The sequence below is a fragment of the Pseudomonas sp. MONT-RG-20F-20-E-7-02 genome (genome assembly GCF_022662395.1).
Classification (GTDB): domain Bacteria; phylum Pseudomonadota; class Gammaproteobacteria; order Pseudomonadales; family Pseudomonadaceae; genus Aquipseudomonas.
Map to the genome: position 1 here is coordinate 1 of NZ_JAKNQN010000008.1, position 55,189 is coordinate 55,189.

At 57.4% G+C, this 55,189-nt stretch carries 58 protein-coding genes and 4 tRNA genes; 55 read left to right on the forward strand and 7 right to left on the reverse strand.

Features of this window, described 5'->3' with window-relative positions; translation table 11 throughout:
• Nucleotides 1-175: 175 nt before the first annotated feature.
• The 49 genes from birA to bfr all read left to right on the forward strand — a co-directional run bounded on the left by birA (nucleotide 176) and on the right by bfr (nucleotide 35,596).
• Nucleotides 176-1,135: a bifunctional biotin--[acetyl-CoA-carboxylase] ligase/biotin operon repressor BirA gene (gene birA / locus L8I05_RS22060; RefSeq protein WP_242171536.1), complete on the forward strand. Its 960-nt coding sequence runs from the start codon at nucleotides 176-178 to the stop codon at nucleotides 1,133-1,135.
• On the forward strand, nucleotides 1,125-1,874 hold the full coding sequence (locus L8I05_RS22065; RefSeq protein ID WP_242171537.1) for a pantothenate kinase: 750 nt from the start codon (nucleotides 1,125-1,127) through the stop codon (nucleotides 1,872-1,874). Before birA ends, L8I05_RS22065 begins: the two co-directional genes overlap by 11 nt.
• A 7-nt stretch (nucleotides 1,875-1,881) precedes the next feature.
• On the forward strand, nucleotides 1,882-2,325 hold the full coding sequence (locus L8I05_RS22070) for a hypothetical protein (RefSeq protein WP_242171538.1): 444 nt from the start codon (nucleotides 1,882-1,884) through the stop codon (nucleotides 2,323-2,325).
• 142 nt (nucleotides 2,326-2,467) lie between these two features.
• Nucleotides 2,468-2,552, forward strand: a tRNA-Tyr gene (locus L8I05_RS22075).
• Nucleotides 2,553-2,576: 24 nt separating this feature from the next.
• A tRNA-Gly gene (locus L8I05_RS22080) sits at nucleotides 2,577-2,650 on the forward strand.
• 26 nt (nucleotides 2,651-2,676) lie between these two features.
• A tRNA-Thr gene (locus tag L8I05_RS22085) sits at nucleotides 2,677-2,752 on the forward strand.
• Between the two features lie 161 nt (nucleotides 2,753-2,913).
• Nucleotides 2,914-2,989 (forward strand) — tRNA-Trp (locus tag L8I05_RS22090).
• A 45-nt stretch (nucleotides 2,990-3,034) separates the two neighbouring features.
• Nucleotides 3,035-3,403, forward strand: coding sequence for a preprotein translocase subunit SecE (secE, locus tag L8I05_RS22095; RefSeq protein ID WP_003194658.1), 369 nt, complete (start codon nucleotides 3,035-3,037; stop codon nucleotides 3,401-3,403).
• Between the two features lie 9 nt (nucleotides 3,404-3,412).
• On the forward strand, nucleotides 3,413-3,946 hold the full coding sequence (gene nusG / locus L8I05_RS22100) for a transcription termination/antitermination protein NusG (protein WP_003176436.1): 534 nt from the start codon (nucleotides 3,413-3,415) through the stop codon (nucleotides 3,944-3,946).
• 117 nt (nucleotides 3,947-4,063) lie between these two features.
• Nucleotides 4,064-4,495, forward strand: a complete 432-nt coding sequence (gene rplK / locus L8I05_RS22105) for a 50S ribosomal protein L11 (RefSeq protein WP_003176435.1) — start codon at nucleotides 4,064-4,066, stop codon at nucleotides 4,493-4,495.
• Nucleotides 4,495-5,190 carry a 50S ribosomal protein L1 gene (rplA, locus tag L8I05_RS22110; RefSeq protein WP_003232403.1) on the forward strand — a complete coding sequence of 232 codons (696 nt, stop codon included), beginning with the start codon at nucleotides 4,495-4,497 and terminating at the stop codon, nucleotides 5,188-5,190. The genes rplK and rplA overlap by 1 nt, the downstream gene beginning before the upstream one ends.
• Before the next feature lie 199 nt (nucleotides 5,191-5,389).
• Nucleotides 5,390-5,890 (forward strand): 50S ribosomal protein L10, encoded by a 501-nt coding sequence (rplJ, locus tag L8I05_RS22115; protein WP_010174464.1) that lies wholly within the window; start codon nucleotides 5,390-5,392, stop codon nucleotides 5,888-5,890.
• Between the two features lie 78 nt (nucleotides 5,891-5,968).
• Nucleotides 5,969-6,334: a 50S ribosomal protein L7/L12 gene (rplL, locus tag L8I05_RS22120; RefSeq protein WP_010566858.1), complete on the forward strand. Its 366-nt coding sequence runs from the start codon at nucleotides 5,969-5,971 to the stop codon at nucleotides 6,332-6,334.
• A 220-nt stretch (nucleotides 6,335-6,554) separates the two neighbouring features.
• Nucleotides 6,555-10,628, forward strand: coding sequence for a DNA-directed RNA polymerase subunit beta (gene rpoB / locus L8I05_RS22125; RefSeq protein ID WP_053258275.1), 4,074 nt, complete (start codon nucleotides 6,555-6,557; stop codon nucleotides 10,626-10,628).
• 64 nt (nucleotides 10,629-10,692) lie between these two features.
• On the forward strand, nucleotides 10,693-14,892 hold the full coding sequence (gene rpoC / locus L8I05_RS22130; protein ID WP_159960302.1) for a DNA-directed RNA polymerase subunit beta': 4,200 nt from the start codon (nucleotides 10,693-10,695) through the stop codon (nucleotides 14,890-14,892).
• 216 nt (nucleotides 14,893-15,108) lie between these two features.
• The gene (gene rpsL / locus L8I05_RS22135; protein ID WP_002555494.1) at nucleotides 15,109-15,480 is read left to right on the forward strand and encodes a 30S ribosomal protein S12; all 372 of its coding nucleotides are present in this window, start codon (nucleotides 15,109-15,111) and stop codon (nucleotides 15,478-15,480) included.
• A gap of 118 nt (nucleotides 15,481-15,598) precedes the next feature.
• On the forward strand, nucleotides 15,599-16,069 hold the full coding sequence (rpsG, locus tag L8I05_RS22140) for a 30S ribosomal protein S7 (RefSeq protein ID WP_002555493.1): 471 nt from the start codon (nucleotides 15,599-15,601) through the stop codon (nucleotides 16,067-16,069).
• Between the two features lie 30 nt (nucleotides 16,070-16,099).
• Nucleotides 16,100-18,205, forward strand: coding sequence for an elongation factor G (gene fusA, locus L8I05_RS22145; RefSeq protein ID WP_010206921.1), 2,106 nt, complete (start codon nucleotides 16,100-16,102; stop codon nucleotides 18,203-18,205).
• 30 nt (nucleotides 18,206-18,235) lie between these two features.
• Nucleotides 18,236-19,429 (forward strand): elongation factor Tu, encoded by a 1,194-nt coding sequence (gene tuf, locus L8I05_RS22150; RefSeq protein ID WP_003176426.1) that lies wholly within the window; start codon nucleotides 18,236-18,238, stop codon nucleotides 19,427-19,429.
• 159 nt (nucleotides 19,430-19,588) lie between these two features.
• Entirely contained in the window at nucleotides 19,589-19,900 is a 312-nt protein-coding gene (gene rpsJ, locus L8I05_RS22155; protein ID WP_003186070.1) for a 30S ribosomal protein S10, read from the forward strand.
• A gap of 81 nt (nucleotides 19,901-19,981) precedes the next feature.
• Nucleotides 19,982-20,617, forward strand: a complete 636-nt coding sequence (rplC, locus tag L8I05_RS22160; RefSeq protein WP_003194649.1) for a 50S ribosomal protein L3 — start codon at nucleotides 19,982-19,984, stop codon at nucleotides 20,615-20,617.
• Nucleotides 20,618-20,629: 12 nt separating this feature from the next.
• The gene (gene rplD / locus L8I05_RS22165) at nucleotides 20,630-21,232 is read left to right on the forward strand and encodes a 50S ribosomal protein L4 (protein ID WP_159960300.1); all 603 of its coding nucleotides are present in this window, start codon (nucleotides 20,630-20,632) and stop codon (nucleotides 21,230-21,232) included.
• Nucleotides 21,229-21,528 carry a 50S ribosomal protein L23 gene (gene rplW, locus L8I05_RS22170; protein WP_002555488.1) on the forward strand — a complete coding sequence of 100 codons (300 nt, stop codon included), beginning with the start codon at nucleotides 21,229-21,231 and terminating at the stop codon, nucleotides 21,526-21,528. The genes rplD and rplW overlap by 4 nt, the downstream gene beginning before the upstream one ends.
• A gap of 14 nt (nucleotides 21,529-21,542) precedes the next feature.
• The gene (gene rplB, locus L8I05_RS22175; protein ID WP_003210080.1) at nucleotides 21,543-22,367 is read left to right on the forward strand and encodes a 50S ribosomal protein L2; all 825 of its coding nucleotides are present in this window, start codon (nucleotides 21,543-21,545) and stop codon (nucleotides 22,365-22,367) included.
• A 16-nt stretch (nucleotides 22,368-22,383) separates the two neighbouring features.
• Complete coding sequence (rpsS, locus tag L8I05_RS22180; RefSeq protein WP_002555486.1) at nucleotides 22,384-22,659, forward strand: 30S ribosomal protein S19; 276 nt, start codon at nucleotides 22,384-22,386, stop codon at nucleotides 22,657-22,659.
• 11 nt (nucleotides 22,660-22,670) lie between these two features.
• Nucleotides 22,671-23,003, forward strand: a complete 333-nt coding sequence (gene rplV, locus L8I05_RS22185; RefSeq protein ID WP_003103908.1) for a 50S ribosomal protein L22 — start codon at nucleotides 22,671-22,673, stop codon at nucleotides 23,001-23,003.
• Nucleotides 23,004-23,016: 13 nt separating this feature from the next.
• A complete protein-coding gene (rpsC, locus tag L8I05_RS22190; protein WP_003176422.1) occupies nucleotides 23,017-23,703 on the forward strand; it encodes a 30S ribosomal protein S3 in 687 nt (228 codons plus the stop codon).
• A 12-nt stretch (nucleotides 23,704-23,715) separates the two neighbouring features.
• Nucleotides 23,716-24,129, forward strand: a complete 414-nt coding sequence (gene rplP, locus L8I05_RS22195) for a 50S ribosomal protein L16 (protein WP_003232424.1) — start codon at nucleotides 23,716-23,718, stop codon at nucleotides 24,127-24,129.
• Nucleotides 24,129-24,320 (forward strand): 50S ribosomal protein L29, encoded by a 192-nt coding sequence (rpmC, locus tag L8I05_RS22200; RefSeq protein ID WP_002555481.1) that lies wholly within the window; start codon nucleotides 24,129-24,131, stop codon nucleotides 24,318-24,320. The genes rplP and rpmC overlap by 1 nt, the downstream gene beginning before the upstream one ends.
• 2 nt (nucleotides 24,321-24,322) lie before the next feature.
• The gene (rpsQ, locus tag L8I05_RS22205) at nucleotides 24,323-24,589 is read left to right on the forward strand and encodes a 30S ribosomal protein S17 (RefSeq protein ID WP_003176419.1); all 267 of its coding nucleotides are present in this window, start codon (nucleotides 24,323-24,325) and stop codon (nucleotides 24,587-24,589) included.
• A 23-nt stretch (nucleotides 24,590-24,612) separates the two neighbouring features.
• Nucleotides 24,613-24,981, forward strand: a complete 369-nt coding sequence (gene rplN / locus L8I05_RS22210; RefSeq protein ID WP_002555479.1) for a 50S ribosomal protein L14 — start codon at nucleotides 24,613-24,615, stop codon at nucleotides 24,979-24,981.
• Between the two features lie 11 nt (nucleotides 24,982-24,992).
• Nucleotides 24,993-25,307 carry a 50S ribosomal protein L24 gene (gene rplX / locus L8I05_RS22215; protein ID WP_003176416.1) on the forward strand — a complete coding sequence of 105 codons (315 nt, stop codon included), beginning with the start codon at nucleotides 24,993-24,995 and terminating at the stop codon, nucleotides 25,305-25,307.
• 22 nt (nucleotides 25,308-25,329) lie between these two features.
• The gene (gene rplE / locus L8I05_RS22220) at nucleotides 25,330-25,869 is read left to right on the forward strand and encodes a 50S ribosomal protein L5 (RefSeq protein WP_003194642.1); all 540 of its coding nucleotides are present in this window, start codon (nucleotides 25,330-25,332) and stop codon (nucleotides 25,867-25,869) included.
• 13 nt (nucleotides 25,870-25,882) lie between these two features.
• The gene (rpsN, locus tag L8I05_RS22225; protein ID WP_003176414.1) at nucleotides 25,883-26,188 is read left to right on the forward strand and encodes a 30S ribosomal protein S14; all 306 of its coding nucleotides are present in this window, start codon (nucleotides 25,883-25,885) and stop codon (nucleotides 26,186-26,188) included.
• A 208-nt stretch (nucleotides 26,189-26,396) separates the two neighbouring features.
• Nucleotides 26,397-26,789 (forward strand): 30S ribosomal protein S8, encoded by a 393-nt coding sequence (gene rpsH, locus L8I05_RS22230; protein ID WP_010566853.1) that lies wholly within the window; start codon nucleotides 26,397-26,399, stop codon nucleotides 26,787-26,789.
• A 12-nt stretch (nucleotides 26,790-26,801) separates the two neighbouring features.
• The gene (gene rplF / locus L8I05_RS22235; protein WP_003176412.1) at nucleotides 26,802-27,335 is read left to right on the forward strand and encodes a 50S ribosomal protein L6; all 534 of its coding nucleotides are present in this window, start codon (nucleotides 26,802-26,804) and stop codon (nucleotides 27,333-27,335) included.
• Between the two features lie 10 nt (nucleotides 27,336-27,345).
• Nucleotides 27,346-27,696, forward strand: coding sequence for a 50S ribosomal protein L18 (gene rplR, locus L8I05_RS22240; protein ID WP_003186037.1), 351 nt, complete (start codon nucleotides 27,346-27,348; stop codon nucleotides 27,694-27,696).
• 3 nt (nucleotides 27,697-27,699) lie between these two features.
• Entirely contained in the window at nucleotides 27,700-28,200 is a 501-nt protein-coding gene (rpsE, locus tag L8I05_RS22245) for a 30S ribosomal protein S5 (protein WP_003176409.1), read from the forward strand.
• A 2-nt stretch (nucleotides 28,201-28,202) separates the two neighbouring features.
• The gene (rpmD, locus tag L8I05_RS22250; RefSeq protein ID WP_003176408.1) at nucleotides 28,203-28,379 is read left to right on the forward strand and encodes a 50S ribosomal protein L30; all 177 of its coding nucleotides are present in this window, start codon (nucleotides 28,203-28,205) and stop codon (nucleotides 28,377-28,379) included.
• Between the two features lie 3 nt (nucleotides 28,380-28,382).
• Nucleotides 28,383-28,820 carry a 50S ribosomal protein L15 gene (rplO, locus tag L8I05_RS22255; RefSeq protein WP_003176407.1) on the forward strand — a complete coding sequence of 146 codons (438 nt, stop codon included), beginning with the start codon at nucleotides 28,383-28,385 and terminating at the stop codon, nucleotides 28,818-28,820.
• Nucleotides 28,821-30,149 (forward strand): preprotein translocase subunit SecY, encoded by a 1,329-nt coding sequence (gene secY, locus L8I05_RS22260; protein ID WP_071485371.1) that lies wholly within the window; start codon nucleotides 28,821-28,823, stop codon nucleotides 30,147-30,149. It abuts the gene before it with no gap.
• Nucleotides 30,150-30,176: 27 nt separating this feature from the next.
• Complete coding sequence (gene rpmJ, locus L8I05_RS22265) at nucleotides 30,177-30,293, forward strand: 50S ribosomal protein L36 (protein ID WP_002555468.1); 117 nt, start codon at nucleotides 30,177-30,179, stop codon at nucleotides 30,291-30,293.
• A 129-nt stretch (nucleotides 30,294-30,422) separates the two neighbouring features.
• On the forward strand, nucleotides 30,423-30,779 hold the full coding sequence (gene rpsM, locus L8I05_RS22270; protein WP_024077676.1) for a 30S ribosomal protein S13: 357 nt from the start codon (nucleotides 30,423-30,425) through the stop codon (nucleotides 30,777-30,779).
• Between the two features lie 30 nt (nucleotides 30,780-30,809).
• On the forward strand, nucleotides 30,810-31,199 hold the full coding sequence (rpsK, locus tag L8I05_RS22275) for a 30S ribosomal protein S11 (protein ID WP_002555466.1): 390 nt from the start codon (nucleotides 30,810-30,812) through the stop codon (nucleotides 31,197-31,199).
• A gap of 18 nt (nucleotides 31,200-31,217) precedes the next feature.
• Nucleotides 31,218-31,838, forward strand: a complete 621-nt coding sequence (rpsD, locus tag L8I05_RS22280) for a 30S ribosomal protein S4 (RefSeq protein WP_003210056.1) — start codon at nucleotides 31,218-31,220, stop codon at nucleotides 31,836-31,838.
• A 22-nt stretch (nucleotides 31,839-31,860) separates the two neighbouring features.
• Nucleotides 31,861-32,862, forward strand: coding sequence for a DNA-directed RNA polymerase subunit alpha (rpoA, locus tag L8I05_RS22285; RefSeq protein ID WP_003176403.1), 1,002 nt, complete (start codon nucleotides 31,861-31,863; stop codon nucleotides 32,860-32,862).
• Nucleotides 32,863-32,903: 41 nt separating this feature from the next.
• Nucleotides 32,904-33,290: a 50S ribosomal protein L17 gene (gene rplQ, locus L8I05_RS22290; protein ID WP_003176402.1), complete on the forward strand. Its 387-nt coding sequence runs from the start codon at nucleotides 32,904-32,906 to the stop codon at nucleotides 33,288-33,290.
• A 240-nt stretch (nucleotides 33,291-33,530) separates the two neighbouring features.
• On the forward strand, nucleotides 33,531-34,976 hold the full coding sequence (locus L8I05_RS22295) for a catalase (RefSeq protein ID WP_277931884.1): 1,446 nt from the start codon (nucleotides 33,531-33,533) through the stop codon (nucleotides 34,974-34,976).
• Between the two features lie 155 nt (nucleotides 34,977-35,131).
• Nucleotides 35,132-35,596 carry a bacterioferritin gene (gene bfr, locus L8I05_RS22300; protein ID WP_015886133.1) on the forward strand — a complete coding sequence of 155 codons (465 nt, stop codon included), beginning with the start codon at nucleotides 35,132-35,134 and terminating at the stop codon, nucleotides 35,594-35,596.
• A gap of 65 nt (nucleotides 35,597-35,661) precedes the next feature.
• On the opposite strand, the gene uvrA is transcribed toward bfr, so the two are convergent.
• Nucleotides 35,662-38,496 (reverse strand): excinuclease ABC subunit UvrA, encoded by a 2,835-nt coding sequence (uvrA, locus tag L8I05_RS22305; protein ID WP_242171540.1) that lies wholly within the window; start codon nucleotides 38,494-38,496, stop codon nucleotides 35,662-35,664.
• Nucleotides 38,497-38,674: 178 nt separating this feature from the next.
• Between uvrA and L8I05_RS22310 the strand changes: the two genes are divergently transcribed.
• Nucleotides 38,675-40,069, forward strand: a complete 1,395-nt coding sequence (locus tag L8I05_RS22310) for an MFS transporter (RefSeq protein WP_177018102.1) — start codon at nucleotides 38,675-38,677, stop codon at nucleotides 40,067-40,069.
• Nucleotides 40,070-40,078: 9 nt separating this feature from the next.
• Nucleotides 40,079-40,606 carry a single-stranded DNA-binding protein gene (locus L8I05_RS22315; protein ID WP_010467282.1) on the forward strand — a complete coding sequence of 176 codons (528 nt, stop codon included), beginning with the start codon at nucleotides 40,079-40,081 and terminating at the stop codon, nucleotides 40,604-40,606.
• Nucleotides 40,607-40,673: 67 nt separating this feature from the next.
• On the opposite strand, the gene L8I05_RS22320 is transcribed toward L8I05_RS22315, so the two are convergent.
• Nucleotides 40,674-41,582, reverse strand: coding sequence for a LysR family transcriptional regulator (locus tag L8I05_RS22320; RefSeq protein ID WP_242171541.1), 909 nt, complete (start codon nucleotides 41,580-41,582; stop codon nucleotides 40,674-40,676).
• Between the two features lie 115 nt (nucleotides 41,583-41,697).
• Between L8I05_RS22320 and tam the strand changes: the two genes are divergently transcribed.
• Nucleotides 41,698-42,459: a trans-aconitate 2-methyltransferase gene (gene tam / locus L8I05_RS22325; protein ID WP_242171542.1), complete on the forward strand. Its 762-nt coding sequence runs from the start codon at nucleotides 41,698-41,700 to the stop codon at nucleotides 42,457-42,459.
• A gap of 21 nt (nucleotides 42,460-42,480) precedes the next feature.
• Here tam and L8I05_RS22330 read toward each other — a convergent pair whose 3' ends face one another.
• The gene (locus tag L8I05_RS22330) at nucleotides 42,481-43,041 is read right to left on the reverse strand and encodes a cysteine hydrolase family protein (RefSeq protein WP_197626621.1); all 561 of its coding nucleotides are present in this window, start codon (nucleotides 43,039-43,041) and stop codon (nucleotides 42,481-42,483) included.
• Nucleotides 43,042-43,280: 239 nt separating this feature from the next.
• On the opposite strand from L8I05_RS22330, the gene L8I05_RS22335 reads away from it, so the two are divergent.
• On the forward strand, nucleotides 43,281-44,390 hold the full coding sequence (locus tag L8I05_RS22335) for a DUF3182 family protein (protein WP_242171543.1): 1,110 nt from the start codon (nucleotides 43,281-43,283) through the stop codon (nucleotides 44,388-44,390).
• Complete coding sequence (locus tag L8I05_RS22340) at nucleotides 44,380-45,135, forward strand: alpha/beta fold hydrolase (RefSeq protein WP_242171544.1); 756 nt, start codon at nucleotides 44,380-44,382, stop codon at nucleotides 45,133-45,135. The genes L8I05_RS22335 and L8I05_RS22340 overlap by 11 nt, the downstream gene beginning before the upstream one ends.
• Before the next feature lie 111 nt (nucleotides 45,136-45,246).
• On the opposite strand, the gene L8I05_RS22345 is transcribed toward L8I05_RS22340, so the two are convergent.
• Genes L8I05_RS22345 through L8I05_RS22355 form a run of 3 tightly spaced genes read right to left on the reverse strand, consistent with a single transcriptional unit; the run spans nucleotide 45,247 to nucleotide 48,228 of the window.
• Entirely contained in the window at nucleotides 45,247-46,203 is a 957-nt protein-coding gene (locus L8I05_RS22345; RefSeq protein ID WP_242171546.1) for a lysylphosphatidylglycerol synthase domain-containing protein, read from the reverse strand.
• The gene (gene clsB, locus L8I05_RS22350) at nucleotides 46,193-47,455 is read right to left on the reverse strand and encodes a cardiolipin synthase ClsB (protein WP_242171548.1); all 1,263 of its coding nucleotides are present in this window, start codon (nucleotides 47,453-47,455) and stop codon (nucleotides 46,193-46,195) included. The genes L8I05_RS22345 and clsB overlap by 11 nt, the downstream gene beginning before the upstream one ends.
• Nucleotides 47,452-48,228: an endonuclease/exonuclease/phosphatase family protein gene (locus L8I05_RS22355; protein ID WP_159960274.1), complete on the reverse strand. Its 777-nt coding sequence runs from the start codon at nucleotides 48,226-48,228 to the stop codon at nucleotides 47,452-47,454. The genes clsB and L8I05_RS22355 overlap by 4 nt, the downstream gene beginning before the upstream one ends.
• Before the next feature lie 368 nt (nucleotides 48,229-48,596).
• Here L8I05_RS22355 and L8I05_RS22360 point away from each other — a divergent pair, with 368 nt between their 5' ends.
• On the forward strand, nucleotides 48,597-50,705 hold the full coding sequence (locus tag L8I05_RS22360; RefSeq protein WP_242171551.1) for a mechanosensitive ion channel domain-containing protein: 2,109 nt from the start codon (nucleotides 48,597-48,599) through the stop codon (nucleotides 50,703-50,705).
• 92 nt (nucleotides 50,706-50,797) lie between these two features.
• Here the strand turns inward: L8I05_RS22360 and L8I05_RS22365 are convergent, their stop codons facing one another.
• Complete coding sequence (locus tag L8I05_RS22365; protein ID WP_242171553.1) at nucleotides 50,798-55,045, reverse strand: DEAD/DEAH box helicase; 4,248 nt, start codon at nucleotides 55,043-55,045, stop codon at nucleotides 50,798-50,800.
• Between the last annotated feature and the right edge of the window lie 144 nt (nucleotides 55,046-55,189).

Here is a 55,189-nt window from a genome sequence, read left to right on the forward strand (position 1 = left end):
ATTGGAAAAAATAATCGGGAGTAGTGCTTGCTCGCGGTGAAGTCAACGATTGTCCGCGATGCCTGGCCCACCTTTGCGCGCCGGAGTCCCTCCCTGCAATGCTAAATCCCTACCTTTCTATGCAATGGCCTTATGCATGGCTATCATGCGTGCCTCATTGTGAGGTGATGCATGCATGCTGACGTTGTTAGAACTTCTTAAAGATGGCCGATTCCATTCCGGAGAGGCGCTGGGTGTCGCCTTGGGTGTCAGCCGTAGCGCAGTTTGGAAGCAGCTCCAGCATCTTGAGGCGGAACTTAATCTGCCCATTCATAAAATTCGTGGTAAGGGGTATCAGCTTGCGTCCCCCTTGGTCTTCTTGAATGCAGCAGAAATTGAAGCAAATGCTGCTTCTTTGACGTGGCCCGTTTACATCTCAGACTCGATTGACTCCACCAATGCCGAAGCTTTACGCCTTGTCGATGCCGGCTACGCCGCGCCATTCGTGGTGCTTGCGGAGCAGCAAACGGCCGGAAGGGGGAGGCGAGGCCGCAAGTGGGTTAGCCCATTCGCTCAGAATGTCTATTACAGCCTTGTATTGCGTATCGAGGGGGGGCTGCGTCAGTTGGAAGGTCTGAGCCTCGTAGTGGGGTTGGCGGTCATGCAGGCTCTGCGTGAATTAGGTGTACTGGGTGCTGCCTTGAAATGGCCAAACGACGTCCTGGTTGGGCAAAAGAAAATAGCTGGCATCCTGCTCGAGTTGGTGGGGGATCCAGCTGACATTTGTCATGTTGTTCTTGGAATAGGCATTAACGTCAATATGCAGCAGGCTGCTGAGGTTGATCAGCAGTGGACGTCGGCACAGTTGGAAACAGGCTCTGCGATCGACCGCAATCACTTGGTTGCACAGCTGAGCCTGCAGTTGCAGAGCCACCTGGAACGACACAAGGCCTCTGGTTTTTCTGCACTCCATGAAGAATGGGAGAGAAATCATTTGTGGCAGGGCAAGGCTGTCTCTCTCATTGCCGGCGCCAACCAGATCGACGGTGTTGTACTGGGGATCGACCACCAAGGCGCATTGCGTCTAAACGTCGACGGTGTCGAGAAAATATATAGCGGTGGTGAGTTAAGCCTGAGGCTGCGTGATGATTCTTGAGCTCGACTGTGGGAATAGCTTTATCAAGTGGCGTGTACTCGAGTCGGAGGCCGCTAGCGCCTCTGCGGAAGGAGTTGTCGGTTCGGATCTCGCATTGATTGAGAGCCTGAAAGCAATTCCGGGCCTGCTGCTGACGCGCTGCCGTTTGGTGAGTGTCCGTGCTTCAGAGGAGACCAGCAAGCTGGTTGAGGCGCTACAGGGCGGCTTTGGAGTCACTGTTGCCTGTGCTGTCTCGGCGCGAGAAATGGCGGGAGTGCGCAACGGGTATGAAGAGTTTGAGCGTCTCGGGCTTGATCGCTGGTTGGCGATGCTGGGTGGTTTCAATTTGGCACCAGGTGCTTGCCTGGTGCTCGACTTCGGCACCGCGGCGACTGCGGACTTCATCGCTGCTGATGGTGAGCATCTCGGAGGCTTCATATGCCCAGGATTGCCCCTTATGCGCAGCCAGTTGCGAACGCACACCCGCAAGATTCGCTACGACGACGCCGCGGCCGAACAGGCCATGGAGCGTCTGTCCCCTGGGCGAACGACCGTTGAGGCTGTCGAGCGTGGTTGTACGTTGATGCTCAGGGGATTTGTATTGACCCAGCTTGAGCTGGCTCGGCGTTATTGGGGGGATGACTTCACCGTTTTCCTAACCGGCGGGGATGCTGACCTGGTCTCGGATGCCGTACCGCAAGCTCGCTTTGTTCCGGATTTGGTTTTTGTGGGTCTGGCGATGGCGTGCCCTTTGTCCTGAGGTATTTATGCGTTGGCTGTTTTTGCTTTTGCTTGTTCTCAATGCCTTCTATTACATCTGGCATCAACAAGAGGCCCCGTTGCGCGCCAAGGACGTCACGCCCCTGAGTCTATATCGAGGCTCTCAGCAGGACATTCGACTGTTGAGCGAATCTTCTGATCCGGTACGCCGTGATCGAGCAAAAGCGCCTGATCCACAAAATACGTGCCTATACATAGGTGGCTTTGCTGATCCGCGGCAACTGCAGTCGCTCGAGCAGCGTCTGATGAGCCTGGATATAAGGGTCAAGGTGCAACAGCTCAATGCGCCTGACGCTTCCGGCTATTGGCTTCGTGTGGCCCCTGAAAGCAGGCGTCTGGCCGACGATCTGCCCTTTGAAAACCTTGCTAAGGAATTCAATGAGTTAAAACATAAAATAATGCTGTGCGAAGGCATTGCAACTGTCGAATAGTTTGCATAGAATGGCGCCCGCTTCGCAGTGAAGACCTTTACGGTCTGCAGTGTGAAGCAAGCGTCAACGCAGCTAACCTCATATTTTTAATGAGAAAATGCTTGACAGAAGGCCGGCGTGATGTAGAATGCCGGCTCGCTTAGGAGGGGTTCCCGAGCGGCCAAAGGGATCAGACTGTAAATCTGACGTCTACGACTTCGAAGGTTCGAATCCTTCCCCCTCCACCATTTTTAGCGTGAGCTGCAAGCTCCGCGGGTATAGTTTAGTGGTAGAACCTCAGCCTTCCAAGCTGATGATGCGGGTTCGATTCCCGCTACCCGCTCCAAGTTTGCAGGTTGTGCACGGTGTTTTGCTCTTGTAGCTCAGTTGGTAGAGCACACCCTTGGTAAGGGTGAGGTCAGCGGTTCAAATCCGCTCAAGAGCTCCATATAACAAGGCAGATATGAAAATATCTGCCTTTGTTTTAACAGCTACCTCGGCTTGATGGTGTTATGCCTGGCGTTGATGTTGGGTGATTTCAAGTCTCTTGGGGTTGGTTGTTGTAAAGTCTTTTTCAGGCCTGCATAATGGTCGGCCTGATTTTGTTTTAGGTCAGTAGCTCAATTGGCAGAGCGACGGTCTCCAAAACCGTAGGTTGGGGGTTCGATTCCCTCCTGACCTGCCAGATTCACGTGGTGTGTCTGGCTTTCTTTTCACAGGATCTTCATAGATGACTCCTAAGGCTGAAGCTCAAAGCTCTCGTTTCGATCTAGTCAAGTGGCTTGCTGTAGTCGCATTGGTAGTCGTAGGCGTAGTTGGCAATCAGTACTATTCTGCTTCGCCGATCCTGTACCGCGTACTCGCTTTGCTTGCCCTTGCTGCTGTAGCTGCCTTTGTAGGCCTGCAGACTGCCAAAGGCAAGTCTTTCGCAGTCCTGGTAAAGGAAGCTCGCACAGAAATCCGTAAAGTCGTTTGGCCGACTCGCCAAGAAACCACGCAGACCACGTTGATTGTTGTGGCTGTTGTTCTGGTTATGGCGTTGCTGTTGTGGGGGCTTGATTCCCTGCTCGGCTGGCTTGTTTCCTTGATTGTTGGCTAAGGGTGTCCCGTGGCTAAGCGTTGGTACGTTGTGCATGCTTACTCGGGTTACGAGAAGCATGTGATGCGCTCTTTGCTGGAGCGCGTAAAGCTGGCAGGCATGGAAGATGGCTTCGGCGAAATTCTGGTTCCCACTGAAGAAGTGGTTGAAATGCGGAATGGCCAGAAGCGTAAAAGCGAACGCAAGTTCTTCCCTGGCTATGTGCTGGTTCAGATGGACATGAATGAAGGTACTTGGCACTTGGTCAAGGACACTCCTCGTGTCATGGGTTTCATTGGCGGTACTGCCGATAAGCCTGCTCCGATCACCGACAAAGAGGCGGAAGCAATTCTGCGTCGTGTTGCTGACGGTAGCGACAAGCCTAAGCCGAAGACGTTGTTCGAGCCGGGTGAGGTTGTTCGTGTCACAGATGGTCCGTTTGCTGATTTCAACGGTACTGTCGAAGAAGTTAACTACGAAAAGAGCCGGATCCAAGTGGCAGTGCTCATTTTCGGTCGCTCTACCCCGGTAGAGTTGGAGTTCAGCCAGGTCGAGAAGGTCTAGCTGAGCAAGCATCCCAACCCCGCAGCCTTAGGCTGTGGGGTTTTGTCGTCACTGGGATAAACGCGCAAGTAACCGGGGAGCCTTTCGAGGCGTTTGAACCCGTAATTGGAGTGCCTCATGGCCAAGAAGATTACCGCTTACATCAAGCTGCAAGTGAAGGCCGCTCAGGCCAACCCAAGTCCACCTGTCGGCCCGGCTCTGGGTCAGCACGGCGTGAACATCATGGAATTCTGCAAGGCCTTCAACGCCCGTACTCAGGGTCTTGAGCCAGGTCTGCCGACTCCAGTGATCATCACTGTATACAGCGACCGTAGCTTCACTTTCGAAACCAAGTCGACCCCGGCTTCGGTTTTGTTGAAGAAGGCTGCAGGTCTGACTAGCGGTTCCGCTCGTCCTAACACCGTTAAGGTTGGCACCGTAACTCGTGCTCAGCTGGAAGAAATCGCGAAAACCAAAAACGCGGATCTGACTGCAGCTGATATGGATGCAGCCGTGCGTACCATCGCCGGTTCTGCTCGTAGCATGGGCCTTAACGTGGAGGGTGTGTAATGGCTAAGCTGACCAAGCGCCAAAAGGCTATCGCCGGCAAAATCGAAGCAGGCAAGGCCTACAACTTTGTAGACGCCGCTGCCCTGCTGACCGAGCTGTCGACTGTCAAGTTCAGCGAGTCCGTTGACGTTGCTGTAAACCTGGGTGTTGACCCACGTAAATCCGACCAGGTCGTTCGTAGCGCTACTGTGCTGCCACACGGTACTGGCAAGACTGTACGTGTTGCTGTCTTCACCCAAGGCCCGGCAGCTGAAGCTGCTCTGGCCGCCGGCGCCGATCGCGTTGGCATGGACGACCTGGCTGCCGAAATGAAAGGCGGCGACCTGAACTACGACGTAGTTATTGCTTCCCCGGATGCAATGCGCGTTGTAGGTCAGTTGGGTCAGATCCTCGGTCCACGTGGTCTGATGCCTAACCCTAAAGTCGGCACCGTAACCCCAGACGTAGCTACCGCGGTTAAAAACGCCAAGGCTGGTCAGGTTCGTTATCGCACCGACAAAAACGGCATCATCCACACTTCCGTTGGCAAAGTCGGCTTCGACGCCGTCAAGCTGAAGGAAAACGTTGAAGCCCTGATCGCTGATCTGAAGCGTATCAAGCCAGCTTCCTCGAAAGGCATCTACGTTAAGCGCGTTACCCTGAGCACCACTATGGGCCCAGGTCTGGTCATCGACCAAGGCTCGCTGGACGTATAAGACACAGATTGGCGCGAGAGATTGCGTCAATCGAAAAAATTGGGGTCCCTGCCTGGCGGGGGCTATCCAAGACCGTAGGCGGCGCAAGCCTTAAACCACAAGCCTACGCAGATGGTGCTCCCGGTTCCTTACCGAATCAGACACCAAAACGACATCCGGCTTCGGCCAGATGAAACGGTAACAAGCAGGAGTTAAACCCGTGGCAATTAATCTCGAAGACAAGAAGGCCATCGTCGCTGAAGTCAACGAGGCTGCCAAAGCTGCTCTGTCCGCTGTCGTGGCTGATGCCCGTGGTGTGACAGTAGGCGCTATGACCGGACTCCGTAAAGAGGCTCGTGAAGCTGGCGTATACGTACGAGTTGTACGTAACACCCTGCTCAAGCGCGCTGTTGCTGACACTGAATACAGTGTCCTCAACGACGTGTTCACCGGCCCGACTCTGATCGCGTTCTCTAAAGAACATCCAGGCGCTGCTGCCCGTTTGTTCAAAGAATTCGCCAAGAGTCAGGATAAGTTCGAGATCAAGGCAGCTGCGTTCGAGGGCAAGTTCCTCGCAGCTAACCAAATCGACGTACTGGCAACACTGCCGACCCGTAACGAAGCTATTTCGCAGCTGATGAGCGTGATTCAAGGCGCTACCAGCAAGCTGGCTCGTACTCTGGCTGCAGTTCGCGAGCAAAAAGAAGCTGCCGCAGCCTAAGGCTGAGCACCTCCTTTCGCGTATTTTTGTTTATTTCGATGGCCGCGTAGGCCGTCCCCCAATTCAGGAAATACAGTAATGTCTATCTCCCAAGAAGATATCCTCAACGCCGTAGCTGAAATGTCGGTTCTGCAGGTTGTTGAGCTGATCAAAGCTTTCGAAGAAAAATTCGGCGTTTCCGCTGCCGCTGCTTCCGCTGGCCCAGCTGTTGCTGCTGTTGCTGCTGAAGAGCAAACCGAATTCAACGTCATGCTGCTGGAAGCTGGCGAGAAGAAAGTAAACGTGATCAAGGCAGTTCGTGAACTGACCGGTCTGGGCCTGAAAGAAGCCAAGGCTGTAGTTGACGGCGCTCCTGCCCAGGTTCTGGAAGCAGTGTCGAAAGACGCCGCTGACAAAGCTAAAGCAGTGCTGGAAGAAGCAGGCGCTAAAGTCGAGCTGAAGTAAGCATCGACCTTGCGTCTCCAGCCCAAGCGTTAAGCTGAAGGCTGATGGCTGGTGGCTCTTGCCACCGGCCTTTTTCCGTTCTTGGCTGTCGACTCGGTCGCCGCCATTAACGCGCTGTAGCCACCCGATGCGGTGGTGCAAACCATGGGGTTTGCGAGATTTTCTGGCTGCTCCCGTCGGGAGGGGCCAAACAAGCAGGTGACCAAGCTGGGGAACGCTGATGGCTTACTCATATACTGAGAAAAAACGTATCCGCAAGGACTTTAGCAAGTTGCCGGACGTCATGGATGTCCCGTACCTTCTGGCTATCCAGCTGGATTCGTATCGTGAATTCTTGCAAGCGGGAGCGACTAAAGATCAGTTCCGCGACGTGGGCCTGCATGCGGCCTTCAAATCCGTTTTCCCGATCATCAGCTACTCCGGCAATGCTGCGCTGGAGTACGTGGGTTATCGCCTGGGCGAACCGGCATTTGATGTCAAAGAATGCGTGTTGCGCGGTGTTACGTACGCCGTACCTTTGCGGGTAAAAGTCCGTCTGATCATTTTCGACAAAGAATCGTCGAACAAAGCGATCAAGGACATCAAAGAGCAAGAAGTCTACATGGGCGAAATCCCACTGATGACTGAAAACGGTACCTTCGTTATCAACGGTACCGAACGCGTTATCGTTTCCCAGCTGCACCGTTCCCCGGGCGTGTTCTTCGACCACGACCGCGGCAAGACGCACAGCTCCGGTAAGCTCCTGTACTCCGCGCGGATCATTCCGTACCGCGGCTCGTGGTTGGACTTCGAGTTCGACCCGAAAGACTGCGTGTTCGTGCGTATCGACCGTCGTCGTAAGCTGCCGGCCTCGGTACTGCTGCGCGCGCTCGGCTATACCACTGAGCAAGTGCTGGATGCTTTCTATACCACCAACGTATTCAGCCTGAAGGATGAAACCCTCAGCCTGGAACTGATTGCTTCGCGTCTGCGTGGTGAAATTGCTGTCCTGGATATCCAGGATGAGAATGGCAAGGTCATCGTTGAAGCCGGCCGCCGTATTACTGCGCGCCACATCAACCAGATCGAAAAAGCCGGTATCAAGTCGCTGGACGTGCCTTTGGACTACGTCCTGGGCCGCACCACCGCCAAGGTCATCGTTCACCCGGCTACAGGCGAAATCCTGGCTGAGTGCAACACCGAGCTGAACACCGAGATCCTGGCGAAAATCGCCAAGGCCCAGGTTGTTCGCATCGAGACCCTGTACACCAACGACATCGACTGCGGTCCGTTCATCTCCGACACGCTGAAGATCGACTCCACCAGCAACCAATTGGAAGCGCTGGTCGAGATCTATCGCATGATGCGTCCTGGTGAGCCGCCAACCAAAGACGCTGCCGAGACCCTGTTCAACAACCTGTTCTTCAGCCCTGAGCGCTATGACCTGTCTGCGGTCGGCCGGATGAAGTTCAACCGTCGTATCGGTCGTACCGAAATCGAAGGTTCGGGCGTGTTGTGCAAGGAAGACATCGTCGCGGTACTGAAGACTCTGGTCGACATCCGTAACGGTAAAGGCATCGTCGATGACATCGACCACCTGGGTAACCGTCGTGTTCGCTGCGTAGGCGAAATGGCCGAGAACCAGTTCCGCGTTGGCCTGGTACGTGTTGAGCGTGCGGTCAAAGAGCGTCTGTCGATGGCTGAAAGCGAAGGCCTGATGCCGCAAGACCTCATCAACGCCAAGCCAGTGGCTGCGGCGGTGAAAGAGTTCTTCGGTTCCAGCCAGCTCTCGCAGTTCATGGACCAGAACAACCCGCTCTCCGAGATCACCCACAAGCGCCGTGTTTCCGCACTGGGCCCGGGCGGTCTGACCCGTGAGCGTGCAGGCTTTGAAGTTCGTGACGTACACCCGACGCACTACGGTCGTGTTTGCCCGATCGAAACGCCGGAAGGTCCGAACATCGGTCTGATCAACTCCCTGGCCGCTTATGCGCGCACTAACCAGTACGGCTTCCTCGAGAGCCCGTACCGTGTAGTGAAAGACGCTCTGGTCACCGACGAGATCGTGTTCCTGTCCGCCATCGAAGAAGCTGATCACGTGATCGCTCAGGCTTCGGCCACGATGAACGACAAGAAAGTCCTGATCGACGAGCTGGTAGCTGTTCGTCACTTGAACGAGTTCACCGTTAAGGCGCCGGAAGACGTCACCTTGATGGACGTTTCGCCGAAGCAGGTAGTTTCGGTTGCTGCGTCGCTGATCCCGTTCCTGGAGCACGATGACGCCAACCGTGCGTTGATGGGTTCCAACATGCAGCGTCAAGCTGTACCGACCCTGCGTGCCGACAAGCCGCTGGTAGGTACCGGCATGGAGCGTAACGTAGCCCGTGACTCCGGCGTTTGCGTCGTGGCTCGTCGTGGCGGCGTGATCGACTCCGTTGATGCCAGCCGTATCGTGGTTCGTGTTGCCGATGACGAAGTTGAAACTGGCGAAGCCGGTGTCGACATCTACAACCTGACCAAATACACCCGCTCGAACCAGAACACCTGCATCAACCAGCGTCCGCTGGTGAGCAAGGGTGATCGCGTTCAGCGTAGCGACATCATGGCCGACGGCCCGTCCACCGATATGGGTGAGCTGGCTCTGGGTCAGAACATGCGTATCGCGTTCATGGCATGGAACGGCTTCAACTTCGAAGACTCCATCTGCCTGTCCGAGCGTGTTGTTCAAGAAGACCGCTTCACCACGATCCACATCCAGGAACTGACCTGTGTGGCACGTGACACCAAGCTTGGGCCTGAAGAGATCACTGCAGACATCCCGAACGTGGGTGAAGCTGCACTGAACAAGCTGGACGAAGCCGGTATCGTTTACGTAGGTGCTGAAGTTGGCGCAGGCGACATCCTGGTCGGTAAGGTCACTCCGAAAGGCGAGACCCAACTGACTCCGGAAGAGAAGCTGTTGCGTGCCATCTTCGGTGAAAAAGCCAGCGACGTTAAAGACACCTCCCTGCGCGTACCTACCGGTACCAAGGGTACTGTCATCGACGTACAGGTCTTCACCCGTGACGGCGTTGAGCGTGATGCTCGTGCACTGTCCATCGAGAAGACTCAACTCGACGAGATCCGCAAGGACCTGAACGAAGAGTTCCGTATCGTTGAAGGCGCGACCTTCGAACGTCTGCGTTCCGCTCTGGTAGGCCACAAGGCTGAAGGCGGCGCAGGTCTGAAGAAAGGTCAGGACATCACCGACGAAATTCTCGACGGTCTTGAGCACGGCCAGTGGTTCAAACTGCGCATGGCTGAAGATGCTCTGAACGAGCAACTCGAGAAGGCCCAGGCCTATATCGTTGATCGCCGCCGTCTGCTGGACGACAAGTTCGAAGACAAGAAGCGCAAACTGCAGCAGGGCGATGACCTGGCTCCAGGCGTGCTGAAAATCGTCAAGGTTTACCTGGCAATCCGTCGCCGCATCCAGCCGGGCGACAAGATGGCCGGTCGTCACGGTAACAAAGGTGTGGTCTCCGTGATCATGCCGGTTGAAGACATGCCGCACGATGCCAATGGCACCCCGGTCGACGTCGTCCTCAACCCGTTGGGCGTACCTTCGCGTATGAACGTTGGTCAGATCCTTGAAACCCACCTGGGCCTCGCGGCCAAAGGTCTGGGCGAGAAGATCAACCGTATGATCGAAGAGCAGCGCAAGGTCGCAGACCTGCGTAAGTTCCTGCACGAGATCTACAACGAGATCGGCGGTCGCAACGAAGAGCTGGACACCTTCTCCGACCAGGAAATCCTGGATCTGGCGAAGAACCTGCGCGGCGGCGTTCCAATGGCTACCCCGGTGTTCGACGGTGCCAAGGAAAGCGAAATCAAGGCCATGCTGAAACTGGCAGACCTGCCGGAAAGCGGCCAGATGCAGCTGTTCGACGGCCGTACCGGCAACAAGTTTGAGCGCCCGGTTACTGTTGGCTACATGTACATGCTGAAGCTGAACCACTTGGTAGACGACAAGATGCACGCTCGTTCTACCGGTTCGTACAGCCTGGTTACCCAGCAGCCGCTGGGTGGTAAGGCTCAGTTCGGTGGTCAGCGTTTCGGGGAGATGGAGGTCTGGGCACTGGAAGCATACGGTGCTGCTTACACTCTGCAAGAAATGCTCACAGTGAAGTCGGACGATGTGAACGGTCGGACCAAGATGTACAAAAACATCGTGGACGGCGATCACCGTATGGAGCCGGGCATGCCCGAGTCTTTCAACGTGTTGATCAAAGAAATTCGTTCCCTCGGCATCGATATCGATCTGGAAACCGAATAACACGTGACGCGAATCGAGAGCGGGGCTGTTTAGCCCGCTCTCTGCTCCGCCAGGAGGAAAGGCCTTGAAAGACCTACTGAATTTGCTGAAAAACCAGGGTCAAGTCGAAGAGTTCGACGCCATCCGTATTGGATTGGCATCGCCTGAGATGATCCGTTCGTGGTCGTTCGGTGAAGTTAAAAAGCCGGAAACCATTAACTACCGTACGTTCAAACCTGAGCGTGACGGCCTGTTCTGCGCCAAGATCTTTGGCCCGGTAAAGGATTACGAGTGCCTGTGCGGTAAGTACAAGCGCTTGAAGCACCGTGGTGTGATCTGCGAGAAGTGCGGCGTTGAAGTTGCGCTGGCTAAAGTTCGTCGTGAGCGTATGGCGCACATCGAACTGGCTTCGCCGGTTGCCCACATCTGGTTCCTGAAATCGCTGCCGTCCCGTATCGGCTTGCTGATGGACATGACCCTGCGTGATATCGAACGCGTTCTCTATTTCGAGAGCTATGTCGTTATCGATCCAGGCATGACCACCCTTGAAAAAGGTCAGCTGCTGAACGACGAGCAGTACTTCGAAGCGCTGGAAGAGTTCGGCGACGATTTCGATGCCCGCATGGGTGCCGAAGCTGTCCGTGAACTGCTGCACGCTATCGACCTGGAACACGAGATTGGCCGTCTGCGTGAAGAAATTCCGCAAACCAACTCCGAAACCAAAATCAAGAAACTGTCCAAGCGTCTGAAGTTGATGGAAGCCTTCCAGGGTTCCGGCAACTTGCCAGAGTGGATGGTGCTGACCGTTCTGCCGGTTCTGCCGCCAGACCTGCGTCCGCTGGTACCGTTGGACGGTGGTCGTTTCGCGACGTCCGACCTCAACGACCTGTACCGCCGCGTGATCAACCGTAACAACCGCTTGAAGCGCCTGCTTGATCTGTCCGCACCGGACATCATCGTGCGCAACGAAAAGCGTATGTTGCAAGAAGCTGTCGATGCCTTGCTCGACAACGGTCGTCGTGGCCGCGCTATCACCGGTTCCAACAAGCGTCCTCTGAAATCCTTGGCTGACATGATCAAGGGTAAGCAAGGTCGTTTCCGTCAGAACTTGCTCGGTAAGCGTGTTGACTACTCCGGTCGTTCGGTAATTACCGTAGGCCCGACCCTGCGTCTGCACCAGTGCGGTCTGCCTAAGAAGATGGCACTTGAGCTGTTCAAGCCATTCATCTTCGGCAAGCTGGAAATGCGCGGTCTCGCGACCACCATCAAAGCGGCCAAGAAAATGGTCGAGCGTGAACTGCCAGAGGTTTGGGACGTTCTCGCTGAGGTGATCCGCGAACACCCGGTTCTCCTCAACCGTGCACCGACCCTTCACCGTCTGGGGATCCAGGCGTTTGAACCAGTACTGATCGAAGGTAAGGCTATCCAGCTGCACCCTCTGGTCTGTGCTGCGTACAACGCCGACTTCGACGGCGACCAAATGGCCGTGCACGTACCGTTGACACTGGAAGCTCAGTTGGAAGCGCGTGCGTTGATGATGTCGACCAACAACATTCTGTCGCCAGCCAACGGTGAGCCAATCATCGTTCCGTCGCAGGACGTTGTATTGGGTCTGTACTACATGACCCGTGAAGCGATCAACGCCAAGGGCGAAGGTCGTGTGTTCGCTGACCTGCAAGAAGTTGACCGTGTGTTCCGTGCCGGCGAAGCCGCACTGCATGCCAAGGTCAAAGTGCGGATCAACGAAACCGTCAACGACCGTGACGGCGGCAGCGTGACCAACACCCGTATCGTCGACACCACTGTCGGCCGTGCGCTGTTGTATCAAGTTGTGCCAAAAGGTCTGTCGTACGACGTCGTCAACCTGCCGATGAAGAAAAAGGCGATCTCCAAGCTGATCAACCAGTGCTACCGCGTGGTTGGTTTGAAAGAGACCGTGATCTTCGCTGACCAGTTGATGTACACCGGTTTTGCTTATTCGACTATTTCCGGCGTTTCCATCGGTGTTAACGACTTCGTTATCCCGGATGAAAAAGCTCAGATCATCGGTGCTGCTACCGATGAAGTGAAAGAGATCGAAAGCCAGTACGCCTCCGGCCTGGTAACCCAGGGCGAGAAGTACAACAAAGTGATCGACCTTTGGTCCAAGGCCAACGACGAAGTGTCGAAGGCGATGATGGCTAACCTCTCGAAAGAGAAGGTTATCGACCGTCATGGCGTAGAAGTCGATCAAGAGTCGTTCAACTCGATGTACATGATGGCCGACTCGGGCGCACGGGGTTCTGCTGCGCAGATCCGTCAGCTCGCCGGTATGCGTGGCCTGATGGCCAAGCCGGACGGTTCCATCATCGAGACGCCGATTACTGCGAACTTCCGTGAAGGTTTGAGCGTACTTCAGTACTTCATCTCCACTCACGGTGCTCGTAAAGGTCTGGCGGATACCGCGTTGAAAACCGCTAACTCCGGTTACCTGACTCGTCGTCTGGTAGACGTTGCGCAAGACTTGGTTGTGACTGAAGTCGACTGCGGCACCGAACACGGTCTGCTGATGACTCCGCACATCGAAGGCGGCGACGTTGTAGAGCCGCTGGGTGAGCGCGTACTGGGTCGAGTAATCGCCCGTGACGTATTCAAGCCAGGTACCGAGGAAATCATCGTTCCTGCCGGCACTTTGGTAGACGAGAAGTGGGTCGAGTTCATCGAACTCAACAGCATCGACGAAGTGATTGTTCGCTCGCCGATCAGCTGCGAAACCCGCTACGGCATTTGCGCCAAGTGCTACGGTCGTGACTTGGCTCGTGGTCACCAGGTGAACATCGGTGAAGCGGTCGGCGTTATCGCTGCCCAGTCCATCGGTGAGCCGGGTACCCAGCTGACCATGCGTACGTTCCACATTGGTGGTGCGGCAAGCCGGACCTCCGCAGCTGACAGCGTTCAGGTGAAGAATGGCGGTACTGTCCGTCTGCACAACCTCAAGCACGTTGAGCGAGTGGATGGCCACCTGGTTGCTGTGTCCCGTTCTGGTGAGCTGGCAATCGCTGATGACTATGGTCGTGAGCGTGAGCGTTACAAGCTGCCGTACGGTGCTGTGATTTCGGTTAAAGAAGGTGACAAGGTCGACGCTGGCGCAATCGTGGCCAAGTGGGATCCGCACACTCACCCAATCGTTACCGAAATGAAAGGTACCGTGACCTACGTGGGCATGGAAGAAGGCATCACGATCAAGCGTCAGACTGACGAATTGACCGGTATGACCAACATTGAAGTACTCGACGCGAAAGATCGTCCAGCTGCCGGTAAGGACATCCGTCCTGCCGTTAAGATGGTCGATGACAACGGCAAGGACTTGTTGCTGCCAGGCACTGACGTAATCGCTCAGTACTTCCTGCCAGCCAACGCCCTGGTCGGTGTAGCGGACGGTGCGAAGATCGCGATCGGTGATGTTATCGCGCGTATCCCGCAAGAAACTTCGAAGACCCGTGACATCACCGGTGGTCTGCCGCGTGTTGCCGACTTGTTCGAAGCTCGTCGTCCGAAAGAAGCGTCGATTCTGGCTGAAGTCAGCGGCACCATCGCGTTCGGTAAAGAGACCAAAGGCAAGCGCCGTCTGGTCATTACCCCGAACGACGGTAGCGATCCGTATGAAGAGCTGATTCCGAAGTGGCGTCACCTGAACGTGTTCGAAGGCGAACAGGTAAACCGCGGCGAAGTTATCTCCGACGGCCCAAGCGATCCACACGACATCCTGCGTCTGCTGGGTGTGAGTGCGCTGGCCAAGTACATCGTTAACGAGATCCAGGACGTTTACCGTCTGCAAGGCGTGAAGATCAACGATAAGCACATCGAGACCATCCTGCGTCAGATGTTGCGTAAAGTTGAAATCGCTGAATCCGGCGATTCCAGTTTCATCAAGGGCGACCAGATGGAACTGACTCACGTACTGGTAGAAAACGAACGTCTGAGCGCGGAAGACAAATTTGTCTCCAAGTTCACTCGTGTGTTGCTGGGTATCACCAAGGCGTCGTTGTCCACTGAGTCGTTCATCTCGGCGGCTTCCTTCCAGGAGACCACTCGCGTACTGACCGAAGCAGCGGTAACCGGCAAGCGCGATTACCTGCGCGGCCTGAAAGAAAACGTGGTCGTGGGTCGTCTGATCCCGGCGGGTACCGGTTTGGCTTACCACAGCGAGCGCAAGCGCCGCCGTGATGCTGACAAGCCGCTGCGCGTAAGCGCCAGTGAAGTGGAAGCTGCACTGACCGAAGCGCTGAACTCAAGCGGTAACTGAGTTCTGCGGTAAATAAGTCCGGGCCCTGGCAGCCCCATTCGTCGGATCGAGGCAGTTTTGCCCCGGTTCGATGAGAGGGGAGGTCGGGGCCTTGCCTTGACTGGGGACAAGATCCTCTTTAGACTCTTGTACCCCTAAATTTGGCGGGAATTCGTTCCTGCCATTTTGCTTTTCTTGCAAGACAATAGCGTCGCAAGACAACAGTGGAGCTAGTAGATGGCAACTATCAACCAGCTGGTACGTCAGCCGCGTAAGCGTATCGTCGAGAAATCCGACGTGCCTGCGCTGCAGAACTGCCCGCAACGTCGTGGCGTATGCACTCGCGTGTATACCACTACGCCGAAAAAACCTAACTCGGCACTGCGTAAAGTATGCCGTGTGCGTCTGACCAACGGTTTCGAGGTTTCCTCGTACATCGGTGGTGAAGGCCACAACCTGCAAGAGCACAGCGTGGTACTGATCCGCGGCGGTCGTGTAAAAGACTTGCCAGGTGTTCGTTACCACACCGTACGCGGCTCCTTGGATACTTCCGGCGTTAAAGGTCGTAACCAGGGTCGTTCGAAGTACGGTACCAAGAAGCCTAAGTAGTAGCGGCTTTTTGTAAAACTGAATCATCTTATTTTCTGAGTCGATAAGAGTAAGGTCGGAGGCGTCCCGAAAGGGCACTGATTCCGAGCGAACCTGAAGACCGTTTGAGGGCTTATCCATGCCAAGAAGACGCGTAGCAGCCAAGCGCGAAGTGCTTGACGATCCAAAATACGGAAGCCAAATTCTGGCCAAGTTCATGAACCACGTGATGGAAAGCGGCAAGAAAGCCGTTGCCGAGCGTATCGTTTATGGCGCGCTGGAAAAGGTTAAAGAACGCAAGAACAGCGACCCCCTGGAAATCTTCGAGAAAGCTCTCGACGCCATCGCTCCGCTGGTCGAAGTGAAGTCGCGCCGTGTAGGCGGTGCTACTTACCAGGTTCCGGTTGAAGTTCGTCCGTCCCGTCGTAACGCTCTGGCAATGCGCTGGTTGGTAGACTTCGCCCGTAAGCGCGGCGAGAAGTCTATGGCTCTGCGTTTGGCTGGCGAACTGTTGGACGCTGCTGAAGGTAAAGGTGCTGCTGTTAAGAAGCGTGAAGACGTGCACCGTATGGCTGAAGCTAACAAAGCTTTCTCGCACTACCGCTTCTAATCTTAGCTTCACTAATTTTGCGAGGGCTTTATGGCTCGTACTACTCCGATTAGCCGCTACCGTAACATCGGTATCGTTGCTCACGTGGATGCTGGTAAAACCACCACCACCGAGCGCGTGCTGTTTTACACCGGCAAAAGTCACAAAATGGGCGAGGTGCATGACGGCGCCGCGACCACAGACTGGATGGTTCAGGAGCAGGAGCGTGGTATTACCATTACTTCTGCTGCTATTACCGCCTTCTGGAAAGGTTCCGAGAAGCAGTACAAAGATGAGCACCGCTTCAACGTAATCGATACCCCGGGCCACGTAGACTTCACCATTGAAGTTGAGCGTTCCCTGCGTGTACTCGACGGCGCTGTCGTTGTGTTCTGCGGTACCTCGGGCGTTGAGCCTCAGTCGGAAACCGTATGGCGTCAAGCCAACAAATACGGCGTTCCACGTCTTGTTTACGTAAACAAGATGGACCGTGCTGGTGCCAACTTCCTGCGCGTGATCGGTCAGATCAAGCAGCGTCTGGGTCACACCCCGGTGCCAATCCAATTGGCTATCGGTTCCGAAGATAACTTCCAGGGTCAGATCGATCTGATCAACATGGAAGCTGTCTACTGGAATGATTCCGACAAAGGTATGGTTCCTGTTCGTAAGCCTATCCCTGCTGAACTGCAGGAGCTGGCTGACGAGTGGCGCAACAACATGGTTGAGGCTGCTGCCGAAGCCAGCGAAGAGCTGATGAACAAGTACCTCGAAGGTGAAGAGCTCACCAACGTGGAAATCAAGGCCGCTCTGCGTCAGCGTACTATCGCTGGTGAGATCGTCTTGGCTGTTTGCGGTTCCTCGTTCAAGAACAAGGGCGTTCCCCTGGTTCTCGATGCTGTGATCGACTACCTGCCTGCTCCAACCGACATTCCTGCTATCAAGGGTACCAACCCTGATAACGAGGAAGAAGAAATGGAGCGTCATGCAGACGACAGCGAGCCGTTCTCGGCCCTGGCGTTCAAGATCGCTACCGACCCATTCGTGGGTACCTTGACCTTCGTCCGCGTTTACTCGGGCGTGTTGGCATCCGGCGACGGCGTGATCAACTCGGTTAAAGGTAAGAAAGAGCGCGTGGGTCGTATGGTGCAAATGCACGCAAACGCCCGTGAAGAGATCAAGGAAGTACGCGCTGGTGACATCGCGGCCCTGATCGGCATGAAGGACGTCACCACTGGTGAGACTTTGTGCGACGCTGCTAAGCCAATCATCCTGGTTCGTATGGACTTCCCGGAGCCGGTTATTTCGGTTGCCGTAGAGCCTAAGACCAAGGATGACCAGGAAAAAATGGGTATCGCTCTGGGCAAACTTGCTCAGGAAGATCCATCTTTCCGCGTCAAGACTGATGAAGAGACTGGTCAAACGATCATCTCCGGCATGGGCGAGCTGCACCTGGACATCCTGGTTGACCGGATGCGCCGTGAGTTCAACGTCGAAGCCAACATCGGTAAGCCTCAGGTTTCCTATCGTGAGCGCATCACGAAGAACTGTGAAATCGAAGGCAAGTTCGTTCGTCAGTCCGGCGGTCGTGGTCAGTTCGGTCACTGCTGGATCCGTTTTGCACCTGCTGACGAAGGTCAGGAAGGTCTGCAATTCGTGAACGAAGTAGTTGGTGGTGTTGTTCCTAAGGAATACATCCCGGCTATCCAGAAGGGTATCGAAGAGCAGATGAAGAACGGTGTTGTTGCCGGCTATCCGCTGATCGGCCTGAAAGCAACCGTTTTTGACGGTTCTTACCACGACGTCGACTCCAACGAGATGGCGTTTAAGGTGGCTGCTTCCATGGCAACCAAGCAACTGGCCCAGAAGGGCGGTGGTGAGTTGCTTGAGCCAATCATGGCGGTAGAAGTTGTTACACCTGAAGACTATATGGGTGATGTCATGGGCGACCTTAACCGTCGTCGCGGCATGATCTTGGGTATGGAAGACACGGTTTCCGGCAAAGTGATTCGCGCCGAGGTTCCGTTGGGTGAGATGTTCGGTTATGCGACCGACGTTCGCTCCATGTCTCAGGGTCGCGCAAGCTACTCTATGGAATTCAAAAAATACAACACAGCTCCGGCGCACATCGCTGAAACTGTATCCAAAAAACAAGGCTGATTCAGTCCTTTAGGCAAGGAGTTAATTGTCGTGGCTAAAGAAAAATTTGATCGTTCCCTACCGCACGTCAACGTTGGCACCATCGGTCACGTTGACCACGGTAAAACCACTCTGACTGCTGCTCTGACTCGCGTTTGCTCCGAAGTTTTCGGTTCCGCAATCGTTGATTTCGATAAAATCGACAGCGCACCAGAAGAAAAAGCTCGTGGTATCACCATCAACACCGCGCACGTTGAATACAACTCGCTGATCCGTCACTACGCTCACGTTGACTGCCCAGGTCACGCTGACTATGTGAAGAACATGATCACCGGTGCTGCCCAGATGGACGGCGCAATCCTGGTTTGCTCGGCCGCTGATGGTCCGATGCCACAAACCCGTGAGCACATCCTGCTGTCCCGTCAGGTAGGCGTTCCGTACATCGTGGTTTACCTGAACAAGGCTGACCTGGTAGACGACGCTGAGCTGCTGGAACTGGTTGAGATGGAAGTGCGCGATCTGCTGAGCACTTACGACTTCCCAGGCGACGACACTCCGATCATCATCGGTTCTGCTCGTATGGCTCTGGAAGGCAAAGACGACAACGAAATGGGCACCACGTCCGTTCGTAAACTGGTTGAAACTCTGGATAGCTACATCCCTGATCCAGTTCGTGTTATCGACAAGCCGTTCCTGATGCCAATCGAAGACGTATTCTCGATCTCCGGTCGCGGTACTGTTGTGACTGGCCGTATCGAGCGCGGTATCGTTAAGGTTCAGGATCCACTGGAAATCGTTGGTCTGCGTGACACTACCGTCACCACCTGCACCGGTGTTGAAATGTTCCGTAAGCTGCTCGACGAAGGTCGGGCTGGCGAGAACTGCGGCGTTCTGCTGCGTGGTACCAAGCGTGACGACGTTGAGCGTGGCCAGGTTCTGGTTAAGCCAGGTTCGGTTAAGCCGCACACCAAGTTCGAAGCTGAAGTGTACGTGCTGAGCAAAGAAGAAGGCGGTCGTCACACTCCGTTCTTCAAAGGCTACCGTCCACAGTTCTACTTCCGTACTACTGACGTGACTGGTAACTGCGAACTGCCGGAAGGCGTTGAAATGGTTATGCCAGGCGACAACATCAAAATGGTTGTTACCCTGATCAAAACCATCGCAATGGAAGACGGTCTGCGCTTCGCTATCCGTGAAGGCGGCCGTACCGTTGGTGCTGGCGTTGTAGCTAAAATCATCGAGTAATTATCTCTTCTGAGATAGCCTTGATGTTTTGAGGAGGCCCCCGCTTAGCGGGGGCCTTTTTTATTGGGTTGACACCTATCAGGGCCGTCTATAGAATTGCGCCTCCTTTTAACGGGCGTATTGCGCTCGCTGGGAATAGCAGCCGGAGTCTGAAATCCAATGCAAAATCAGCAAATCCGTATCAGGTTGAAGGCTTTTGACCATCGCCTGATCGACCAATCCACCCAGGAAATCGTGGAAACCGCGAAACGTACTGGTGCTCAAGTGCGTGGTCCAATTCCACTGCCTACCCGTAAAGAGCGGTTCACCGTTCTGGTCTCCCCGCACGTCAACAAAGACGCGCGTGACCAGTACGAGATCCGTACTCATAAGCGCGTACTGGACATCGTCCAGCCAACGGATAAAACCGTTGATGCTCTTATGAAGCTCGATCTGGCGGCCGGTGTGGAAGTACAGATCAGCCTCGGCTAAGACTTGGGTCTTAGTCGTGTAACGCTCTGAAATGGGCGGCCATAGCGGGTGAAAGCCCCGTACACTCATGAGGTTTACAACATGACTATTGGTGTAGTCGGTCGTAAATGCGGTATGACCCGTATTTTCACCGAAGAAGGTGTCTCCATTCCGGTCACGGTCATTGAGATCGAACCGAATCGCGTCACCCAGTTCAAAACTGAAGAAACCGATGGCTATCGTGCAGTGCAAGTCACTGTCGGCGAGCGTCGTGCTTCGCGCGTGACTGCTGCTCAAGCAGGTCACTTCGCTAAAGCAAACGTTGCAGCTGGTCGCACTGTTATGGAGTTCCGTCTTGAAGATGGCGACTACCAGGCTGGCGATCTGATCAACGCTGAAATCTTCGCCGCTGGTCAACTGGTTGATGTAACCGGTCAGTCCAAAGGTAAAGGCTTCCAGGGTACGATCAAGCGTTGGAATTTCCGTGGCCAAGACAACACTCACGGTAACTCCGTTTCCCACCGCGTCCCGGGCTCTATTGGCCAGTGCCAGACTCCTGGTCGTGTATTCAAGGGCAAAAAAATGTCCGGTCATATGGGCGCTGAGCGCGTGACCGTGCAGTCCCTCGAAGTAGTGCGCGTCGACGCTGAACGCAATCTGTTGTTGGTCAAGGGTGCTGTTCCTGGCGCTACTGGCGGCAACCTGGTTGTACGTCCAGCGGCCAAGGCTCGCGGTTAAGGGGAAGCTGACATGCAATTAAATGTAAATGACGCTCAAGCGATCGAAGTTTCCGAACTGACATTTGGCGGCGAATTCAACGAGACGCTCGTTCACCAAGCAGTCGTGGCCTACATGGCCGGCGGCCGTCAGGGTAGCAAGCAGCAAAAGACCCGTTCCGACGTACGTGGTGGCGGTAAGCGCCCTTGGCGTCAGAAAGGCACTGGCCGTGCTCGTGCCGGTACTATCCGTAGCCCAATCTGGCGTGGCGGCGGTACCACTTTCGCAGCTCGTCCACAGGATCACACTCAGAAGCTCAACAAGAAGATGTACCGCGCAGCTCTGCGCTCCATCCTTGCTGAACTCGTGCGTACTGATCGTCTGGTCGTGGTTCAGGACTTCGCTGTTGAAGGTCCAAAAACCAAAGATCTGCTGGGCAAGCTGAACAACATGAATCTGACCGACGTTTTGATCGTGTCTGAAGCTGTTGATCAGAACCTGTACCTGGCTGCTCGCAACCTGCCACACGTTGATGTACGTGACGTGCAAGGTTCCGATCCAGTTAGTCTGATCGCATACGACAAGGTGTTGATCACCGTGTCGGCCGTGAAGAAATTCGAGGAGCTGCTGGGATGAACCAGGAACGCGTATTTAAAGTTCTGCTTGGCCCGCACGTTTCCGAAAAGGCTACGGTTCTGGCTGACAAGAAAGGCCAGTTCGTTTTCAAGGTTGCAACTGACGCAACCAAGCTGGAAATCAAGAAGGCCGTCGAAAGCCTGTTCAGCGTGAAAGTAGAGCGTGTTACTACCCTGAATGTTCTGGGTAAGAGCAAGCGCACTGCTCGCGGTCTGGGCAAGCGTAATGACTGGAAGAAGGCAGTTATCTCCCTTCAGCCAGGCCAAGATCTCGATTTCAGCAGCAGTGCTGAGTAAGGAAGGGGTGCATCATGGCAATTGTTAAATGCAAACCGACTTCCCCTGGCCGCCGTTTTGTGGTCAAGGTGGTCAACCAGGAGCTGCATAAAGGCGCTCCTCACGCACCGCTGCTCGAGAAAAAATCGAAGACTGGTGGTCGTAACAACAATGGTCGTATTACCACTCGTCACATCGGTGGTGGCCATAAGCAGCATTATCGTCTGGTCGACTTCCGTCGCAACGACAAAGATGGCATCGCTGCCACTGTCGAGCGTATAGAATACGATCCAAACCGTACTGCTCACATCGCTCTGCTGCTGTACGCAGATGGCGAGCGTCGCTACATCATCGCCCCTAAAGGCGTGAGTGCTGGCGACCAGCTGATCGCAGGTGCTCTGGCGCCGATCAAGCCGGGCAACGCTCTGCAACTGCGTAACATTCCAGTTGGTAGCACCGTACACGGCATCGAATTGAAGCCAGGTAAAGGCGCGCAAATCGCTCGTTCCGCTGGTGCTTCGGCTCAGCTGATCGCTCGTGAAGGTGTCTACGTGACCCTGCGTCTGCGTTCTGGTGAGATGCGTAAAGTGCTGGCTGAATGCCGCGCGACCCTGGGTGAAGTCTCGAACTCCGAGCACAGCCTGCGTTCGCTGGGTAAAGCTGGTGCCAAACGCTGGCGTGGCGTTCGCCCAACCGTTCGTGGTGTTGCCATGAACCCGGTTGACCACCCACACGGTGGTGGTGAAGGTCGTACCTCTGGTGGTCGTCATCCGGTATCGCCATGGGGCTTCCCGACTAAGGGCGCGAAGACTCGTGGTAATAAGCGTACCGACAAAATGATCGTCCGTCGTCGCAAGTAAATAGAGGGATACGACAGTGCCACGTTCTCTGAAAAAAGGTCCTTTTATTGATCTTCACCTACTGAAGAAGATCGAAGTGGCGGCGGAAAAGAACGATCGCAAACCAGTTAAGACCTGGTCGCGTCGTTCGATGATCCTGCCACAAATGGTCGGTTTGACCATCGCAGTACACAACGGTCGTCAACACGTCCCAGTTCTCGTTAACGAAGACATGGTCGGCCACAAACTAGGCGAGTTTGCCGGTACCCGCACTTATCGTGGGCACGTGGCAGACAAGAAAGCCAAGCGTTAAGGGGTAAGGAAATGGAAGTAGCCGCTAAGTTGTCGGGCGCTCGAATCTCCGCCCAGAAAGCCCGCTTGGTCGCCGACCAGATCCGCGGGAAGAAGGTGGGCGAAGCGCTCAACCTGTTGGCTTTCAGCAGTAAGAAAGCCGCCGAGATCATGAAGAAAGTGCTGGAGTCGGCCGTAGCCAACGCCGAGCATAACGAAGGCGCAGACGTTGATGACCTGAAGGTCAGCACCGTTTTCGTCAACGAAGGGCGTTCGCTGAAGCGCATCATGCCACGTGCCAAAGGCCGTGCTGATCGCATCGTCAAGCGGTCTTGCCATATCACTGTCAAGGTTGCTGACAAGTAACGGAGTCGAAGAGATGGGTCAGAAAGTACATCCCATTGGCATTCGCCTGGGAATCGTCAAGGAGCACACCTCCGTCTGGTACGCAGACGGTCGGACTTATGCGGACTATTTGTTCGCTGATCTGAAGGTGCGTGAGTATCTCCAAGACAAACTAAAAAGCGCGTCCGTAAGCCGTATCGATATCCATCGTCCGGCGCAAACTGCACGTATCACCATCCACACCGCTCGTCCAGGTATCGTTATCGGGAAGAAAGGTGAAGATGTTGAGAAACTGCGTCAGGACCTGACCAAGCAAATGGGTGTGCCTGTGCACATCAATATCGAAGAGATCCGCAAGCCGGAGCTCGACGGTATGCTGGTTGCGCAGAGCGTAGCTCAGCAGCTGGAGCGTCGCGTAATGTTCCGTCGCGCCATGAAGCGCGCTGTACAGAACGCCATGCGCATTGGTGCCAAAGGCATCAAAATCCAAGTGAGCGGTCGTCTCGGCGGTGCTGAAATCGCACGTACTGAATGGTATCGCGAAGGTCGTGTGCCACTGCACACCCTGCGTGCCGACATCGACTATGCCAACTACGAAGCTCACACCACTTACGGTGTGATCGGTGTAAAGGTTTGGATCTTCAAAGGCGAAGTAATTGGTGGTCGCCAAGAAGAACTGAAACCACAAGCACCAGCGCCTCGTAAAAAAGCTGCTAAGTAAGGGGTACGCCAAATGTTGCAACCTAAGCGTACGAAGTTCCGCAAGCAGATGACAGGCCACAACCGTGGTCTGGCACAGCGCGGTAGCAAAGTCAGCTTCGGCGAGTTCGCGCTGAAGTCTGTAGCTCGTGGTCGTCTCACCGCTCGTCAGATCGAGTCAGCGCGTCGTGCACTGACCCGTCACGTTAAACGTGGCGGCAAGATCTGGATCCGTGTATTCCCGGACAAGCCGATCTCCAAAAAGCCTCTCGAGGTTCGGATGGGTAAAGGTAAGGGTAACGTGGAATACTGGGTAGCCCAGATTCAGCCAGGCAAAGTCCTGTATGAAATCGAGGGTGTAACTGAAGAGCTGGCGCGTGAGGCTTTTGCCCTGGCTGCTGCAAAGCTGCCGCTCGCCACCGCCTTTGTTAAACGGACGGTGATGTGATGAAAGCGAATGAACTTCGTGAAAAATCCGCACAGCAGCTGAACGAGCAACTGCTCGGCCTGCTGCGCGACCAGTTCAATCTGCGTATGCAGAAAGCAACTGGCCAGTTGGGGCAGTCTCATCTGCTCTCGCAAGTTAAGCGTGACATCGCTCGCGTGAAGACTGTGCTCAACCAGCAGGCAGGTAAGTGATCATGGCTGAAGCCGAAAAGACTGTCCGTACGCTGACTGGCCGTGTTGTCAGCGACAAGATGGACAAAACCATCACCGTTTTGATCGAGCGTCGCGTTAAGCACCCGATCTACGGTAAATATGTTAAGCGTTCGACTAAGCTGCACGCGCACGACGAAACCAATCAGTGCCACATCGGCGACAAAGTCACTATTCGTGAAACTCGTCCGCTGGCCAAGACCAAGTCTTGGGCACTGGTTGATGTTCTCGAACGCGCTGTGGAAGTCTAAGGACTAGGGGTCGGAGAAATTATATGATTCAGACTCAATCCATGCTCGATGTGGCCGATAACAGCGGCGCTCGCCGTGTTATGTGCATCAAGGTGCTGGGTGGCTCCCATCGTCGTTACGCTGGTATCGGTGACATCATCAAAGTTACCGTGAAGGAAGCAATTCCTCGCGGTAAAGTGAAAAAAGGCCAAGTGATGACTGCTGTTGTAGTCCGCACTCGTCACGGCGTACGCCGTGCAGATGGCTCCATTATCCGCTTTGATGGCAACGCTGCTGTTCTTCTGAACAACAAGCAAGAGCCGATCGGCACCCGTATCTTTGGGCCAGTGACCCGTGAACTTCGTACTGAGAAGTTCATGAAGATCGTCTCGCTCGCCCCAGAAGTGCTGTAAGGAGATCCGACATGCAAAAGATTCGTCGTGACGACGAGATCATCGTGATCGCCGGCAAAGACAAAGGTAAGCGCGGTAAGGTGCTTAAGGTTCTCGCTAATAACCGTCTGGTTATCGGTGGTCTGAACCTGGTCAAGCGTCATACCAAGCCTAACCCGATGTCGGGCGTGCAGGGCGGTATCGTCGAGAAAGAAGCTCCGCTGGACGCTTCTAACGTCGCCATCTTCAACGGCGAAACCAACAAGGCTGACCGCGTTGGTTTCAAAGTAGAAGACGGTAAGAAAATTCGTGTCTTCAAGTCGACCCAAAAAGCGGTTGATGCTTGAACACTGCTAGGTAGATTAGACCATGGCACGACTACAAGAGATTTACCGGAAGGAAATCGCCCCTAAGCTTAAGGAAGAACTTAAGCTCGGGAACGTGATGGAAGTTCCGCGCGTTACCAAAATCACCCTGAACATGGGTCTGGGCGAAGCGATCGGTGACAAAAAAGTCATCGAGCACGCTGTTGCCGACCTTGAAAAGATCACCGGTCAAAAAGTCGTTGTGACTTACGCTCGGAAATCCATCGCTGGCTTTAAAGTCCGTGAAGGTTGGCCGATCGGCGTCAAAGTGACTCTGCGCCGTGAGCGTATGTACGAATTCCTGGATCGTCTGCTGTCGATCTCCCTGCCTCGGGTTCGCGACTTCCGCGGCCTGAATGCCAAGTCCTTCGATGGTCGTGGTAACTACAGCATGGGCGTGAAAGAGCAGATCATCTTCCCGGAAATCGACTACGACAAGATCGATGCTCTCCGCGGTCTGGACATCACCCTGACCACCACTGCCAAGAACGATGATGAAGGTCGCGCCCTGTTGCGTGCTTTCAAATTCCCGTTCCGCAACTGATTGGAGTAGGACCATGGCCAAGATGAGCATGAAAAACCGCGAGCTGAAGCGTCAGCTCACGGTTGCCAAGTACGCCAAGAAGCGTGCAGCACTGAAAGCAATCATCGTTGATCTGAACGCAAGTCCAGAAGCGCGTTGGGAAGCTACAGTTGCTCTGCAGAAGCAGCCACGTGACGCAAGCGCTTCGCGCATGCGTAACCGCTGCCGCCTGACCGGTCGTCCACACGGCGTTTACCGCAAGTTCGGCCTCGGCCGTAACAAACTGCGTGAAGCGGCAATGCGTGGTGACGTACCAGGTCTGGTTAAAGCCAGCTGGTAAGTACTTTCGAAGTCCAGGTGGTTTGCGTCGCAAGATACTGACCACCGGTGACCTTGAATCTGGAACAAGCCCCTTTTGGGGCTTGTTTCATTTCCGGAGTGTGTCTAGAATACCCGGCTCGCCTGAGCCCGTGTTTTCTATGCTCGGAGATTCTCGGCGACATATGTAGCCGCAAGGCTAATTTTTTTGTATTAGGAGCGTCTAGCCCATGAGTATGCAGGACCCGTTAGCGGACATGCTAACTCGTATCCGTAATGCCCAGATGGCTGAAAAGTCCGTCGTAAGCATGCCATCTTCCAAGTTGAAGGTAGCTGTTGCCAAAGTCCTGAAAGACGAAGGCTACATTGCGGGTTATCAGATCAGCAGCGAAACAAAACCACTGCTGTCCATCGAGCTGAAATACTTCGAAGGCCGTTCGGTCATCGAGGAAGTGAAGCGCGTTAGCCGTCCAGGCCTGCGTCAGTACAAGTCCGCTGAAGATCTGCCGAAAGTTCGTGGCGGTCTGGGCGTGTCTATCGTCTCCACCAACAAAGGTGTGATGACGGATCGTGCTGCGCGCGCTGCCGGTGTCGGCGGCGAAGTTCTTTGCACTGTGTTCTAAGGGGGGATAAGCATGTCTCGCGTCGCTAAGAACCCCGTTAAGCTGCCAGCCGGTGTCGAAGTCAAATTCGCAGGCCAACAGCTTTCGGTGAAGGGTGCCAAGGGCACTCTTGAACTGAACATCCATTCGTCCGTTGAGATCGTTGAAGAAGCTGGTGAGCTGCGTTTCGCTGCTCGCAATGGCGATCAACAAACTCGCGCAATGGCCGGTACCACGCGTGCGTTGGTAAACAACATGGTCCAAGGCGTAAGCCAAGGCTTCGAGCGTAAGCTCCAGCTGGTCGGTGTTGGTTACAAAGCGCAAGCAAAAGGCACGGTTTTGAACCTGGCCCTTGGCTTCTCGCACCCAGTGGATTACGAACTGCCGGAAGGCATCACCGCTGAGACCCCTAGCCAGACCGATATCCTGATCAAGGGTATTGATAAGCAGCTGGTAGGTCAGGTGGCCGCTGAGATCCGCGACTTCCGTCCACCAGAGCCGTACAAAGGCAAAGGTGTGCGCTACGCGGACGAAGTCGTCCGTCGTAAAGAAGCCAAGAAGAAGTAGGGCATAGCAAATGACCGACAAAAAAGTTACTCGACTGCGTCGCGCTCGCAAAGCACGCCTGAAAATGCACGAACTCGAAGTCGTGCGTCTCTGCGTGTTCCGCTCGTCGCAGCACATCTACGCCCAGGTCATCTCGGCCGACGGCAACAAAGTCCTGGCAAGCGCCTCGACTTTGGATAAAGAACTGCGTGATGGTGCCACTGGCAACATCGACGCGGCCACAAAGGTTGGCCAGCTGGTCGCTACGCGTGCTAAGGCCGCTGGCGTCTCGCAAGTGGCTTTCGACCGCTCTGGCTTCAAGTACCACGGCCGCGTTAAAGCGCTGGCTGATGCTGCTCGTGAAGCTGGGCTGGAGTTCTAAGTTATGTCAAATAACGACCAAAAGCGCGACGAAGGCTACATTGAGAAGCTGGTTCAAGTTAACCGCGTAGCCAAAACCGTTAAAGGCGGCCGTATCTTCACTTTCACCGCGTTGACCGTGGTGGGTGATGGTAAAGGGCGTGTTGGCTTCGGCCGTGGCAAGTCACGTGAAGTGCCTGCTGCGATCCAGAAGGCAATGGAAGCTGCTCGTCGCAACATGATCCAGGTTGATCTGAACGGCACCACTCTGCAGTACGCTATGAAGTCCGCTCACGGCGCTTCGAAGGTGTACATGCAGCCTGCTTCTGAAGGTACCGGTATCATCGCTGGCGGCGCTATGCGTGCTGTCCTCGAAGTTGCTGGCGTTCAGAACGTTCTGGCCAAGTGCTACGGCTCGACTAACCCGGTAAACGTGGTTCACGCCACTTTCAAAGGTTTGAAAGCTATGCAATCTCCTGAGTCCATCGCTGCCAAGCGTGGTCTGACTGTCAAGGAGATCTTCTGATCATGGCTACCGTTAAAGTAACGCTGATCAAAAGCATGACCGGCCGCATTCCTAACCACAAACTGTGCGTTAAAGGTTTGGGTCTGCGTCGCATCGGTCACACTGTAGAAGTCCAGGATACTCCCGAGAATCGCGGGATGATCAACAAGGCTTACTACATGCTGCGTGTAGAGGGTTAATCGATGAAACTCAATGATCTGAGTCCAGCGCCGGGTTCCCGTCGCGAAAAGCATCGTCCGGGCCGTGGTATCGGTAGCGGTTTGGGTAAGACTGGTGGCCGTGGCCACAAAGGTCAAACCTCCCGCTCCGGTGGCACCATCGCTCCAGGCTTTGAAGGCGGTCAACAGCCGCTGCATCGTCGCCTGCCTAAGTTCGGTTTCGTATCCCTGAAAGCCATGGACCGCGCAGAAGTGCGTTTGTCCGAGCTGGCTAAAGTGGAAGGCGACATCGTTACTGTGCAGACCCTGAAAGATGCCAACGTGATCAACGTCAACGTACAGCGTGTGAAAATCATGCTGTCCGGTGAAGTGACTCGCGCTGTCACTATCGGCAAGGGAATCGGCGCCACCAAAGGTGCGCGTTCGGCTATCGAAGCAGCTGGCGGCAAGTTCGAGGAATAAATGGCTAAGCAAGGTGCTCTCTCAGCGCTCGGCAAAGGCGGTATGTCTGAACTTTGGGCTCGTCTGCGTTTTCTGTTCCTGGCGATTATCGTCTACCGAATAGGCGCACACATCCCGGTTCCAGGTATCAACCCGGACCGACTCGCAGACCTGTTTCGACAGAATGAGGGGACCATTCTTAGCTTGTTCAACATGTTTTCCGGCGGCGCGCTGGAACGGATGAGTATCTTTGCACTGGGGATCATGCCGTACATTTCGGCATCGATCATCATGCAGTTGATGACCGCCGTCAGCCCGCAGTTGGAGCAGTTGAAGAAGGAAGGTGAAGCTGGCCGTCGCAAGATTAGCCAGTACACCCGCTACGGCACTGTCATCCTTGCCCTGGTTCAAGCTATCGGCATGTCCGTTGGCTTGGCCGGGCAGGGTGTTGCGTTCACTGGTGACTTTGGCTTCTATTTCGTCGCGGTATCCACATTTGTGGCTGGTGCGATGTTTATGATGTGGCTGGGTGAGCAGATTACTGAGCGTGGTGTTGGTAACGGTATCTCGATGTTGATTTTCGCAGGTATCGTCGCCGGTCTTCCGAGAGCAATTGGACAGTCTTTCGAGTCTGCACGTCAGGGTGATATCAATATCTTCGCCTTGGTTGCTATCGGTTTGCTGGCAGTAGCGATTATCGGTTTTGTGGTGTTCATTGAGCGTGGCCAGCGTCGTATTGCTGTTCACTACGCCAAGCGTCAGCAGGGCCGCAAGGTCTTCGCTGCGCAGACCAGCCACTTGCCGCTGAAAGTGAATATGGCCGGTGTTATTCCGGCAATTTTCGCGAGCAGCATTTTGCTGTTTCCGGCTTCGTTGGGTACCTGGTTTGGTCAGTCTGAAAACATGGGCTGGCTGCAGGACCTCTCTCAGTCGATCGCTCCTGGTCAGCCGTTGAATATTCTGCTGTTTAGTGCAGGGATTATTTTCTTCTGCTTCTTCTATACGGCGTTGATGTTCAATCCGAAAGACGTAGCGGAAAACCTGAAGAAGTCCGGTGCCTTTATTCCGGGTATCCGTCCAGGTGAGCAGTCTGCACGCTACATTGATGGCGTTCTGACTCGTTTGACCCTGTTCGGTGCTCTATATATGACGGCCGTCTGCTTGTTGCCCCAGTTCCTGGTGGTTGCAGCAAACGTTCCGTTCTACCTTGGCGGGACCTCGTTGCTGATCGTGGTCGTGGTTGTGATGGACTTCATGTCCCAAGTACAATCGCACCTCGTTTCGCACCAGTACGAATCCCTGATGAAGAAAGCCAACCTGAAGGGTTACGGCAGCGGCATGTTGCGCTGAGTACCCATAAGGTTCGAGGAGTTGGTGATGAAAGTTCGTGCATCGGTGAAAAAGCTGTGCCGTAACTGCAAGATTATTCGCCGCGAAGGTGTTGTTCGAGTAATTTGCAGCGCGGAACCGCGTCACAAACAGCGCCAAGGCTGAGTGTGATCCGCTTGAAGCCCGGCAGCTAGTGCGCTGCCGGGTTGATTATTTGTTATTACAGCGATATTATCTCGCGCCCTATTTCTTGGCTTCCGGGGCGTAGGTAGCTGTCAATTGGAGTCCCACTGAATGGCCCGTATTGCAGGCGTTAACATTCCAGATAACAAGCACACTGTTATCTCGCTGACCTACATCTATGGTGTTGGTCGCACTACTGCGCAGAAAATTTGCGCAGTTGCTGGGGTAAACCCAGCCGCTAAGATCAAGGATCTGAGCGACGAGCAGATTGAATTGCTGCGTGGCGAAGTGGCGAAGTTCACCACTGAAGGTGACCTGCGTCGCGAAATCAACATGAAAATCAAGCGTTTGATGGACCTCGGTTGCTATCGCGGTCTGCGTCATCGTCGTGGTCTTCCAGTACGCGGTCAGCGTACCAAGACTAACGCGCGTACCCGTAAAGGTCCGCGTAAGCCGATCCGCAAGTAATCGCCCCAGCGAATCGACAGGAAAATTATCATGGCAAAACCTGCTGCTCGTCCTCGTAAAAAAGTTAAAAAGACAGTGGTTGATGGCATCGCCCACATCCATGCTTCTTTTAACAACACCATCGTGACCATCACCGACCGTCAAGGTAACGCGCTGTCTTGGGCTACCTCTGGTGGTTCGGGTTTCCGCGGTTCCCGCAAGTCCACGCCGTTCGCTGCTCAAGTAGCTGCTGAACGTGCTGGTCAAGCTGCGCTGGAATACGGCCTGAAAAACCTCGACGTTAACGTCAAAGGTCCAGGTCCAGGTCGTGAGTCTGCTGTCCGTGCTTTGAACGGCTGTGGCTATAAGATCGCCAGCATCACCGACGTGACGCCAATCCCGCACAACGGGTGCCGTCCGCCGAAGAAGCGCCGCGTGTAATCCAGGAGATTGTAAAGAATGGCTCGTTACATTGGTCCAAAATGCAAACTCGCTCGTCGCGAAGGCACCGATCTCTTCCTGAAGAGCGGCGTGCGCGCGATCGAATCGAAGTGCAACATTGAAGCAGCACCTGGTATCCACGGCCAACGCCGCGGTCGCCAGTCCGATTACGGCACCCAACTGCGTGAAAAGCAGAAGGTCCGTCGTATCTACGGCGTTCTCGAGCGTCAGTTCAGCGGCTACTACAAAGAAGCTGCTGGCAAAAAAGGTGCAACCGGTGAAAACCTGCTGCAACTGCTCGAATGCCGTCTGGACAACGTTGTATACCGTATGGGCTTTGGTTCGACTCGTGCCGAATCCCGTCAGCTGGTATCGCACAAATCCGTCAGCGTAAACGGCCAAACCGTTAACGTACCGTCTTACCAGGTTCGTGCTGGTGACGTAGTCGCGATTCGCGAGAAAGCAAAAAACCAACTTCGCATTGTCCAAGCTCTCGATCTGTGTGCCCAACGTGGCCGCGTAGAATGGGTAGAAGTAGACACTGAGAAGAAGTCGGGCGTTTTCAAGAACGTTCCTGCTCGCAGTGATCTGTCCGCCGACATCAACGAAAGCCTGATTGTCGAGCTCTACTCCAAGTAAGGGCTAGAAAATAGGTGCATCCATGCAGATTTCGGTAAATGAGTTCCTGACACCCCGCCACATTGATGTGCAGGTTGTCAGTCCAACCCGCGCCAAGATCACTCTCGAGCCTCTCGAGCGTGGTTTTGGCCACACCCTGGGCAACGCGCTGCGCCGCATCCTGTTGTCCTCAATGCCCGGCTGTGCAGTAGTCGAGGCCGAGATTGACGGTGTGCTCCACGAGTACAGCGCCATCGAAGGTGTACAGGAAGACGTAATTGAAATCCTGTTGAACCTTAAAGGTCTGGCTATCAAGCTGCACGGCCGTGACGAAGTTACGCTGACCTTGTCGAAGAAGGGTTCGGGGGTGGTTACCGCTGCCGATATTCAGCTGGATCATGATGTCGAGATCGTTAACCCCGATCACGTAATCGCTAACCTGGCGTCTAACGGCGCCCTGAACATGAAGCTCACTGTAGCTCGTGGTCGTGGTTATGAACCGGCCGACTCGCGTCAGAGCGATGAAGACGAAAGCCGCAGCATTGGTCGCTTGCAGCTTGACTCTTCGTTCAGCCCGGTTCGCCGTATCGCATACGTGGTGGAAAACGCCCGTGTCGAGCAGCGTACTAACCTGGACAAGCTGGTTATTGATCTGGAAACCAACGGTACTCTGGATCCTGAAGAGGCTATCCGCCGCGCTGCAACCATTCTGCAACAGCAGTTGGCTGCGTTCGTCGACCTCAAAGGTGACAGCGAACCAGTGGTAATCGAGCAGGAAGACGAGATCGATCCGATCCTGCTTCGCCCGGTTGACGATCTGGAACTGACTGTACGTTCGGCTAACTGCCTTAAGGCGGAAAACATTTACTACATCGGCGACCTGATTCAGCGTACCGAAGTAGAACTGTTGAAGACTCCGAACCTGGGCAAGAAATCCTTGACTGAAATCAAGGACGTTCTGGCCTCCCGCGGTCTGTCCCTCGGCATGCGCCTCGACAACTGGCCGCCTGCAAGTCTTAAGAAGGACGACAAGGCGACTGCCTGATCGTCGTAATCACCGAACGTGAGTTTGGTAAGGAATGAACCATGCGTCATCGTAAAAGTGGTCGTCACCTGAGCCGTACCAGCTCGCACCGCAAGGCCATGTTTCAAAACATGGCGGTGTCGCTGTTCGAGCACGAGCTGATCAAAACTACACTGCCGAAAGCTAAAGAACTGCGTCGCGTTGCTGAGCCGCTGATCACTTTGGCCAAGACAGACAGCCTGGCTAACCGCCGTCTGGCTTTCGACCGTACTCGTTCGAAAGCTATCGTTGGTAAGCTCTTCAACGACCTGGGCAAGCGTTACGCTACCCGTGAGGGTGGCTACCTGCGCATCCTCAAGTGCGGTTTCCGTGCTGGCGACAACGCGCCTATGGCGTACGTCGAGTTGGTTGATCGTGCTACTGCCGGCGAAGCTGTAAGCGCCGAGTAAGACGACAGTCTGCAACAGAGAACCGGGCCTAGTGCCCGGTTTTTTGTGGGCGGTCGAAAACCGGCTATATTTCTCACGTCACTGCCGGTTCTCTAATAAACCCGCCGCTATCCGTTGAGGTTCTGTATTAGTTATTTTCTATCAAAGTCCATGATTTAATGCATTTGATGGTGTCATCTTGATGGTCAATACTCCCTCCAAGCCGATTAGCCGGCAGTTCCTAGCCTGACCAGAGGAAGATTGAGCATGAGTAATATCCTTACTACCGCCAGCGGCGCCCCCGTTGCGGATAACCAGAACTCCCGTACTGCCGGTCCGCGTGGCCCGTTGCTCCTCGATGACTTTCACCTGATCGAAAAGCTTGCGCACTTCAACCGTGAAAACATTCCTGAGCGTCGCGTACACGCCAAGGGTTCGGGCGCTCACGGTAAATTCACCGTAACCCGGGACATCACCCAGTACACCAGTGCGAAGCTGTTCGAATCCGTTGGTAAAGAAACACCTACTTTCCTTCGATTCTCCACCGTTGGCGGCGAGCGAGGCTCTGCGGATACCGCGCGTGACCCGCGGGGCTTTGCTTTGAAGTTCTATACCGAAGAAGGCAACTGGGACATCGTTGGCAACAACACGCCAGTGTTCTTCATCCGCGACCCGCTGAAGTTTCCCGACTTCATTCACACCCAAAAGCGGTTGCCGCAAACGAATCTGAAAAGTGCACAGATGGTATGGGATTTCTGGTCGCTCTCTCCTGAGGCGCTGCACCAGATCACCATCCTGTTCTCGGATCGTGGCACTCCAGACGGTTACCGCCATATGCACGGCTTCGGGAGTCATACCTATAGCCTGATCAATGCTAAAGGGGAGCGCCATTGGGTCAAGTGGCACTACAAAACCAAGCAAGGTATCAAGAACCTGACGCCTGAAGAGGCGACTCGCATTGCCGGCACTGATCCTGATTACGCTCAGCGTGACCTGTTCAACGCTATCGAGCGGGGCGACTTTCCCAAGTGGAGCGTCAACATTCAGGTCATGACCGAAGCCGAGGCTGAAGCTCACTACGAAAACCCGTTTGACGTGACCAAAACTTGGTCACAGCAGGAGTTTCCGCTGATCGAGGTTGGCGAGCTCGTGCTGGACCGTAATCCGGTGAATTACTTTGCTGAAGTCGAGCAGGCATGCTTTGGCCCAAGCAACATGGTTCCGGGTGTTGGTCTTTCGCCGGACCGCATGCTTCAAGGCCGCGTTTTCGCTTATGCGGATGCTCACCGTTATCGTGTTGGCACCAACCACCAGCAGTTGCCGGTCAATGCTCCCTTAAGCCCGGTTAATAACAATCAGCGTGACGGTTCGATGTCCTTTGGTTTCGGAGGTGCGTCTCCTAACTATGAACCAAACAGCGTCGCTGGTACGCCACAACAGGCGCCTCAATACGCTGAGCCACCTCTGGCACTCAATGGCGCGGCGAATCGCTACGATCAGCGTGAAGACACCGACTACTACAGTCACGCAGGCGCACTGTTCCGTTTGATGGATGCCGGGCAAAAGGCCCTGCTGATCAATAACATTGCCGGGGCTATGGATGGCGTGAGCAGGGATGTGGTTCAGCGCCAGTTGCAGCACTTCTTCAAAGCCGACCCCGATTACGGCCAAGGCATTGCAACGACGCTGGGCGTAACGCTTAGCTGACTCTAAACGAGAAGCAGAACCGCCCTCATTAGGGCGGTTTTTGCGTTATTTCCGCTACTTTTCTCAGAAAATCTTCGCTTTTCTGCCGTTGGTCTGGTGACCTCCGGGTCATGATGGTTCAAACTACAGACTTTCAAGCAGGGAGATGTAGGGCGATGCAAGGTCACCCCGACGTAATCGATTACCTCAACACGTTGCTGACGGGCGAACTGGCAGCGCGTGACCAATATTTCATCCATTCGCGTATGTACGAAGACTGGGGCTTTACTGAGCTCTACGAACGTATCAACCATGAAATGGAAGAAGAGGCACAGCATGCCGACGCGCTGATGCGCCGTATTCTTATGCTCGAAGGCACGCCACGCATGCGTCCCGACGACCTGGATGTGGGCACCACGGTGCCTGACATGCTCGCAGCCGATCTTCGCCTCGAGTACAAGGTGCGTGCCGCGCTCTGCAAGGGCATCGAGCTCTGCGAGCAGCACAACGACTATGTCACCCGCGAAATCCTCCGGGTGCAGTTGAATGACACCGAAGAAGATCACACCTACTGGCTGGAAAAGCAGCTGGGCCTGATCAAATTGGTTGGTCTGGAGAATTACCTGCAATCGCAGTTCTGATTCCCGGCTACAAAAAAAGCCCCTGTCACGCAAAGTGACAGGGGCTTTTTCATGCGCCAGACAAATCAGGCTTTATCGCGTGCCAACAACGGCTTCAAGTAGTAACCGGTATGCGACTGCGGCATCTCGGAAACCTGTTCCGGCGTGCCCACCGCAATGATCTGGCCGCCCTTGGAACCGCCTTCCGGCCCCAGGTCCACCAGCCAATCGGCAGTCTTGATCACATCCAGGTTGTGCTCAATCACCACCACTGTGTTGCCGTGGTCGCGCAGGCGGTGCAGCACGTCCAGCAACTGCTGAATGTCCGCAAAGTGCAGACCCGTGGTCGGCTCATCGAGGATATACAAGGTCTTGCCGGTGTCACGCTTGGACAGCTCACGAGACAACTTCACCCGCTGCGCCTCGCCGCCGGACAAGGTAGTCGCCGATTGCCCCAGCTTGATGTACGACAGGCCCACATCCATCAGCGTTTGCAGCTTGCGCGCCAACGCTGGAACCGCGTCGAAGAACACCCGTGCTTCCTCGATGGTCATTTCGAGGGTTTCGTGGATGCTCTTGCCCTTGTACTTGATCTCCAGAGTTTCGCGGTTATAGCGCTTGCTCTTGCACACATCGCACGGCACGTAGATGTCCGGCAAAAAGTGCATCTCAACCTTGATCAGGCCATCGCCCTGGCACGCTTCGCAGCGCCCGCCCTTGACGTTGAACGAGAACCGGCCAGGCCCATAACCCCGCGAGCGGGACTCCGGTACGCCGGCGAACAGTTCGCGAATCGGCGTGAACAACCCGGTATAGGTCGCCGGGTTGGAGCGCGGCGTACGGCCAATCGGGCTTTGGTCGATGTCGACGACTTTGTCCAGATGCTCAAGGCCCTTGATGCTGTCGTGCGCAGCCGCTTCCAGGGTTGTCGCGCCGTTCAAGGCAGTGGCGCTCAGTGGGAACAGCGTGTTGTTGATCAGCGTCGACTTGCCCGAACCGGATACACCGGTCACACAGGTCAATAAACCCAGTGGGATTTCCAGGTCGACATTGCGCAAGTTGTTGCCGCGCGCGCCCTTGAGGTGCAGCGCCAGCTTCTTGTTGCGTGGCGTACGCTTGGCCGGCACTTCAATCTTCACGCGGCCGGACAGGTACTTACCGGTCAACGAGTCCGGGTGAGCCATGACCTCGGCAGGCGTGCCCTCGGCAACAATATGCCCCCCGTGCACACCCGCACCCGGGCCAATGTCGACCACATAATCCGCCAGGCGAATCGCATCTTCATCGTGCTCGACCACGATCACCGTGTTGCCGATATCCCGCAGGTGCTTCAGCGTTCCCAGCAGGCGGTCGTTGTCTCGCTGGTGCAAGCCAATCGACGGTTCATCGAGGATGTACAACACGCCCACGAGGCCGGCACCAATCTGGCTGGCCAAACGGATCCGCTGGGCTTCGCCGCCTGACAGGGTATCGGCGCTGCGATCCAGCGACAGGTAATCCAGGCCAACGTTAACCAGGAACTGCAGGCGCTCACGAATCTCCTTGAGGATCTTGTCGGCAATTTCCCCACGTCGTCCGGTCAGCTTGAGCACTCCAAAGTACTCACACGCGTCGCCAATCGGCAGATTGGTCACTGCCGGCAAGGTCTTCTCACCCACCCACACATGCCGTGCTTCACGACGCAGGCGAGTGCCCCGGCAATCCGGGCAAGGCTGAGTGCTGAGGAACTTGGCCAGCTCTTCGCGCACGCTCGCCGACTCGGTCTCGCGGTAGCGACGCTCCAGGTTCGGCACGATACCTTCGAACGGGTGCGAACGTTTGACGATATCGCCACGGTCGTTCAGGTATTTGAAGTCGACGTTCTGCGAGCCGCTGCCGTGCAGGATGACTTTTTGCAGCTCGGCCGGCAGTTGGTTGAACGGCACTTCCAGGCTGAATTTATAGTGCGATGCCAGCGACCCCAACATCTGGAAGTAGTAGACATTGCGCCTGTCCCAGCCGCGTATCGCACCTTCCGCCAGGGTCAGGTCACCGTTGACCAGGCGCTTGATGTCAAAGAACTGCTTAACCCCCAGGCCATCACAGGTCGGGCAGGCGCCAGCCGGGTTGTTGAAGGAAAACAGCTTGGGTTCCAGCTCGCTGATCGCGTGACCACAGATCGGGCAGGCAAAGCGCGCGGAGAAGATGATCTCTTCGCCCGGCTCGTCGTCCATCGGTGCGACCAGTGCAATACCGTCCGCCAACTTCAGCGCGGTCTCGAACGACTCGGCCAGGCGCTGTTGCAAATCGGCGCGGACCTTGAAGCGGTCGACTACCACATCAATGGAGTGCTTCTTCTGCTTGTCGAGCTTCGGCGCTTCATCCAGCTCATAGAGCTTGCCGTTGATACGTGCGCGCACAAAACCTTGCGCACGCAGTTCTTCAAAAACCGAAAGATGTTCGCCTTTACGCTCTCGAATCACCGGCGCCAGCAGCATCAGCTTGGCGCCTTCCGGCTGGGCCAGCACCAGGTCGACCATCTGGCTGACGGTCTGGGCTTCCAGGGGAATATCGTGGTCCGGGCAGCGCGGAATACCCACGCGCGCATACAGCAAGCGCAGGTAGTCGTAGATTTCGGTAATGGTGCCCACGGTGGAGCGTGGGTTATGGGACGTCGACTTCTGCTCGATGGAGATCGCCGGCGACAGGCCTTCAATGGTGTCGACGTCGGGCTTTTCCATCATCGACAGGAATTGCCGGGCATAGGCCGACAGCGATTCCACATAGCGACGCTGACCTTCGGCATACAGCGTGTCGAACGCCAGTGACGATTTGCCGGAGCCGGACAGGCCGGTGATGACGATCAGTTTGTCCCGGGGCAGGGTCAGGTCGATGTTCTTCAGGTTGTGGGTTCTAGCCCCACGAATCAGGATCTTGTCCAAGATGGCCTCGCACGGCGGGCGTAAATAATGCAGGAGTATACGGCTAAAGACTGGATGAATATACACTGTCAAAGTGCCGGGTGCAGCCTTACATGAAAGCTGCGCGGCAAAGCGCCGCATATACCCTCTCAATCGATGGGACTGGTAGAATCGCCGCCGGTTCACACGAGGTTTTTCCATGCACGATCCCCACAGCGAACGCATGAGTAGCGGCGAGACCCGAGCGGCAAGCGGTCTGGCCCTGGTGTTCGCCTTCCGTATGCTTGGCATGTTTATGGTGTTGCCGGTGCTGGCGACCTATGGAATGGATCTCGCAGGCGCAACCCCCGCATTGATTGGCCTGGCGATTGGCGCCTACGGCCTGACCCAGGCGCTGTTTCAGATTCCGTTCGGGATCATTTCCGACCGCATCGGCCGTCGGCCGGTGATTTACCTCGGGCTCATCGTGTTCGCCCTCGGCAGTGTCCTCGCGGCACAGTCCGACTCGATCTGGGGCGTAATCGCCGGACGCGTCCTGCAGGGCGCCGGTGCGATTTCCGCCGCCGTCATGGCGCTGCTCTCGGACCTGACCCGCGAGCAACATCGCACCAAGGCCATGGCCATGATCGGCATGACCATCGGCCTGTCGTTTGCGGTGGCCATGGTGGTCGGCCCATTGCTGACGCGCGCCTTTGGCTTGCACGGGCTGTTCCTGGCCACGGGCGGCATGGCGTTGTTCGGGATCGTGATCGTGGCGTTCATGGTGCCGCGTTCCACCGGCACGTTGCAGCACCGTGAGTCCGGCGTGGCACGCAAGGCATTGTTGCCGACGCTCAAGCATCCGGACCTGCTGCGCCTGGATTTGGGTATCTTCGTGTTGCACGCCATGCTTATGTGCAGCTTCGTTGCCTTGCCTCTGGCGCTGGTCGAAAAAGCCGGCCTGCCCAAGGAGCAGCACTGGTGGGTCTACCTCACCGCCTTGTTGATCTCGTTCTTCGCCATGATCCCGTTCATCATCTACGGCGAGAAGAAACGCAAAATGAAACGAGTTTTGCTCGGCGCCGTCGCGACGCTGATGCTCACTGAGCTATTCTTCTGGCAGTTCGGCGATAGCCTGCGGGCGCTGGTAATCGGTACGGTGGTGTTCTTTACCGCGTTCAACCTGCTGGAGGCCTCGTTGCCTTCGCTGATCAGTAAAGTTTCACCCGCCGGTGGCAAGGGCACGGCGATGGGGGTGTATTCCACCAGCCAGTTCCTGGGTTCTGCGCTGGGCGGCATCATGGGCGGCTGGATGTTCCAGCATGGCGGTTTGTCGGTTGTGTTCCTCGGATGCGCCGGGCTGGCTGCACTTTGGCTGGCCTTTGCTGTTACCATGCGCGAACCTCCCTACGTCACAAGTCTGCGTTTGCCGCTATCGCCTGAGGCGATCCGTGAAAGCGGTCTGGTCGAGCGCCTGAAGGCCGTCGTTGGGGTAACAGATGCAGTTGTGGTCGCTGAAGAGGCGGCCATTTACATCAAATTGGACACCGAATTATTGGATCGCGCGACGCTCGAGCAACTGGTCAACCCAGTGCCGACAGCGCGCCCAGCCTAGGAGAACGTTATGGCCCGTGGGGTTAACAAAGTCATATTGGTCGGTACATGCGGCCAGGATCCCGAAGTTCGCTACCTGCCTAACGGTAACGCCGTGACCAACCTGAGTCTGGCGACCAGCGAACAGTGGACCGACAAGCAAACCGGCCAGAAGGTCGAGAAAACCGAATGGCACCGCGTGTCGATGTTCGGCAAGGTCGCAGAGATCGCCGGTGAATACCTGCGCAAAGGTTCGCAGGTCTACATCGAAGGCAAACTGCAAACCCGCGAGTGGGAAAAAGACGGCATCAAGCGTTACACCACTGAAATCGTGGTCGACATGCAAGGCACCATGCAACTGCTCGGCGGCCGTCCACAACAGGGCGACCAACAAGGCGGCGGCAACAACTACCAGCAGTCCGCTCCGGCCCCACGCCAGCAGGCTCCGCGCCCGCAGCAGTCGGCACCGCAACAGTCGCGCCAGGCGCCGCCTCCACAACAGGCCGCACCACAGCCGGCTCCGGATTTCGACAGCTTTGATGACGATATCCCGTTCTAAGGTCCAGCACCCAGAACGCACAAAACCCCCGATGGCCCAGGCCTCGGGGGTTTTTTATTGCCGATGATCAGGCCTCTGCCGCAGCCGCTGCCACCACCATCTCCTTGAAACGCCGCAAAACCGCCGAGCCGTCACCGACCCGCGTGGCCAAGTGCAACGGTGCCACCAGGCTACGACACTCGGTCAGTTCGCGATAAACGATGCCGTCCCCACGCAGCCTTTGCATCGACGCCGGCACTATGGACACCCCAAGTCCCGCCGCCACCAGGCTCAATGTCGCGGTCATGCGTGGCGCTTCCTGAACCACCTGCGGGCTGAACCCTGCTTCACGGCAAGCCACCAGAATCGCGTCATACAAACCCAACCCTACGCGGCGGCGATACAGCACAAACGCTTCGGTCGCCAACGCGGCCAAGGGCAGGGGCGATTGCGCGTCGATGGCCAGCGGATGATCGGTAGGCAGCGCCAGCAACATCGGCTCCACCAGAATCGGTTGGTCTTGCAACGATTGCGTGCCGCTGAGCGGCGAGCGGATAAACGCCGCGTCGAGTTTTTCATGCACCAGCGCGTCCAACAGCTCGCCGGTGCCCGCTTCTTCCAGCACCACCGAGACGCCGACAAAGGTTTCGCGAAACAGCCGCAACACGCTGGGCACGAACGGGTGCAGCGCAGCGGAGCTGGTGAAGCCAATCGCCAAGCGGCCGCGCTCACCGCGAGCTGCACGGCGCACCACGTCGGTTACCCCTTCAACCTGGGCGAGAATGTTGCGGGCCTCATCCAACAAGGCCAGCCCGGCGGTGGTCGGGCGCACGCCACGGGGCAGACGCTCCATCAACATCACGCCCAGTTCGGCTTCAAGGCTTTGCAGCAGCCGGGTCAGCGGCGGTTGCTGCATCCCCAGGCGCTCTGCCGCGCGGGTGATATAGCCTTCTTCGGCAATCGCAATGAAGGCTTTGAGCTGGCGAAATTCCAACATAAGAGTTCCAACATAAGGATACTTTCAAGGTATGGGAGGTCACCAATCCTGGCATTTGTTCTCATGGCTCACAAGATTTAGGCTGTGGCCAACCTCAACAAGAAGGAACGCCGCGATGACCTGGTCATCCAAGCAGTACACGATGTTTGAACAGCAGCGCACACGCCCCGTCCGTGACCTGGTCGCGGCCATTCCCACTACCGATGTGCGCAGCGCCGTCGACCTGGGCTGCGGCCCTGGCAATTCCACCGAGGTGTTGGCCGAGCGTTTTCCTCAGGCGCACGTCACCGGCCTGGACAGCTCCGACGACATGCTGGTGGATGCGCGCAAGCGGCTACCGGCGCTGAGCTTTGAATTAGCGGATATCGGTGCCTGGAGTCCGGCACAAAAATTCGACGTGATTCTGGCCAACGCCTCCCTGCAATGGCTGCCGGATCACGCCACGCTGTATCCGCACTTGGTCAACCAACTGACACCTGGCGGCACGCTGGCCGTGCAAACCCCGGACAACCTCGACGAACCTGCCCACCGCCTGGCCCGCGAAGTGGCTGCCGAAGGCCCATGGTCGGCGAAGATCGGCGCGGTGAAACACAATGAGCGCCACACCGCGAGTTACTACTACGAGCTGCTGAGCAAACACTGCAGCACCGTCGACGTATGGCGCACCACCTATCAGCATCCCTTGGCGGATTCCGCGGCGGTGGTGGAGTGGTTCAAGGCGTCGGCGTTGCGGCCCTTTCTTGCGCCGTTGAGCGACAGTGAAAAAGCCGCTTTCCTACAGGAATACCAGGCGCGTATTACCCAGGCTTACCCAGCCCTGGGCGATGGCACGGTGTTACTGCCATTTCCCCGCCTGTTCATCATCGCTACCCGCTGAACCCTTGCAGACAAGTGGCGGTTATGCCGCCGCTTGGGCCTTCAAGTATTCATCCGTCGACACCACACCCGCATAACCAAAGGCCAATGAAGCCATAAAGGCCCCATGCACCTGCGCCGCCGGAATCACCTGCCCATTGAATTCCAGATCCCGCGTGGCGCACGCATCATGCAGCACCGTCACCTTGTAGCCCAGGTCCGCAGCGGCCCGCACCACGCCGTCGATGCACATATGGCTCATGCTGCCCACCACGACCACCTCGGTGATGGCGCGTTTTTCCAGCAAGGCCCGCAGATCAGTTCCGCGAAACGCATTCACGAAGTGTTTAAGCACCACCGGCTCATCCGCCTCATTCAGCACCTTGGCATGCAGATGCGCGCCCTCGGAGCCCGGCGTGAAGAACGGTGCATCGTCGGCGGTGAACTCATGGCGCACATGAATCACGGCATCACCGGCCTGACGAAAGGCAGCCAGCACTTGCGCGGCCTTGTCTGCCGCCGCTTCCACGCCGTCGAGTGGCCACTTGCCTTGGGGGAAATAGTCGTTCTGGATGTCGATCAGGATGAGCGCTTGCTTGGCCATACGTGATGCCTCGTGGTCGGTGGGCTGGCTTCCAGCAGCTTAGCTGGCGCCAGGCGAGGGCCGTGTGAATCGTGCAGAACGCCGCGTGTTTAACCTCGTGTCGTGCAGAATCAAACAGGCCTACTGCCACTACTTTTTCAGTAACTGGTTGATTTAACAACCATCCTTTTCAGTCGTGCCTTGGCTTGATCCCTGCAAAGGTCTATTCACACACATGGCAGGATAGCCAAGGGGGACGCATGACCCCGACTCAACGCAAGAAACTGGTGGTCGCTCACTCAACACGAGCAGGCGCACCGCAGCACGAAGTCAGCACCAACCTCGCACTGGCGCGCTGGCTGGCGCAGATCCTGGGGCTCAAGTTCGGCGGCAGCTATGACCCGCAGAAACACGCCGACCGTGAACTGTATCTGTTGCCTACGCAAACCCTGGTCGGCGCCGCCCAGGCACTCAAGCTCAACGTCACAGGCCCGCACGACCTATGGGGCGGTTACGTCGATCACGATTTCATCTGCACCAAAGCCATCACCCATGGCGTGTTCAGCCCTGAATCCACGGCGCCCGAAGGCTGGTCGCCGTTGTTCTGCGAGCGTGTGCGCAAAGTCGTGCTCGACGGCCTGAGTGTGTTCGCCCTGAAAGATGCGTTGCCCGCCGCCACGCGCTTGCTCTACAGCGGGCCGATCCGCCTGAAACCCGTGCATGCCTGCGCTGGCCGCGGGCAAGAAGTTATCCACAGTCTCGACGAGTTCGAAGCGTTACTGGCGCGGCCCGAAGCGCAGCAGTTGTTCGCCGAAGGCGTGGTGCTGGAGCAAGACCTGCGCGAGGTGGTCACCCACAGCGTGGGCCAGAGTTTTATCGGCGATCACGTGTTCAGCTACTGCGGCGAGCAATACCTCACCCAGGACGGGCAGGGCGAAGACGTCTATGGCGGCTCCAACCTGCTGGTGGTGCCCGGCTATTACGAAGACTTGTTGAAGCTCGACCTGCCCGACGACGTACGTGAGGCCATCGAGCAAGCCCAGGTTTTCGACACGGCGGCCGATCAGGCCTACCCTGGTTTCTACGCCTCACGGCGCAACTACGACATCGCCCAAGGCCTGGACAGTGAAGGCCAGCGCCGTAGCGGCGTGCTCGAACAATCCTGGCGCATGGGCGGGGCCAGCAGCGCGGAAGTCGCGGCGTTGCAGAGCTTTATCAACAAGCCCGGCCTGCGCGCTATTCGCGTTTCATCGGTGGAAACCTACGTGGACCAACCGCTGCCGGCAGACGCCATTGAGGTGTATCGCGGCCCCGCAGAAAACAGCGACTTTCTTCTCAAGTACGTGACGGTTAAATCTTATGACGGCTAGAAGCGAAAGCATTGCGATCGATATCGACGACGAACAGATGAGCGGCACCTTCCTGAGCCCAAAATCCAAAGTTCCTGGCGTGTTGTTTGTGCACGGTTGGGGCGGTAGCCAGGAGCGCGACCTTGAGCGCGCCAAAGGCATCGCCGGGTTAGGCTGCGTGTGCCTGACCTTCGACCTGCGCGGCCACGCCGGCACCGGTATTCCGTTGTCCCGCGTCACCCGCGAAGACAACCTGCGCGACCTGCTGGCGGCCTACGACCGCTTGCTGTCGCACCCGGCCATCGACACCTCGGCCGTAGCGGTAGTGGGCACCAGCTACGGGGGCTACCTGGCGGCGATTCTCACCTCATTGCGCCCGGTGCGCTGGCTGGCGCTGCGCGTGCCGGCGCTGTACCGCGATCAGGAATGGCTCAAGCCCAAACGCGACTTGGACAAGGTCGACCTGATGGATTACCGCAGCACCCTGGTGCACGCCGAAACCAACCGCGCTCTGCATGCCTGCGCGAAATTCACCGGCGATGTGCTGATTGTCGAGTCGGAAACCGACGACCACGTGCCCCACGCCACCATCATGAGTTACCGCGCGGCGTGTCAGCAGACTCATTCCTTGACCCACCGCATCATCGACGGCGCCGACCACTCGTTGAGCGACCCGGTGTCGCAGCAGGCCTACACCTCAATCCTGGTGGACTGGATTACCGAGATGGTGGTGGGCGAGCGGTTGAGCATCATCCAGTCCCGATAAAGCGTTGCCCTCTCAAGCGCCATCGCGGGCAAGCCCGGCTCCCACAGTGGAATGCATTCCAAAGGTGGGAGCGGGCTTGCCCGCGATGGCGCCCGTCCTGCCAACACTGCATCAAGCCGGTGTCTTCTTCACCCGCAACGCCTTGGCCTTAGCCTCCACCGCGAGGTACATCACCAACGCAATCACCAGCGGCAAAATAAAGTACACCGCCCGATAGGCAATCAACCCCGCCAGCAAACTCCCGCGCGACGCCTCATGCTGCAGCAAGCCAATAAACACCGCCTCCAACACCCCAAGCCCGGCTGGAATATGCGTCACCACGCCGGCAATCGCGCTGATCAGCAACACCCCCAACACCAGCGGGTAGTCCAACTTGGCCGGCAACAAGGTAAAAATCACCGCCGCCATCAACGACCAATTCAACGCGCCCAGAGCCAACTGCAAACACGCCATGCGCAACGACGGCAGATTGATCTCGATGCCCTTGATCGACCACGCACGTTTCTTCGAGAACCGGCATGCCGCCAAGTAGCCGAGGCTGGCCAACACCAGCACCACACCAATGCCCTGCAACGCCAAGGTGCTGACTTTCCAGCCGGGCGGCATCGTCACCAGGCCGCTGCTGAACACCACGCCGGCCAGCGCCATATAGCCAAACCAATTGGTCGCCAGGCTCAGCCCAAGAATCTTGGCGATATTGCTGGTGCTTACGCCGAGCCGCGAATACAGGCGATAACGCATGGCAATCCCGCCGACCCACGCGCTGAGGTTGAGGTTGAACGCATAGCTGATAATCCCCACCGGCAGAATCTGCTTCCAGCGCAGCGGCTGGCGAATGTAGGTGCGGCCGATCAGATCGAAGCTGGCGTACACCAGAAAACTGCACAGGGTCAGCGCACCGGCGATCAACAGCGTGCGCAGCTTGAAGTCGCCCAGCGTCTGCAGCACTTCGCTCCAGTCGATGCGCCGCGCGAGCAAGGTGAACAGCACAATCAACAACAGGAAGAAGGCGACGGTCAGCGGTTTCTTCCAGCGCTTGAATCGTGAACTGCCGGCTTCAGCGGTCATGGGCCTGGCTCTCGAAGGGTTTCAAGCGCGGCTTGTGTGCGGGCAGCCAGCCGGTCAGCGCGGGGAAATGGCGCATCACATGAAACACCAGGAAGCCCACGGTCAAACGCCATAGCCACAGGCGCGGCTTGCGATTTTCCGGCATGGTCTGGCAGTGGTTTTTGGCGAGCATTTCCAGGCGCTCGTAGAGCTGCTGATTGAACCCGCGGTCGCGAATCAGCACGTTAGCTTCCAGGTTCAGCGACAAGCTCAGCGGGTCCAGATTGCTTGAGCCCACCGTGCTCCAATCATCATCCACCAACGCGACTTTGCCGTGCAGCGGGCGCTGGCAATACTCGTGAATCACCACGCCATCCTTGAGCAAATAATCGTAGAGCATGCGCGCCGCCAGCTTGGCCAGCAGCACATCGGGCTGGCCTTGCATGATCAGTTGCACGTGCACGCCACGCCGCGCGGCATTACGGATCTCGCGCAGCAGGCGGTAGCCGGGGAAGAAGTAGGCATTGGCAATCACCGCGCGTTTTTGCGCCTTGCTCAACGCATGGATATACGCCTCTTCGATGTCGTCGCGGTGCTGCACGTTGTCGCGATAGATCAGGCGCACCAGGCCGTCGTCGTTTGCGGTCGTCCACAGCGAGGGCCGTTGCTGGCGCCGCCGCCAGCCGCGCCGGGTGCGAACCTGGCGACCACTTTGGGCGAGGGCGAAATGGTGCAAGTCCGCCACGGCCGGGCCGATGATTTGCACGGCGTAATCCTGCTTGGCTTCGGCGCCGAAGTCGCCGAGGTGATCAGCCGAAAAGTTGATCCCGCCAATAAACGCCACCGTGGCGTCCACCACCACTATCTTGCGGTGCAGGCGACGAAACCAGTTGGTACGAATCCCTAACATTTTCGACGCCGGGTCGAACATCTGCACCAGCACGCCAGCCTCCGCCAACTCGCCCATAAAGGCCGGGCTCAGCTCGCCGCAGCCAAAGCCATCGAGGCTGACCACCACCTTCACGCCGCGCTGCGCCGCTTCGATCAAGATGCCTTTGAGTTCATGGCCGACCTTGTCTTCGAACAGAATAAAGGTCTCCAGCAGGATCTCCCGCTGCGCCCCACGCAGGGCCTCGAACACCTGGGGAAAGTACGCCTCGCCGTTCTCCAGCAGCTCCACTTGGTTACCGCTCTGCCAGCCGTAATCGACATCCCGCGCCTTGGCTTCGTCCGGCGGCTGATCAGTGGCGATGTGCTCTACTGCGACAGTCATAACTCGATCTCCACCGACAGCGGCACATGGTCGGACAGATGCGACCAGGGCCGAGTCGTCAGCACCTTGGGGTTATGAATCTTCAGGTTGCGCACGTAGATGCGGTCCAGCGGCAGTAGCGGCAGACGCGCCGGGAACGTGCGTGCGGGCTTGCCGTGGGCCTCGACGAAGACTTCCTTGAGGCCGCTGCGGCTCAGGTCGGCCTTCTGGCGCCAGTCGTTGAAGTCACCGGCCACCACCAGCGGCGCGTCGGCAGGAATCTCGCTGATACGCTGCTCCAGCAAACGCAATTGTTGCTGGCGATGCACCTCGCGCAGGCCCAAGTGCATGCAGATCGCATGCACCTCCTGGCCGCTGCCCGGCAGGCGCAACACACAATGCAGCAAGCCACGGCTTTCATGGCCGCTCTGCGAAATATCGAGGTTGTCGTAGCGCACGATCTGGAATTTCGACAGCAACGCATTGCCGTGGTCGCCATGCGGGTAGACCGCGTTGCGCCCATAGGCGAACTGCGGCCAGATGCTGTCGGCGAGGAATTCGTACTGCGGCATCTTCGGCCAGTCGCTGTAGCGCTGCGGATGGCGTTCGTGGGTGCCGTGGATTTCCTGCAGGAACACCATGTCGGCGCCCACACTGCGCACCGCTTCACGCAGCTCGGGCAAGATAAAGCGCCGGTTCAGCGCGGTGAAGCCCTTGTGGATATTCACCGTCAGCACGGTGAACCGCGTGATGGCCGTGGTGGGCGTGACGGGGATCAATTCCGGGTGGGTCATGACAACCCCCCGCGCCAGTCGGAAATGCCCATATGAATCGCCGCCATGCTTGCTCCCGTGGATGTAGGGTCGGGTGACCTCCGTTTTGGGATGACTGCCGTTTTTGCTTGAAAGTTTCGCTGTTCCTACAGACGGTACACGGTCAGAAGTGTGGGAGCTGGCTTGCCTGCGATAGCGGTGGGCCCGGCTCCCACACTGGACAGATCGTTCCCACGCTCCGCGTGGGAATGCCTCCGGTGACGCTCCGCGTCACGCTTTCTAATGCAGACGCAGAGCGCCCAAGGCTGCATTCCCACGCAGAGCATGGGAACGATCAGCGCTTAAACCCGTCAGTTCCTTACAGACCCTGCTGATGGAGGCCCGGCGTTTTGCTGAATCTAAAGACTGCATTACTGCTTGGTGCGCTGCTGTTGTGTGGCAATGGCGCATTGCAAGCCGCGACCCCAGCGCCGGCTGAACCTGCCACGCCGGCCAAGCCGGAGTTATTGGTGGAAGGCGGCCTGCTCGGGGCCATCAGTTCCAGCATCGACGATGTACAGGACAAGCTCGACCTCAACCAGAACCTGATCGACGCCTGGCGTTTGCGCGCCGATCGCGCGGCGGACGAAGTAGGGCGCCTGGTCGACCAGACCGCCGAACGTTCGCCATGGAGCGTGGCCGGCGACTTCCTGCTGCTGTCGGGTGTATGGGTGGGCGCCTTTGCGGTATTGACGTTGCTGGGGCGCTTTATCGTGCAACGCTTGAGTCGCCGGCATTTCGTCGCACAGCGCAAACGCCTGCAAGCCGTGCTGGGCTATGTGGTGACCTACACGATTCCTGCCGTTATCTGTCTGCCATTGACCCTCTACGTCAGCCATTTTTTACCCACATCGGTAGGGCGCGCGCTGGCGCTGTGTTTTGCCTACGCCACCAGCAGCGGCATCTTTTCCACCTCGATGTTGTTGTGCGTCATCGTCATGTTCAACGTCGGCCACAAACGCCCGGCCGTGCAGATTATTCGTGACTACTGCCCCAAGCCGCTGTTCCTGATCGGCTTCCTCGCCGCCCTCAGCGACGCGCTGACCAGCCCGCAAATCGCTCGCCAATTGGGCGGTAATATCACCAGCAGCATCGCGGTGTTCACCGGCCTGTTTGCGGCGGTGATTTTCGGAGTGCTGGTGGTGCGCCTGCGTCGCCCGGTGGCGCATCTGATCCGCAATCGGCCGCTGGCCCAGCGCCTTAAACACCCGGCATTGCAGCAATCACTTCGGGTTTTTTCCGGGTTGTGGTACTGGCCGATTCTGTTGATGGTGCTGGTCTCGGCCATCAACCTGATCGGCGCTGGCGACGACAACCAGAAAGCCCTGCGTTGCGCGCTGTTCACCACGATTTTGCTGATCGGCACGGTGTTCCTCAGCACGGTGCTGCAACACCTGTTCAAGTCCCGCAGCCAGGTGGCGATCCAGCGCAGCAGCGCCTACAAGGAACGCTTCCTGAGCCTGCTGCACGCGATCTTGCGCATTGTCATGGCCGTCGCCTTTATCGAAATCCTCGGGCGTATCTGGGGCATATCGCTGTTCGAATTTGCCCAGCGCAACTCCGTGGGCCGGGCGATCAGCGATTCCCTCAGCAGCATCGGCCTGATCCTGTTGATGACCTGGCTGTTTTGGGTAGTGCTCGACACCGCGATCCAGGAAGCGCTGAAACCACCGGTGAATAAACGCTCCAGTCGCCAGCCGAGTACGCGGGTCAAAACCATCCTGCCGCTGCTGCGCAACGCGGTGAAGATCATCCTCGTGGTGATTTGCGCGATCACCACCATGGCCAACCTGGGCATCAATGTCGCGCCGTTGCTGGCGGGTGCCGGTGTGGTCGGCCTGGCCATCGGTTTCGGCTCGCAGCAATTGGTGCAGGATGTGATCACCGGCCTGTTCATCATCATCGAAGACACGCTGTCGATCGGCGATTGGGTGGTGCTCGACTCCGGCCACGCCGGCACCGTCGAAGGCCTGACCATCCGCACCCTGCGCCTGCGCGACGGCAAGGGTTTTGTGCACTCGGTGCCGTTCGGGCAGATCAAGGCGGTCACCAACCAGTCGCGGCAATTCGCCTACGCATTCTTCTCGGTGCAGTTCACCTACGACACCGATGTGGACAAGGCCGTGGAACTGATCCGCGAGGCTGGGCAATCGATCCGCGACGACGTGTTCCTCAAGTACAACCTGCAAGGGCCGCTGGAAGTGTTTGGCGTCGACAAAATGGACCTCAACGGCGTGGTGCTCACGGCGCAATTCCGCACCGTGTCGGGCGGGCAATATGCGGTGAGTCGTGCGTTTAACCAGCGCCTGAAAAAGCTTGTGGATAACTGTGATGAGGTGCACTTCGCGCAAACTTATCCACAACAGGTTTGGCTGCCCAAGCGTACGGCGCAGGTGGATGAGCCGGCTGAAGAGGTGCCGGTTTCGGTGGTGTTGACCGAGCAGCCGCGCACCCAGTGATTGAGGGTGGCCGGGCGGGCCTCATCGCGGGCAAGCCCGGCTCCCACAGAACCCCATCAACTGTGGGAGCTGGCTTGCCTGCGATGGCGTCATCAATGCCTGATCAGTTTTTCCTGCACCGCCTGCTGATCAACATCCACCAACACCTGCTGTTTGCCCGCGACCATCACCGCCGCCGGCACGCCATCCCGATACACAATCCGATTACCACTCACCGCCGGCACCTTATTGCCCGGCAACAACGTGCCCACCAGGTTCAGCGGGTCCGCCCCACACACCGCAATCAAGCTGCCGTCATGCGGCCTGCGCCTGACTTCGCGCAACAACGGAATCGCCTCCGGCAACGCAAACTGCTCGCCCGCCAGGCCGCTGACAAACCGCCCGCCGCGAATCTCACCACGCGCCTCCAGCCGATGGAACGTGCGCAGCAATTCGCGCCAACTCGGCAACCAGTCCGCCTCACGTTCCAGCAGCCGCCAGAACACCACGCCATAGCGGCGCAGCAAGGTCATCGCCACATGTTCCAGCGTCTCGGCCGAATGCGCCCCGGCAGCGCGGGGCGAGCGGCGCACCAAGGCCCAGCGCCCGGCGTCGTCCATGCCGCCAACAAATGCCCCGCGCCCACGCCGGCTGCTGCGCGCCTGGCGTTTGCTGGCGGGCGTGGTCAGGGCGCGCAGGCCGGCGAAGCTGTCGGCATTCACCAGGCCGGCGCCGACCAGTTCCTGCAAGGCGCTTTCCAATTCGCTGCGCAGCAGATGGGCTTCGTGCACCAGCTCATCAAAAAACAACGCGCCATGCTCGCGTAAGGCCAGGTGGACTTTTTGCGCCTTGGGCGACAGCGTGGTGCTGTCGGTCAATTCGGTGAGCCCACTCCACAGCGGCACCTGGCTACGCGGCAGCAGCACCACTGGCGTACTGCGCAGCGCCATCGCGCTGGCCTTGTTGCTCAGCCGCGTCCACACCAGCTTGCCGCTGCGGCACAAGTCGTCGAGCCAGGTGGAGGAAAAATCCTTGAGCCGCGCGCTGAGCAGGTCAGTGTCCCAGGCCGAGGTGGCGGCGGCGTAGCCTTCGAACTGCGCGACAATTTGCGGCAACATGGCGCTGCCCTGGCCACGCGTGCCGTCGGCGAGGTGCTGCCAATCGAACAGAAAACGCATGAAGTCCTGCAACGCCACCGGCTCGATTTCCCGGCGCAGGCGCTTGACCGTGTAGCGATGAATACGCGCGAGCAAATGCCGCTCGCACCATTGCTCTTGCGTGGCGCCAGGGCTGAAGCGGCCGCGCAGTACGTAGCCTTCCTGCTCCAGGCGCGCCAGTGCCTGGGTCACGTCCGCCACCGGCAGAGCCAGCGGCGTGGCAATCTCGATCAAGGTCAGCGGGCCGAAGCCGCCGAGGCGTGCGCGCAATACTTCCGCCAGCGCCTCATCAACAGTCCACGGCTCATCGAAGCCCGGCAGCAGTGGCAAGTTGTTGGGATAGATCGCCTGTACACAACTCAAGCGTTCAACGGCCACCCACAGGCCATTTTTCAGCTGATAGGCGCGCCCACCTTTGGCCAGGGTGCGCAGCCACTCGGCCCATTGCGGCGTGACTTCGCTGGCGGCGATACAGGCCAGGCTCATCAACGCCTCATGCATTTCGTCCAGGCCATTGGGCGCCGGCCACGCTTCTTCGCGCACGCCGGCGATCGCATCAGCATCCAGCGCGCCGAGGTCATCGGTGCTGTGCGGGTCGCTCCAGCGCCGGTTGAGCACGGCCTGGGTGCGGCGCTCTTCCAGGGGCGCATCGTCGAGAAAGGTGTACGGGCGCGCGCTGAGAATTTCGGCGGCCATGGGCGAGGGCGCCGGCAGGTCGCGGCTGATCAGGCGTACTTCGCCGCTTTCCATACGCCGCAACAGCGCCAGCCAGGCAGTGCTGTCCATGGCTTCGTGCAGGCAGTCGTCGAGGGTTTGTTCCACCAATGGGTGCGCGGGCACTTCACGCTCGCCGGCGAGGTTTTCCAGGCAGGCGATTTGGTCGGGAAACACGCTGGCGATCAGGTCTTCGCTTTTCATGCGCTGGATCTGCGGCGCCACTTTGCGCCCGCCGGTAAAACGCGGCAACGCCAGGGCCACCCCCGCGTTCCAGCGCCAGCGCACGCCGAACAGCGGCGCGTCGAGCACGGCCTGGATCAGGACGTGCTCGGCGCTGTTGCTGTTGAGGTAGCGCCAGACTTCGTCCAGCTCGAAGCTGTGGCTGGTGGACAGCGACAGCACGATTGCATTTTCACTCGCCGCCGCCTGCAATTCGAAATTGAACGTGCGGCAAAAACGCTTGCGCAGAGCCAGGCCCCAGGCGCGATTGACGCGGCTGCCGAACGGCGTGTGAATGATTAATTGAGTGCCGCCGGATGCGTCGAAAAACCGCTCCATGATCAACGTGTCCTGGGACGGCAACGCGCTGAGCGCCAAGCGCGTGCGGGCCAGGTAATCGAGGATCTGTTCGGCGCTGGCGCGGTTCAGGCCGAGGGTGCCGGTGAGCCAGTCTTGTGCGGCTTGCACGTCGCCGGGCGTGGCGCTGAGCAACGCGTCCAACTGCCCCTGAAAGCGCGCCACGGCCGCCGACAACTCGTTACTGCGCCCCGGCGCTTCGCCGAGCCAGAACGGAATGGTCGGCGGTTGGCCGTGCGCATCTTCGACGCGTACCTTGCCGGCTTCGACCCGCAAAATTCTGTAGGACGTGTTACCGAGTTGGAAGATATCCCCGGCAATACTTTCCACCGCGAAGTCTTCGTTAACGCTGCCGATATTCAGGCTCTGCGGCTCCAGCAACACGCTGTAGTCGGCGTTGTCGGGGATGGTGCCGCCGCTGGTCACGGCGGTCAGCTTGGCGCCACGGCGGCCGCGCAGGGTGTGGGTTACGGCGTCGCGGTGCAGGTAGGCGCTGCGGATGCCCTGGCGACCGTTATAGCCCTCGGAAAGCATCTGCAGCAGCGCCTGGTAATGGCGTTCGTCCAGCGCGGCGTAAGGTGAGGCGCGGCGGATAAGGTCGAGCAATGCCTGTTCCGCCCATTCCTGGGCGCTGACTTCGGCGATGATCTGCTGGGCCAGCACGTCCAGCGGCGCGACCGGGATCTGCAAGGTGTCGAGTTCGCCGCGGCGCACGCAGTCGAGCAGGGCGGCGCACTCGATCAAGTCGTCGCGGGTGGTGGCGAACAGGCGCCCCTTGGGCGTGCCGCCCACCTGGTGGCCGGAGCGGCCCACCCTTTGCAGAAAGCCGTTGATCGAACCGGGCGAGGCGATCTGGCACACCAGGTCGACGTCGCCGATATCAATCCCCAGCTCCAGGGACGCGGTGGCGATCAGCACTTGCAGCTCGCCGGCCTTGAGCCGTTGCTCGGCGTCCAGGCGCAGCTCTTTGGCCAGGCTGCCGTGGTGGGCGGCCACAGCGGTCTTGCCCAGGCGCTCGCTCAAGTGCCGCGCCAGGCGTTCGGCCAGGCGCCGGGTGTTGACGAAAATCAGCGTGGTGCGGTGTTCGCGCGCCAACGCGGCGAGGCGGTCGTAGACCAGTTCCCACACGTCATTGGCCATCACCGCCGAGAGCGGCACTGGCGGCACTTCGATATCCAGGTCGCGCGGGCGCGCGTGGCCGATATCGACAATCGCGCAATCACGTCCCGCGCCGACCAGAAAGCGCGATACCGCCTCAATGGGTTTTTGTGTGGCCGACAGGCCAACGCGGGTCAGCGGCTCGGCGCACAAGCCTTGCAGGCGCTCCAGGCTCAAGGCCATGTGGCTACCGCGTTTGCTGGCGGCGATGGCGTGGATTTCGTCGACAATCACCGTGCGCGTGCTGGCGAGCATCCGCCTGCCGGAGTCCGAGCCCAGCAGCACGTAGAGCGATTCCGGGGTGGTCACCAGAATATGCGGCGGGCGCTTGCGCATCAGCGCGCGGTCTTTTTGCGGGGTGTCGCCGGTGCGCACGGCGGTGCGGATCACCAAGGGCGGCAAGCCCATGGCCTGCAACTGTTCGGTGATGCCGGCCAGCGGGTTTTGCAGGTTGATCTGGATGTCGTTGGACAGCGCCTTGAGCGGTGAGACGTAGACCACGAGCGTCTCATCCGGCAGGTGCCCGCCGTTGGCCAGGCCTTGGTGAACCAGGTCATCCAGCACGGCCAGGAACGCCGTCAGGGTTTTACCGGAGCCGGTGGGCGCGGCAATCAGCGTTGAGCGCCGTTGGCGGATCAGCGGCCACGCCTGGGCCTGGGCGCCGGTCACCGACGGGAAGCTGCTGCGGAACCAGGCGCTGACGGCGGGGTGGAAGCCGTTCAATACCGTGCCCGTGGATTCATGAAGGTTCATGCAGGGAGTTATGCGGCCGTCTCCCATAAGTTGCAACCCCGCACTTTATAAGTGACGGTTGCGCTACAAACCCGCAAAATGCAACGATTCTGGCAACCACCAACGGTAAGGCCCACAGGCCTGCCGATAATAACCATCGTTCCA

What these genes read in the sequence shown, in the direction of transcription:
- rplD (WP_159960300.1), top strand. Translation starts at nt 20,630, where the DNA reads ATGCAATTAAATGTAAATGACGCTCAAGCGATCGAAGTTTCCGAACTG.
- rplX (WP_003176416.1), top strand. Translation starts at nt 24,993, where the DNA reads ATGCAAAAGATTCGTCGTGACGACGAGATCATCGTGATCGCCGGCAAA.
- rplQ (WP_003176402.1), top strand. Translation starts at nt 32,904, where the DNA reads ATGCGTCATCGTAAAAGTGGTCGTCACCTGAGCCGTACCAGCTCGCAC.
- L8I05_RS22365 (WP_242171553.1), bottom strand. Translation starts at nt 55,045, where the DNA reads ATGAACCTTCATGAATCCACGGGCACGGTATTGAACGGCTTCCACCCC.
- rpsD (WP_003210056.1), top strand. Translation starts at nt 31,218, where the DNA reads ATGGCTCGTTACATTGGTCCAAAATGCAAACTCGCTCGTCGCGAAGGC.
- rplR (WP_003186037.1), top strand. Translation starts at nt 27,346, where the DNA reads ATGACCGACAAAAAAGTTACTCGACTGCGTCGCGCTCGCAAAGCACGC.
- rplP (WP_003232424.1), top strand. Translation starts at nt 23,716, where the DNA reads ATGTTGCAACCTAAGCGTACGAAGTTCCGCAAGCAGATGACAGGCCAC.
- birA (WP_242171536.1), top strand. Translation starts at nt 176, where the DNA reads ATGCTGACGTTGTTAGAACTTCTTAAAGATGGCCGATTCCATTCCGGA.
- L8I05_RS22340 (WP_242171544.1), top strand. Translation starts at nt 44,380, where the DNA reads ATGACGGCTAGAAGCGAAAGCATTGCGATCGATATCGACGACGAACAG.
- rplB (WP_003210080.1), top strand. Translation starts at nt 21,543, where the DNA reads ATGGCAATTGTTAAATGCAAACCGACTTCCCCTGGCCGCCGTTTTGTG.
- rplV (WP_003103908.1), top strand. Translation starts at nt 22,671, where the DNA reads ATGGAAGTAGCCGCTAAGTTGTCGGGCGCTCGAATCTCCGCCCAGAAA.
- clsB (WP_242171548.1), bottom strand. Translation starts at nt 47,455, where the DNA reads ATGACTGTCGCAGTAGAGCACATCGCCACTGATCAGCCGCCGGACGAA.
- rplA (WP_003232403.1), top strand. Translation starts at nt 4,495, where the DNA reads ATGGCTAAGCTGACCAAGCGCCAAAAGGCTATCGCCGGCAAAATCGAA.
- rpsE (WP_003176409.1), top strand. Translation starts at nt 27,700, where the DNA reads ATGTCAAATAACGACCAAAAGCGCGACGAAGGCTACATTGAGAAGCTG.
- rpsM (WP_024077676.1), top strand. Translation starts at nt 30,423, where the DNA reads ATGGCCCGTATTGCAGGCGTTAACATTCCAGATAACAAGCACACTGTT.
- rpoB (WP_053258275.1), top strand. Translation starts at nt 6,555, where the DNA reads ATGGCTTACTCATATACTGAGAAAAAACGTATCCGCAAGGACTTTAGC.
- rplN (WP_002555479.1), top strand. Translation starts at nt 24,613, where the DNA reads ATGATTCAGACTCAATCCATGCTCGATGTGGCCGATAACAGCGGCGCT.
- rpsQ (WP_003176419.1), top strand. Translation starts at nt 24,323, where the DNA reads ATGGCTGAAGCCGAAAAGACTGTCCGTACGCTGACTGGCCGTGTTGTC.
- rpsC (WP_003176422.1), top strand. Translation starts at nt 23,017, where the DNA reads ATGGGTCAGAAAGTACATCCCATTGGCATTCGCCTGGGAATCGTCAAG.
- L8I05_RS22065 (WP_242171537.1), top strand. Translation starts at nt 1,125, where the DNA reads ATGATTCTTGAGCTCGACTGTGGGAATAGCTTTATCAAGTGGCGTGTA.
- L8I05_RS22315 (WP_010467282.1), top strand. Translation starts at nt 40,079, where the DNA reads ATGGCCCGTGGGGTTAACAAAGTCATATTGGTCGGTACATGCGGCCAG.
- rplF (WP_003176412.1), top strand. Translation starts at nt 26,802, where the DNA reads ATGTCTCGCGTCGCTAAGAACCCCGTTAAGCTGCCAGCCGGTGTCGAA.
- rpsK (WP_002555466.1), top strand. Translation starts at nt 30,810, where the DNA reads ATGGCAAAACCTGCTGCTCGTCCTCGTAAAAAAGTTAAAAAGACAGTG.
- rpsG (WP_002555493.1), top strand. Translation starts at nt 15,599, where the DNA reads ATGCCAAGAAGACGCGTAGCAGCCAAGCGCGAAGTGCTTGACGATCCA.
- rpmJ (WP_002555468.1), top strand. Translation starts at nt 30,177, where the DNA reads ATGAAAGTTCGTGCATCGGTGAAAAAGCTGTGCCGTAACTGCAAGATT.
- rpsJ (WP_003186070.1), top strand. Translation starts at nt 19,589, where the DNA reads ATGCAAAATCAGCAAATCCGTATCAGGTTGAAGGCTTTTGACCATCGC.
- L8I05_RS22345 (WP_242171546.1), bottom strand. Translation starts at nt 46,203, where the DNA reads ATGACCGCTGAAGCCGGCAGTTCACGATTCAAGCGCTGGAAGAAACCG.
- rpsN (WP_003176414.1), top strand. Translation starts at nt 25,883, where the DNA reads ATGGCCAAGATGAGCATGAAAAACCGCGAGCTGAAGCGTCAGCTCACG.
- L8I05_RS22355 (WP_159960274.1), bottom strand. Translation starts at nt 48,228, where the DNA reads ATGACCCACCCGGAATTGATCCCCGTCACGCCCACCACGGCCATCACG.
- rplW (WP_002555488.1), top strand. Translation starts at nt 21,229, where the DNA reads ATGAACCAGGAACGCGTATTTAAAGTTCTGCTTGGCCCGCACGTTTCC.
- L8I05_RS22070 (WP_242171538.1), top strand. Translation starts at nt 1,882, where the DNA reads ATGCGTTGGCTGTTTTTGCTTTTGCTTGTTCTCAATGCCTTCTATTAC.
- L8I05_RS22330 (WP_197626621.1), bottom strand. Translation starts at nt 43,041, where the DNA reads ATGGCCAAGCAAGCGCTCATCCTGATCGACATCCAGAACGACTATTTC.
- fusA (WP_010206921.1), top strand. Translation starts at nt 16,100, where the DNA reads ATGGCTCGTACTACTCCGATTAGCCGCTACCGTAACATCGGTATCGTT.
- L8I05_RS22310 (WP_177018102.1), top strand. Translation starts at nt 38,675, where the DNA reads ATGCACGATCCCCACAGCGAACGCATGAGTAGCGGCGAGACCCGAGCG.
- rpoA (WP_003176403.1), top strand. Translation starts at nt 31,861, where the DNA reads ATGCAGATTTCGGTAAATGAGTTCCTGACACCCCGCCACATTGATGTG.
- tam (WP_242171542.1), top strand. Translation starts at nt 41,698, where the DNA reads ATGACCTGGTCATCCAAGCAGTACACGATGTTTGAACAGCAGCGCACA.
- rpmC (WP_002555481.1), top strand. Translation starts at nt 24,129, where the DNA reads ATGAAAGCGAATGAACTTCGTGAAAAATCCGCACAGCAGCTGAACGAG.
- secY (WP_071485371.1), top strand. Translation starts at nt 28,821, where the DNA reads ATGGCTAAGCAAGGTGCTCTCTCAGCGCTCGGCAAAGGCGGTATGTCT.
- rpsH (WP_010566853.1), top strand. Translation starts at nt 26,397, where the DNA reads ATGAGTATGCAGGACCCGTTAGCGGACATGCTAACTCGTATCCGTAAT.
- L8I05_RS22320 (WP_242171541.1), bottom strand. Translation starts at nt 41,582, where the DNA reads ATGTTGGAATTTCGCCAGCTCAAAGCCTTCATTGCGATTGCCGAAGAA.
- rpsL (WP_002555494.1), top strand. Translation starts at nt 15,109, where the DNA reads ATGGCAACTATCAACCAGCTGGTACGTCAGCCGCGTAAGCGTATCGTC.
- rplK (WP_003176435.1), top strand. Translation starts at nt 4,064, where the DNA reads ATGGCCAAGAAGATTACCGCTTACATCAAGCTGCAAGTGAAGGCCGCT.
- secE (WP_003194658.1), top strand. Translation starts at nt 3,035, where the DNA reads ATGACTCCTAAGGCTGAAGCTCAAAGCTCTCGTTTCGATCTAGTCAAG.
- rplE (WP_003194642.1), top strand. Translation starts at nt 25,330, where the DNA reads ATGGCACGACTACAAGAGATTTACCGGAAGGAAATCGCCCCTAAGCTT.
- rpmD (WP_003176408.1), top strand. Translation starts at nt 28,203, where the DNA reads ATGGCTACCGTTAAAGTAACGCTGATCAAAAGCATGACCGGCCGCATT.
- bfr (WP_015886133.1), top strand. Translation starts at nt 35,132, where the DNA reads ATGCAAGGTCACCCCGACGTAATCGATTACCTCAACACGTTGCTGACG.
- rplC (WP_003194649.1), top strand. Translation starts at nt 19,982, where the DNA reads ATGACTATTGGTGTAGTCGGTCGTAAATGCGGTATGACCCGTATTTTC.
- rplO (WP_003176407.1), top strand. Translation starts at nt 28,383, where the DNA reads ATGAAACTCAATGATCTGAGTCCAGCGCCGGGTTCCCGTCGCGAAAAG.
- rplL (WP_010566858.1), top strand. Translation starts at nt 5,969, where the DNA reads ATGTCTATCTCCCAAGAAGATATCCTCAACGCCGTAGCTGAAATGTCG.
- L8I05_RS22335 (WP_242171543.1), top strand. Translation starts at nt 43,281, where the DNA reads ATGACCCCGACTCAACGCAAGAAACTGGTGGTCGCTCACTCAACACGA.